The organism is Candidatus Spechtbacterales bacterium, assembly GCA_040879145.1.
Classification (GTDB): Bacteria; Patescibacteriota; Minisyncoccia; order Spechtbacterales; family 2-12-FULL-38-22; genus JAWVZY01.
On record JBBDKX010000006.1, the window covers coordinates 1 to 43,746 of the forward strand.

The window sequence follows — 43,746 nt, forward strand, 5'->3', positions numbered from 1 at the left end:
AATTCATAATATCGTGGATCCTCGACCCAAAGGGTCGGGACAGACCTCTGCGTAATCACTCCGCCAACGCGCCATCAAAAATTCATAATATCGTGGATCCTCGACCCAAAGGGTCGGGACAGACCTCTGCGTAACCACTCCGCCACGACGCCTTTTATTTGTCTTGATTTTTAATAAGCACCTCCTCTACCGCGCTGTATATTTTATTACGGGCATCCTCTAATGAACACTCCAAATTAAACCCCGCGGCATACTTGTGTCCGCCTCCCCCAAGCTTTTGGGCTATACGTGACACATCAACGTCTTTGAATTTATCACTCCTAAGACTTCCTTTAATCTTACCACGCTCATATTCAACAGCCAAAACTGAAAAGCCGGTCTCATGGGCATTGTTCATAATACTTATAAGACCCGTCAAATCATCCAAAACTATACCATATTTTACAAATTCGTCAAAAGATATAAGTGTATAAGAGAAATTATATTTGGAATCCTTTTGCATTTTTTGCAATAAATTCCCCCAAACATTCAACACCTCTGAACTTTTTCCCGCGAATGTCTTAGAATGTACCATATGCAAAGAGGCGCCTCTATCCAGCAATTCACCTGCCGTCTTTAGTGTTCTGGCAGATGTGTTGTGCGCGAAAAAACCTGTATCGGTTAAAATTCCTGTCAAAAGACATAAAGCTGTCTTCTGAGACACGTGCCATCCGGCAGAAAGTAAAAAGGAGTAAACTATTTCTGTTGTTGAAGAAAAATCAGTTTCAATTATCTTTACATCTCCTCTTTGCGCGGATTCAGGATGGTGGTCAAAAGTGATAATCTTTGTACCTTCAACCACATCTTCAGGAATACCCAACCGAGCAAAATCGCCATAATCAAAACCTATTATCAAATCCGGTTGCTGCGATATTGAATCTCTCAAAAGTTCACAGCCAGGTAAAAAATTTAAAGACTCAGGCAAAGGGTCTCCTGCTAAATATGGAGTTGTGCTTTTACCCAAATTCTCTTCTATTGCCTGTCGCAAGCCCAGCACAGAACCGAGAGAATCGCCGTCAGGATTCATGTGTCCCGCCAGCAAAATATGCTCGCTGTCTTCTATTATGCGCTTAGCTTCAACAAATTTATCCTTTAATTGCTGAGACATTTACAATATAGGTTTAGATGTTCTTTTTTCCAATGCTTCTAATATATCCCCTTCCTCAAGTTTTACTCCTCCATCAAATAAAATACCTGCCTCCTCTCCTTTTTCAGCTCTTTCTATTGCCTTATCCACGCTTTTTAATTGATTCAATTTACCTTTTCCTATAACCTTATCCTCGCGAATAACATTTAAAGTTGCACCCCTTTTAAGTTCTCCCTCTATAATTTTACCTCCGACTATCATCCGGGATGTCTCTGTTCTAAATATCTTTACCACCTTAAACTTTCCTATGCTCTCCTCGGTGGTTTCGGGCTCTATATAGTCCAAAATAGCAGAGCGTACTCCCTCTACAAGATCATAAATTGTTTCGTATGTTACCACATTAACTCCTTGTAGCTCCACGAGGTTTTTAGCCGTAGAGTTGGGTTTTATTCTAAAGCCAACCACAAGAGCTTTTCCATTACCGGCAAGCCGAACATCCGAATCTGTTATCTCTCCCACTCCCTCTTGCAATATTCTTAACTTTATATGCTCGTTATCTATAGAACGCAAAACGCTGTGTACCGCCTCAAGAGTGCCCTCAACATCACTTTTTAAAATTATATTTACAACCTTTTGTCCATCTTCAACTTCCAAGAGACTCCCCTCTTCCTCTTTACGCTCCTTTCTTTGCATTCTCTCTTCAGCCTCTTTCTGGTTAGCGACTTCAACAAATTTTTCTCCAACTTGCGGCACAGAGGCAAGGCCGGTTATTACAACCGGAGAAGAGGGGTCCGCTTCCTTAATCTGTTCCCCTGCAAAATCTTCCATGCTTTTTATTTTTGCCCAAGTAGTTGAGCCCGCTATAGTAGCCCCTGTCTTAAGGTGTCCCTTCCTTATAAGCAGTGTTGCCTGCGCGCCTCTCTGAGAATCCATAGAAGCTTCAACAACAACGGCTTCTAGGGATTCGCCATCCTCCGATGTTAACTCTTCCAGCTCGGCGATAAGATTTATGGTATCCAAAAGGTCATCCACACCCTCTCCTGTCTGCGCTGAAAGTTGAACACTGGGAATTTGACCCCCATATCCTTCAAGCAAAACATTACTTTCCAAAAGTTGATTCTTAAGTTTTTGCGGATCTGCTTCAGGTTTATCTATCTTATTTATAGCTACAACATACGGAAGGCCGTTCTTTTGTATTATAGAAATAGCCTCTTTGGTTTGTGGCATAACACCATCATCGGCGGCAACAACCAAAACCGCAATATCGGCAACCTTAACTCCCCGCGACCTCATAGCGCTAAAAGCTTCGTGTCCGGGTGTATCTATAAAGGTAATCTTTTTCTTTTCCTGTCCTGCCTGCCCGCCCTTTGGCGCGGAGTTTGTCGAAGGGTGCTCTATCTGATAAGCGCCCGTATGCTGGGTAATCCCTCCGGTCTCTTTTTCTGCCACCTTGCTTTGTCGTATGTAGTCCAAAATGGAAGTCTTACCATGATCCACGTGCCCCACTATTACAACAACCGGTGGTCTTATTTTATTTTTAGAAGTATTATTTACCATATTGTTTACTATTTATTAGCCTCTTTTAATGCTTTTTTCTCTTCTTCGGAAAGCGCGTACTCACTTTCTCCTTTTTTCATTTTTTTGATATACGATTTTCCCCCATCCTTACTATGCAAATAGGTCAATAAAACACCGTCATCTTCTCCGTCCATAAGAGCAATACAAAAACTCTGCTCTCCACCCATATCGGCAAAAGGATTAAAACGCACTACTCCCACTTTTTGAACCATACTGCGCATTAAATCTTTATTTTTTGCGTCTTCTTCAAATATACGCTTAAAATCTTTTTCAACAACTTCATAACGCTCCATCGCATGCGCCAGCATCTTCATTATGGATTTACTCTTTGCTCCCCCGAGAGCCTTATCTATCTTTTTCGCAATACGTGATATCCGTAAAAAAAGGCCAATTTGTCCGACCAAAAGCAGTCCTATAAAAATCCAAGGTAATATTTCCATAACGTTCTATACAAAAAATTAAGTGCAAAAGTGCCGAAGCCCGCTTTCGCACAACTACTGGCGGACTGTGTCACGCGCGCCGTTGGCAATAGCCTTTGGCGACGTGAAACCGTAGCCGCGCTTCAGCGTGGCGAAGGCGGAGGGGGTGGGTATCCTTCGCTAAAGCTACGGAATACCTAATCACCCCACTATTCCTTACTAAGGCTTCAAAATGGCTCGCCATTCCGAAGCCTTGGCGTAGGATGGCGGAGGGGGTGGGACTTGAACCCACAAGCCCTTGCGGGCGCCGCTTTTCGAGAGCGGTTCCTTATCCAGTTCGGAGCACCCCTCCAGACCATACTCCCAACCCCCACACCAATTAGCAATATTTTGACAGCGTGTAAGGGAGGGGTTACGCATACTTGTATTTTAAGTGCATAGGCGCAACTTAGTTAGTTTACGTAAAAATAGTTAGCACAATTGCTAATTGATGTGGGGGCCAACATAGGGTTCTGCTACACGAACACACCCCTAATTAATACCATAGTAGACCTTAAACGTAAAGAAAAACGGGTCATATTATGACCCGTTTTACAACATTTCCTCTACACCAACCAGTTCATATCCTTCTTCCAGATGAAAACGGATAATATCCTCAAAAGCGAGTAGATCTGATAAGCTCAAATTATGAAAAACCCATATAGCGCCTGACGCGGTACCTCTTTTAACTCTGTTTAAAACTCCCTCGGGCGTGGATGCTGAGTGCCAACCGGCTGTGTCCCCCAAATCAGGGTATCCCTGCACACTTATCTTTGCGTGTTCAGCTGCAAATTTAGTTATTCTTTCTCCTCCGGCATATTGTGGTTTTCTAAAAAGTGCCGGGTGAAATCCCAGAATTTCTTCTAATATTCTGTCTGTTTCTCCAATCTCGCGCTCCACAGCAATATCTGAAGCCCTTGCCAAATTCAAGTGAGTTAGAGAGTGGTTGCCTATGCCATGACCCCTTGTAAATATTTCCTGCAAAAGCTCGGGGTTCTCAAGAGCCCAGCATCCCGTAACAAAAAAAATTAATCCTATGTCGTAATGCTCCGCGATATCCAACAACTGCGCTATGCCCTCGGCACCTCCAACACCTGTGTCTATCGTTAAAGCGACAGATTGAACATGTTCACTCCCGCGAAACACCTCAAGCGGCAGGTTGTTTTTTTTCAATAACTGTTCGTTTTCAACTTTTGCTCTGTTTGTGTGTTCCAAAAATTCTTTTCTTTTCTCTTTTATTTCATCTTCAACATCCAGGCTATAACATGGATTGTACGGATTATCTATTTTATCCGGAAATTCAGGATCTAAACGCGCAGGTAAGTTACCCGGCTCCGCAACATCGCTGTTTTCAGCGACAATCACATCCGACTCATGCGATGCTTTGGGTATACTATCATCCATGACAGGAGTTTTGTTGGTAATAAATAAAAAAAAGAGTGCCCCTGTAACACCGAGAAAAATAACGGTCGTTAAAATTCTTTTTTTAGGCATTAATTTTCCTGAACAAGGCTTACATCTTGTTTTTCTTTTGAAGCGCCTGTATTGCGACTTTTAAATTGCAAATAGATAAGAGCGCTTACTATACCCAGTGTATTGAAAATAATATCCCAAGTAGTATCTACTCTCTGATGCTCTCCACCTAACCCTACAAGAGTTGTGTCGAGCAATCTGTCGGAATAAAATTCTAAAAATTCCCATACAATTCCTCCGGCGAAAACCAAAATAGCACTAAACAAAAGGGCTCTTTTTTTAGTCCACCCTCTCCATGTCATAAATAACTCTGTAAAGCCAACAGTAAGCACCAAGGGCGTAACATAGTGCGTTAATTTATCATACTGAAACCCATACTGATACAACTTATAGAGACCCAGGCCTCCAAGACTGTTAATAAAAAGTCCAAACGCAACAATCCCCTGAAAACGCTTTAGGGCGTCTTCTTCCTTCTTGTTTCTAACTCTTATAAGAAGCACAGGCAGTAGTACCAAAAATGCGGACAGAAAAGATAGTTTACTCATCAAAGGAAGCATATAAATGGCGGGAAACCAGGCTTGAGGGGCAAATGCAAAAACAAGCCCTGCAACAATATAAGCTGCCAAGAGAACTCTGACTAATTTATTTGATTTATATAAAATAAAATTCATTGCTTTAAAAAATAAAATATACAATTATTGTATTAGATCTTTTTATTATACTACAACCAGGAGGTCAAGGCATGAAAATTAAAAACCCCGAATTTATCGGGGTTTTGTTTTTGTTAATCAATAAGGCAGTGGATTGCCGTCTGTGTCGCGCAGACGAGCTCTTGTTTCCTCTACGGAAAGTACCTTATCTTTCGCGAGATCCCGTGGCAAGAGATCCATTGTAACAACAAGGTTTCCCTTTAGGCTAATTTGCCACGCGGGAAGACGTTTATATAAAAAGTACATCGCCTCTTTTGCAACTCCGGCGCTCCATTTGCTGTCTCTAAACGGTAAAAATATTCCGCCGTCACAGGCGGGTAAAACCACATCAACAAAATATAGCATTCCATTGCCTTTTTCTTCTTTAAACCGCATATATCCGTCCTGATGTTTTTGCTGGTTGGGATTTTCTATTTCCCATCCCGCAAAATCCTGCGCTATCGCATTAAGCAATATCTCTTCAAGTTTCGTATCATAAGTATTTACCGGATGAGCAAAGTAAAGCTTCCGTCCCATGGCGCCTCCTTTTTAGAACTAAAAAAAGAATAGCACTAAGCTATTCTTTTTACAAGCAAAAATCAATAACTATAAACATCTCTACTTATATTTTAACTTGAGAAACAAAACAGATACTGCAAAAATAAATGTAATAATATTCGCGACAATTATTGGCAGATCGCCAACCAAAAATCCATAAACCGCCCAAAGGAAAACACCTGTGCAAAAAGCAGTATACATGCCTAAAGATATGTCTCGTGTCTCTTTTAGCCTCCAGCTTTTAATTACCTGCGGGGCAAAAGAGAAGGTTGTAAAACCGGCTGCCACCAACCCCAACAATGTAACTGTATTCATCTAAGTATTTTATTTTTTCTTTTCCTCCAACTCAATATCTATTTCATGTTCTTTACCCTCTCTCATAATCTTCGCTTTAACTTTGTCCCCTATTTTATGCTCTTGTATAACATCCTGAATTGTAAGCTCAGGGGTTATCTTTTTACCGTCCACTTCCAGTATAATATCAAATTCTTGAAGACCGGCTTTTTCTGCAGTTGAGCCGGGTACAACGGCGGTATCTCCCAAGGTTTCCCGCATAATAAGCGCGCCATAATCCACCGGGAGCTTGTTTTCTTTTTGGATACTTGTGTCAAGTATTAAATAGCGCACGCCGAGAAAGGGAAGTCTTACGTGTCCGTACTGTTTTACCTCTTCAAGATCTTTTCTTGCCTGGTCAATTGGTATGCTAAAACCGATATTTTGAGCGCCAAACACAACTGCTGTATTGAGCCCTATAACTTTTCCGTCTAAATTAACCAACGGACCTCCTGAGTTTCCCGGATTTATTGCCGCGTCTGTTTGTATAAGACCCCGCAGACGCTCTGTGTGTTTTTGGTCTCCATGCTGGGCTGTTATAAAACGACTAAGCCCTGAAACTATACCCAAGCTCACCGTATTTGAAAACTCACCAAGAGCATTTCCCACGGCAATAACGTACTCTCCAAGCTCAAGTCCGCGAGAGCTTCCAAGTTCCAGATATGGAAAATTCGCGCCCTCTATCTTGCAAATTGCAACGTCATGTATGGGGTCGCGGGCTATTACCTTAAGTTCTCGTTTTGTTTCTTCATCATGGTCCAAAAATGCTGTATAATCCGCCTTTGGATCCTGTACAACATGACTATTCGTTAAAACTATTCCGTCCGGAGATATAAAAAAACCACTTCCTCCGCCTATCTTTACCGCCTCTTTTTCGCCTTTTTTAAATTTAGGCACCATGTACTGCTTGCCGTTTATAGGCATCTTATAAAAACCTTCTACTTTAGGTAAATCTTTTGTAATTACAATACTGATAACCGCCGGAGTTACTCTTTTTATAACTTCTTTAATGTGTTCATTTTCTTTAAGCATACCTATATTTTATCAATATTATTTTTTTTATACAAACTTGAAATAGTGATCTTTTAGTGGTAGTATATTGGAGAACAAAAGCCCCTGTAGTTCAACGGACAGAACAAGCCCCTCCTAAGGGCTAGATGCAGGTTCGACTCCCGCCGGGGGCACCAAAACAGAACTCGACGGCTTTTTAATTTTAATAGATCCATTTATTATGTTTTATGTTAAGATACAAAAAATAACCACCTAAAAACTATGTTAAATACGTATACAGAGCAGATAACAAGCTGGCTCATAAGTCCGGGGCTTAAAATACTTATCCTGATAACAGGGGTTTATATAGCCCATAAATTTGTAGACAGGTTAATTGAAAAAGCAATACAAAAACTTATCCCTGAAGAAAAATTTGCGGACAAAGAAGAAGAAAAACAAAGGGAAGACACGCTTATACGTGTAACAACGGTAACTCTTCATATTGCCCTTTGGATTATAGGAGGAATGATGATACTTTCGGAGCTTGGAGTAAATATCGGTCCACTTATTGCCGCTGCGGGAATCGGTGGCCTTGCTTTGGGTTTTGGGGGGCAGTATCTTATACGCGATGTCATAAACGGACTATTTGTGCTTATGGAAAACCAATACAACGTCGGGGATGTTGTCTGTTTTGACGCAACATGCGGACTTGTTGAGAGTGTTAACCTGCGCCGTACTGTTTTGCGCGACATGGACGGAACAGTACACACTGTTCCAAATGGAGAAATAAAGATAGCATCAAACATGAGCCATGAGTTTGCGAGAATAAACCTTAATATGGGAGTGGGCTATGGAGACGATCTTGAAAAAGTAATAAGTGTAATAAACCGCGTAGGAGAAGATCTCGCAGAGGACCCTGAGTGGAAAGAACACATAACAGAGAAACCTGAATTCCTAAGAGTTCATGAATTTGCCGATTCTGCCGTAATAGTAAAAATACTTGGAGAAACAAAACCACTGCAGCAGTGGGCGGTTACGGGAGAGTTGAGAAAAAGACTTAAGATAGCCTTTGACAGAGAGGGAATTGAAATACCCTTTAACCAGATAGTGGTTCACAATCCACCCAGCTCTCAATAGTATGTAAATAAAAAGCCCGGCTTTGCCGGGCTTTTTATTTACATGGGCTCAACATCTTCAGCCACATCGTGTATAAATTTTTTGGGCTTATCTATCATAAATAAAAGCCCGAGCGCAAAGAGTGGACCAAGGGCAAACATATAATTAAGAGGTATATTCAAAGTAAAGAGTATAGCCAAAAAGAAGAGGAATACTCCACGGGTAACATTTAAAACAACCTCGCGAAATATAACAAGCTTATCACGCTCCTTTTCGTCTTCTCCCACCCACTCATAGAACAGAGCTCCAAAAGGTATGTAACTGGAGGTGCGCGCAAAACGGTGCAACACATCGGACAAAAACGCGTTAAGCGGCGTAAGAACAAATATCTTAAACGGCCAGATAACAGCATCCAAAAAAGAGCCTACGGCAAGAACCCGCCCGTGTCCCACAGCATCGCTTTTTCTACCTATATAAAAGGTAAATACCATACCAAAGAGCAGTGTGGCAGAGATTATAAGCCCCAGAGTTTCAAAGTTAATTGCCAGGGTAAACAAAAATATAGGCCAAACATACTCTTCCAAGGCCAAGTCTCCGGCTGAAGAGGCAAAAGCGACAGCTTTTCTCCTGTATTTTCGACTGAATATCTGTTTAAAAGGTTGTAAAAAAGAGTGGCGACTTTTCTCGTGCACATCCTTAGATATAAGCAGAGGAACAGATGAAGCAAAAAGTAAAGCGAGCACAACAGCGAACAACAAAGCAAACCCGCCAAAGTGCTGTATCATAAACCCGCCCGCAAAAGGAGCTACCGCAGCAACAGCCGAAAGTATCATTGTACGCAAACTAACCTCTTGTCCACGCCGGCCTTTATCTGTTAAACGTGTAAAAGCTATATGATACGCGGGCCAAAACAGGGCTCTGTCTAAAGCTGAGAGTAAAGGTAAAAAGATAACAAAAAATCCTAAATGCTCAATATTCCAAAGTCCCACATAATAGACAAACAAAAAGGGAATACTTATCAACATTGTGTGTTTGGAGCCGTATCTAACAGTAAGGCGTGCTGTAAAAGGAGAAAGAAGCCCGAACACAAGAGATATAACCCCGAAATATAAAAACGTCTTTGGCAGTGAATAACCCAAATTTATATAAACATATATGGGTTCAAATATAGTAACCAGATATACGGCAAACCCCCTTATAGCAATAGAAGCATAAAACTCTTTAAGCTCTTTGTTTATATGTGGAAAATATCTATTCAAATGTTCGTGTAATGTTGTCATAAACAGTTAATACGATTAGGACCTGGTATCTAAATTATCAAAAACCTCTTTTAATTTTTTAAGCGTTGTCTGGTTCATGCGCAGTATTCTGGGGTGCGCCCCCGTAAGGTCTACAACAGTTGAAGGCTCTTTTTCCTCAAGAACACCCGCGTCAACAACAAAGGCGGGCTCCTCAGAATACTCTTTAAATTGCCTAAGAATCGCGTCGATATCAGAATATGAACTCATCCCCGAAACGTTTGCTGATGATCCGGTAATTGGACCTTCAAATCTCCTGAGAAGTTCTAAACAAAAATTATCAGCAGGCATTCTCAGCCCGACTTTTCCGGTGCCGGCGCTTAATCTATCGCTTATATCTTCCTTTTTGTCTAAAACCACAGTAAACGGTCCCGGCCACAACCTCTCCAGCACAGCCTCTTTCTTTTTATCTATGAATGCAAATTCTTTTGCCATTTCAATATTTTTTACAAAAACAGGTACGGGTTTTGAAGCCGGGCGTTTTTTTAGGGCAAACAATTTTTCAACAGAAGTAGTTTTTAACGCATCTACTCCAAGACCGTAAAGAGTATCTGTGGGAAAAATTACCACCTCTCCCTGTCTGATATGTTCGGCTGCTTTTTTTGCTACCGATTCTAAGTTTTCTTCTGTTAACTTTATTCTAATCATTGTTTATTGTTAATAACTCCCCACACCGCTTTCGCGAGCTTTTTGGAATCATGGCGAATAAATGTTCTTTTTAAAGGGTCGTTTGGATCCTGTTTTGATATTTTTGTATCAACGAGATCCGCTTCAACGTATCGGGCATCCGGAGAATCAACAATTACAGGGTCGTCCTCCACTCCGTATTTGCGCAAAACCCTGTCTCCTATCTCCCGCTTGTTGTGAACGACTTTGTTAAATATGTCCTCTCCAAAAATGCCTTCAAAATGCTCCAGATAGCGGGAAAGCGTGTAGCCGGAATTAAGTTTTTTCTGGTTCATCAGATTTGCTACGTATATTTTTTGAGCAGAGCTTCTCTTTACAGCTTCCACCATGTCATCAACAAGAAGGGGTGGTGTAAGGCTGGCAAAAAGATTTCCCGGACCAATTACTATGTGGTCGGCATTTTCAATAGCTCTTTTTGCTTTAGGGTTTAAAGATGCGTGCGGAACAAGCATCATGTTTTTAAGTTTTTCGTTGAGATTTTCTACCTGTATTATACTGGATTCACCCGCTACTATCTGCCCATCTTTTAAATTTGCTACAAGATTTGTTGCCCCTTTTGTCACAGGTATTACAGAGTGTTTAGAGCCAAATAGTTTTTCGGCTTCCTCTATGGCGTGTTGAAAATCTCCATAGTTTTGCCAAAGGAGAGCCAAAAAAAGATTGCCGAAGGTGTGTCCTTTTAGATTCCCCCCGGAAAAACGAGTATTAAAATGAGAAAGTATGGGATGATTGGCATCATTTAACGCCACAAAACACTGCCTGGCATCTCCTGGAGGCGCCATTCCTGTCTCTTCGCGCAATCTGCCTGAAGAACCTCCCGTGTCAGCTGTTGTAATAATGGCGCTTAAGTGCACAGGGTAATCCTTCAATCCGCGTAAAAGTATTGAGGTTCCTGTCCCCCCTCCAATAACAACAACTCTCTTTTTTTTCAAATCTTCCATCTTATATGTATTATATCAAAAAATATGTCAAAGAGGGGGATTTAAACTTGTAAAATAAAGCAATTATATGATATTACTATTATAGCTCTTAAAATAGTAAGGAGGTTTAAATTGTTAGATATTCAAACCATTATAGGTGTTTTACTTGTTGTAGCTGTCGCATATGCATTCACTAACCGCAAAAAAGCTGTTGTGAGCCTTAGGATACGAAAGTTTTCAAAAGCCGGAGTAAAGTTTGTAGACCCAACAAGAACATACATTGAAAAAGGTGTTCGCATAGGCAGAGGTACTAAAATATACCCGAATGTATATTTGTATTCGGGAACACAGGTGGGTGAAGATTGTGTAATATATCCAGAAGTACATCTGTTTGAATCAGAGATTGGATATGGATGTACAATATGGCCCGGTGTCAGTATTGTTGATACAACGTTACGCGGAGGCAATGAGGTTCACAAGGGTGTCAGAATGGTTCGCTCATTTGTGGGAAAACATACCACAATTGACTCTTTTTCTCTTGTTAAGGATTCTGTTATAGGCGCCAAATCCAAAGTAGGACCGATGGCATACGTGCGCGATAAAAGCATTTTGGGTAAAAAAGTAGAAGTCGCAAATATTGAAATTGTGCGTTCACATATCGGAGAGGGTACAAAAGCAAAGCACGGCAGGTACATAGGAGACGCAACCATAGGTAAAAACTGCAATATAGGCGCGGGGACCGTATTTTGTAATTATGACGGCTCTCAAAAGCACAAAGCAATTCTGGGGGACGATGTGTTTGTCGGGAGCGGAGTAATGCTTATTGCACCCATAACCTTGGGTAAAAAAAGCTTTATTGCTGCGGGGTCTGTCGTAAGTCGTGACGTTTCAGAAGAAACACTTGCTGTGGCGCGCGGACAAAAGCACACACATATGATATTCAATGATGTTTTAAACTCAGAATATCCCGAGTATATAAGAGACGCTGTAGAAAAAGATGAAGAGGGTTGGAAACTTAAAAAAACGCGGAGATAAGAGAGGAGGAAATTTTGGAAGATAAAAAAGAATCGCCGAGATTTAGGGTAGACCCAAAAACACCCAAAAATAAAGAATTAGAGGACGCAAGAAACAAGACAGGACTTTGGACAACACACAATATACAGTTTAAAACCCTGAAAAGTTCAGGAGGGAATTTCAAGGGAGTAAGAAAAAAATATCAAAGCCAAAACAGGTTTGTACGATTTATCAGACGCACAAAACACAAAATAAGCACCAAACTAAAATCCGCTCAGTAAGAGCGGATTTTTTATTCAACTGTAACTGACTTTGCTAAGTTTCTGGGTTTATCCATCCCTCACTTACATATAAGTGAGGGACTTCACTTCGTTTCGCATTCCTACTCTACTGTAACGCTCTTGGCAAGATTCCTGGGTTTATCCACATTAAGCCCTCTCATTACGCCGACATGGTACGCGAAAAGCTGGAGAGGTATAACACTAAGTATTGGGCTTAACATCTCAATTGTTTCGGGTATGTATACCAAGTCTTCGGTAAGAGAGTTAGCTGAATTATTTCCTTTTGTTGTCATTATAATTATAGGACCGCTCCTTGCTTTTATTTCTTCCATATTACTCATCATTTTTTCAAACACACTATCGCGCGGCATTATGGCAAAAGTTGGAAAGTTTTTATCTATCAAAGCTATCGGCCCATGTTTCATCTCCCCTCCCGCGTAGCTTTCAGCGTGCATGTAAGACACCTCTTTTATTTTAAGCGCCCCCTCCATTGCCACAGGGTAGTTATATTTTCTGCCCAAATAGAACATGTTAGGATAACCCTTGTATTTTTGGGCAAGTTTTTTTATTTTATCCGCATCATCCAGTATTTCTTTAACCAGTTTGGGTAATTTTTTAATCTCTTCTGTAATCTCCTTCCCTGCAGTCAAAGACATGTTGCGCTGGCGCCCTAAAAATACGGTCAAAAGAGCCAGAGCTGTAAGCTGTGATGTAAAAGCTTTCGTGGAAGCTACTCCAATTTCGGGTCCCGCATGATTATATATTCCCGCGTCAGTCTCGCGCGCTATTGTGGACCCTACGACATTTACTATACCGAGTGTCAAAACACCTTTCATTTTTGCCTCTTTCAAAGACGCTAAAGTATCCGCTGTCTCACCTGACTGCGAAATACAAAGAAAAGCTGTCTGTTTTTTATTTAAAATGGGTTTTCTGTATCTAAATTCACTTCCCAGATCCACCTCTACTGGAATACCTGCATATTCTTCCAGCATATACTTACCTATCATGCCCGCGTAATATGCCGTACCACAAGCCACTATGTGTATCTTTTTTATGTCTTTTAGTTTATCTGCTACAAGTTCAAGTCCGCCAAGTTTTACGTTGCCCTCGTCAGGAACAAGCCTTCCGCGAAATGTACTCTCTATACTTTCGGGCTGTTCCATTGTTTCCTTTAACATAAAATGCTCATATCCTCCTTTCTGTGCCTCTTCCAGGTCCCACTCTATCTCTTCCACCTTAGGAAGTTTCACGGTGTCTTTGCTTAAAACTTTCATATCACTTGAAGTAAGTTTTACTATTTCATTATCTTCAAGATAGACTACCTGTTTTGTGTGAGCCAAAACTCCGGATGGATCGCTGGATACAAAATATCCATCTTGCCCTACTCCGATTAAAAGAGGGCTACCCAGGCGCGCCGCGACAAGCTCATCAGGCGCCCTACTGGAAATTACAGCTATGCCGTAAGTTCCTCTAACCATGTTTAACGTCTGTTGAACCGCCTCAAGTAAATTTTCTTTATAAAAATACTCTACCAAATGAGCTAAAACCTCCGTATCGGTTTCTGATTTAAACTCATGTGTGCCTGAATCCTGCTCGTTAAGCCACTGCTTAAGTTCCCTGTAATTTTCCACAATGCCATTATGTACAATATAAAAATCTCCGGTGCAATCCACATGTGGATGCGCATTTTTTTTACTGGGAACACCATGAGTAGCCCATCTTGTATGAAAAATAAAAGGAGCTCCAACAAGCTTCCTCGCGCCAAGTTTTTCTTCCAGCAAACTAACTCTGCCTACCGCCTTTTCAGATGATATCTTTTTTGTGCCGGGGTCGTAATAAGCCATCCCAGCAGAATCATACCCTCTATATTCAAGGCGCTTTAAAGCCTCCAAGCCCACCCTCGGATCTGACTGTTTACCTATATAGCCGATTATTCCACACATAAAGTTATCTATATCATAAACCTTTTTAATACTATTTGACAATCAAAAAATAGAGCTAAAACAGGTTGACTGATGTTAACCCCATGCTATTGTGTTTATAGTTGCTTAAAAAGCTCCAACTTAAGAAAGGGGGCAGATGTGCAAGGAACTATTCTTATTTCAAAAGCTGTAGAAATTGCAGCACGCGCCCATGCGGGACAAACCGACAAAGCGGGAAACCCTTACATAGAGCATCCGCTACGCGTAATGTTAAAGGTAAAGGGAGACGTGGCAAAAGCGGTAGCGGCATTACATGATGTTCTTGAAGACACAGACTTAACCGTAGAGGATTTGCGAGCAGAAGATATACCCGAAGAGGTAATAGAGATAGTAGAGCTTCTCACAAAAGTTCCCGGAGAAGAGTATGAAAAACAAGTTAGAAGAACTTTAAAGCACCCCATAGCCAAACAGGTTAAAAAAGCTGACGTAGAGGACAACTCAAGCGCGAAGCGGCTCAAATCACTTGATAAAGAGACGCAAGATCGTCTTAAGAAAAAGTACGCGCTCGCTCTTTCTATTTTGAAAGAATAAAAACAAAAAGCTCCGCAATGCGGAGCTTTTTAATTACCATAAAGCAAACCTGTGGATATTTTACTGTTGACTGGCTTAATTTTAGGTTATGCTTATAGTAAGGGTAACAAACAGGTCTATGCCCGCTTAAGGCGATATTATAATTAAAAAAATAATAAAATATGGCAGAAGAACTAAAAGGTCTTTGCATGCGTTGCAGAGACGAAAATAGTAAGCCGCAAATGCGCGTAATGAAAGATGTTAAGGTTGAAGAAAAAAACAACCGATACTCCGCAAAAGGCACATGCGAAGTATGTGGAGGGAATATGTTTAAATTCCTTTCCAAAGACGACGCAGCAAAACACCAGAACTAATAAAAAAGCTCCGCATTGCGGGGCTTTTTTATTTTCACTAAACATGGTTTTAAAATAATGAAAAAGCCGTCTGTTTCAGGCGACCTTTAATTTTTGTTTTAAAATATTTAAAAAGGGCTGTGTGTACTTATCCCCGTGACTTGAGCGGAGAATGCAAACTTCTTTATAAAAAACATCTTCTTTAAGAGTTTGGGGAATGTCATACTCCTGCATATTGCTTTTAGAGCCGACAATCAAAAAACCGTCCTCAAACACAGCGATAACATTGTACTCAGAAAAAACAGTCTCTTCCACAGTCACACTGGTTATTTTGAATTCTTCGCCTGCCTCAACAACAATATCTACTATCTCTTTTCCTGAAAGCTCGAAATCAAACTCCAAAACCATTTTGAACTCCTTTAGTGAACTGTCTAAAAAATATCATACGAGAAAAATAATTACAAGTCCGCCACACCATCCAGCCGGGGTGTGGGGATAAATAAAAAACCCCGTAACGTGGGGTTAGTCGCCTATTTTTAGCATAGGTGTTTTAAAGTTCAGTTGATGAGTTCCAGTGCCTCCCGCATCCAGACTCGTTGCTCCTTTGCCTTGTTCTGCCTCTTAAGAATGCGCTTGTTGCGCCTTCCTGTACCCTGCCGGTACGGACAGCAGTGATCGCCACAAAAGGGCTTATGCTTCTTGCCCAACATTCTGGTCTCGCTCATTTACCCTCCTTTCTGCTGACGAGATTATAACATATTTATTAAAAAAGTAAAACTCGCATCTGTTTTGAAATGTGGACAATTTATTTGTCTCCCAACAACCTTCTGAACCTAAAAGCCCAGTATCTTCCATTTCTGCGCGCCCTCTTTTCATGAGGGCGTTTTAAATATATTTTTGAATGATCAAAACGGCCTTCATTTTCATACGCCCACAAAAGGTGGTCAAGTTCATGTGCCAATATTCTCAACAAACGCTTTCTGGATCTTTTTCTGCTAAAAAACAGAATTCCTTTTTTGTTGGACATAACTCTGAGAAAAGTGACTCTCTTGTCGTAGTATGTGATGTGGTCACCCATTATAGAAAAGCGAAACGCTTGAATAAAATTTCCGGGGTTTAATTCCCTAAAAGGAGCAAAGGTAACGTTCAGAGTAAATGAATCTATACCATGTCTTAAAAAACGCGAGCTATGTTTTTTAAGATAAAACCCTACAACCTTTTCTATCTCTTCCTTGCTTATGTACCACGCCACTTTCTCCGTTCCAAAAAGAACAAGGCTAATATTCAAGTATTTTTTGCTATTGAAGGCGCACCTCCTTGTCTATGAACTAAAATAAGAATACCAATAAATAATTCATCTTTCAAATAAAAACTCCGGTGCAAGCCGGAGTTTGAAACAAAATAATTTAAATATTTATTTTTTCTGATTTGAATCTTCTTTCTCGGTTTCTATCCAGTGCCGCCAAAATTCTTCATCAGGATATTTTTCCCTTACCATCTGAAGCCACTTTTCCGCTTTTTCACGCGGCATGTATTCGCTATGTCCACTGTTTCCATTAAGCCTGTTTTCCCATGCCACCCTGCACATCTCACCGCTCATCTCTTTTTCTATGTCAGAGTTTGTTGTGGGCGCTTTTTCTTTTAGGGTTTCGGCGTCGGGCATGGGCTCTCCTTCCATATATTTTCCGGCAGGTGTTTCTCTTAAAGACTCTATAAATTCCTGCGGGCTTTCTTCGGAATTAAATTTTTCATGGTTTTTCATACTTATTATTCTAACACAAAAACCCTGCTAAAAAGCAGGGTTAAAAATTAAAGGGTTTTGTTTTTGCGATCATGCAGCCAAATCCTGAAAAAGCTAACTGCTATTATTGGGAAGAACAAAATAAGAAGCAGTAGAAAGCCACATATCCAATGGGGGGGGTTGGGCAACTTCTCCTGGGAAAGAAATACAACGTGCATAAAAATCGAGGCGATAAGCTGAAACATTAAATAACCAAGCAGTATCAATACAACTTCCGGCACTTTCTCCTCCTTTTAAGAGCTAAAAACATAGTATCACAAAGGAAAACCTATGCAACTGGTAACATTCCAACATTCTCAAGAATATTAGAATGTTGTGTGTAAGGTGTGGGGTAAATAAAAAACCCCGCGTAGCGGGGTTGGGAATTTCGTGGGAAACTAAAGTTGCTCAAGAGATTTGACCATATCTTCAAAGCCTACTGAATTCGCATATTCAATTGCATCATTTAAATGGTCGCTGAATGCGGCGTCATTTCCTATTCTTAAATAAATAGCGGTTTCGGCTATAAGCAAAGCTATTTGCGCTCTTATATAATCGGGGCTTGCTTCAACCTGATCTTCTGCAAACTCGCGCCATGCTTCGTATTTTTCTCCCGGAACTTCGGTGATTTCCTGCTCCAATTCCCTCATTTCAGGAGTTTCCTCAAAACCAGCCTGCACAGCCAGGTGTTCAAGGGTCTTTAGGCGTTCCTCTTTTTTCTCTAAAGAAGAATTATCTTGATTGTTGTATCCTTCAAAATTAAACATACATTTATTTTAACATAAAAAAACCGCTGTGTTTCAAGCGGTTTTATCTGACAATGCTTTTTTACCATCAGCAGTAATGCGGATTTTTCTGGAATCACCCGAAACAAGTTCAACCCAGTTCAAGTATTCTATCATCGGCTCAACTATTGATTCGAGTACAGCATGGCGACCCACCACATGGGAGTCCGCGCCCGCTGAAAATAAATCATGCCATCTTACATTAAAGTGATCCAGCACATCATTTTCTATCTGCCGACGAGTTAAACCTTGTTCATCTGCTTCGTTTAAAGATTTCAATATTGCTCTTCTGATTTGAAAAAGATTAATATTCATCTTTCCTCCTTTTAAGAGCTAAAGTAAAAATAGCACCATGGGTGCTATTTTGCAAGAGGATTATGCATGTAAACTTTTATGACACGCTTTTTCGGCTATTATCGGCCAAAATATTTTTCCGCAAGGACACTTTTCAGACCTTGGAACTGAAACTTCAATTTTTTGACTGCGTTCAAATCCATCTTCTGTTTTTTCGTAAACATTTTTAAATATTCTTTGCGGATTACTTATCCGTCCGTGGCGACAACTCTCTTTTTCGTAAAAAGTAGAGTTTATAACAAAATCTACTTGAGCATCCTCATCGGTTTTCACATCCATCTTTTTATGCTCTATCATGTAATAGGTATTGTGCCACTCGGAACCATCATCATAGCAAACGGGAACTAAGACCTCAATTATATACTCAACTTTCTTTTGAGTTTTTTGCTTCATCCTTCCCTCCTTTTAAGAGCTAAAAACATAGTATCACAAAAGAAAATCTGTGCAACCGGTAACATTCCAACATTCTTGAGAATGTTGGAATGTTATGTGTAAGGTGGGGATAAATTAAAACCCCGCTTTTGCGGGGTTTAGGAATTAAACTATGTTAAAAGTTCGTTAATTTTTTTTATTTTTTCACCTTGTGAGATATTAGTGTCCATATCAGAAACAGCTTTCAATTTATCTGCAGATAAAAGATCTTGCCACCGAACAAGAACCACATCATCTAAATTATTTTTTGTCCTATACGTTCCGGCACATTCTATCCACTGTTCTTCAGCCAAAGAATCAATTGCGTTACATATGCCTTTTTCACTAAAGTCGACTATTGTAAGACCGAACCGTGCATCTGCGAGACCGGCTATTTTTTCTTCCTGTTCTTTCAAGCTTAATCTCTCATCCAAAAAAACATGTAACAAGCTGTCATAATCTCTTTCAACTTTAGATGCATCAAGAATACTAACCTCAAACAATGCTGTGCTATGAGAAGTTATCTCAGGATTCAACTCTATAAGAGCTGCCAACGCCAAAAATTCAGCTTGTCTGTAGTGGAACAAATAAATATACTCGGGATCACCTTGAACCCCCAACCAAGTATTCCGCTTTCCTATCTTTGATCCCGGATGCAATCCTTTTTCTAATATTTCTCCAACATTCTCTTTGGGTGTAAAATGATAAAACTTTACCAATCTCAACCTCCTTTAACGAACTATTGCCAAAATATATTAAAAACCAAAAAATTGCAAGCAAAAACCCCGTTTTTATACGGGGTTTAGGAATCACTTGTTTTTGTTATTTAGCGTTATGCCTATGGCCAAAAACGGAGTTATGTGCAAAGAAAAGACTGCTACCTTGTTTCCCTTTTTTGATATAAGAGTTGTTTTTGAAACAAATAAAAACCTGGTGCCGAATACTTTTGTATCAAATCCACCTTTTATTTGCTTCATCCTTCCCTCCTTTTAAGAGCTAAAAACATAGTATCACAAAAGAAAATCTGTGCAACCGGTAACATTCCAACATTCTTGAGAATGTTGGAATGTTATGTGTAAGGTGGGGATAAATTAAAACCCCGCTGTTATACGCGGGGCTTGAGTGTTATTGTTCAAGATTCTTTTTTCTCTCCTCAAGTTCAATTCTTTTTTCTTTATTTTTCAACTCTCTTTCCTCAACTTTATTTTCAAACCAGCCTTTTACGGCTTTATCCAATCTGGAGCCCCCAAAAAACATGCTCCAAAAAATGCTAATAAACAATGCTAATACAGCCAAAACAATAATTAACTCAACAGCACTATCTAAAAAAGCGTCCATACTTCCTCCTTCCTGTTTAATGAACTGGTTATAATATAGCGCAAGATTTAAAAAATTTCAAGCAAAAACCCCGCTAGTGCGGGGTTTGGGAATCACTTATTTGTTTCTTCTATCATATCCCGATATTCAACGTCTCCACCAAGCTCTTTATCAATTAGACACATCAACTCTTCGTAGCGCTTGTTCTGGGGGTGGCGCTTCATCTTAGCTCCCCATCTGGTCCATGCCATGGCCCTGCAGGCCTCACGCAACAAACGCAAATCTTCTTTGCTAAGTTTTGAGATATCCAACACTTATTCCTCCTTTTAAGAGCTAAAGAAAGGATATCATAAAATTTAGGAAAACAAAACCTTCGGGTTTTACTTCTTTTTAAACACAACCACAACATCCTCATCTGTACCTTTTGACTTTCTTGCTTTATCAAAAACCTCTCTTTTAATTGGCATGTTTGCAGAACCATCCAAAAAGCCGGAGTTGTGTATGTAAACGTTATTTTCGTCGTAATCTACAACAGGCACAAAATGCCCCTGATATCCCGCATCTTCGCCTTTTACAATACTCCAGTTCAAAAGAACTATGGGAATACTGTTGTCACCTAAAAAACCGAGCAATTCATCAAGTTCCAAGCTTTGTTCATGCACGCTCACATTATTTTCTTTTGCTCGTTCCAGGCGTTCTTCCGAACTTCCTCTGTCAGAATCGCTGTACTTTTGGTAATAATCAAGTTCCTCATTCTCTGGATTAAAAACAGGGTGAGTTGAATAAAAATCAACCCCATACCCCAAAGAGGCCGCGGCTATTGCTATCTGAATGGTTGAAAGTGATTTGCCTTCCTTTGTTCCTGTCGCCTTTTCAAAAACATCTATGCCCAGATCTTTGTCAAAATATGCAACTGCCATGCGTAAAACAGAGGGACCGCAATTCAAAGGCGTTGTCTGCTTAAAAAACGGCACTTCACGCTCATTGCTTTCCGATTTTTCCGCCTCATTTTTTTCAAAATTTTCCATACCTCCATTATACCAAAAACCCCATAAAGGCGGGGTTTTTGTTTTTCCCGTGTATTAAAACTACTTTCATATTTTTTATGTATATTTATAAGTTCTCACGCAAAAAACTTTCTAAGGCCTTGAGATCTTTTTTCTCCGGATCATAGTAATGTGTTTTAATACCAACCGAGCAGGCGCTCTCTACCGCATCTCTGTTGTGCTCAAAATATACAACATCCGCAGCGCTTAAATTAAAGTGCTCAAGCATTGTTTTGTAATACTGAGGGTCGGGTTTGTCAGGATCGTGCTTAAGCGTAAATACTTCGTAAGGCACTTTATCTAAGCCAAATTTTTGCATTTGCCCGTCATCTGCATTAGTTAAAATTATTTTTCTGTTCTCAAAACCTTCAAGCAGCTCATGCATTTCTTCAAAAATCTCCCCGCCTTTTATTATAAAAGTATTTACCGCGTCCACTAAAATGGTTTTCATAAGTTTATTGTTTATTGTTTATTCTTTAGTAATATATTTATCCACCAATTCCTTAAATGAAAGGTTGATCTTTTGAGCTTCCTCTATACTGCTTTCATATTTATCAACCAGATCTTTATTCCTCTGTGAAATTGACTCTTTGTTCTCAGAGTTGGGAAGGAAATCATCCGCCGAGGCAGCCAAATAAACTTCGCATTCTTTTCCAAAAAACTCACAAACCGCGAGAAGATTGTGTCCGTCAATAGCAATATATGTATCAGGTTTACCAGGTTGTTTTCTTACGATCGGTGCAGGAGGCAGTGCGTCCAGTTTTCCTTCCTTATAACAACTTAAAATAAATTTGATCGTCCCCTCTTTTAAAAAATCTTGTGAGGGTTTTATAAATTCAGGCTTTAATTTAATTAATTTCCCCATATTTTTAAACTTTATTAAATTACTTCTTTTTTAATCTCTTCGACTCTCTCTCTCTAAGTTCTTTGCGATTCTTGCTGGCCTCATCGGAGCTCTTCATGATTTTTGACAAACTTTTCTCCCCATAGCCGCGTTTTTCTCGCATCAAAATAAAAATAATAATATCCTCAATTGTTTGCAAATCTTCGGGAAGTAATTTCTTTGCTATATCAGCAGCATCTTGGTAAGATCGAATTTTGAATTTACTCTTTTGTGTTCTCAATAATCTTGCGACGAATACCTGTTCTCCTAATTCCCTCTCGCTCAAATGAGGAAACTTAGCCTTCAATCTTTTGTATTCTTTAAAAGCATTTTTTATTTTCTTTTTTTCTAGAAATTTCATATTTTTATTTTATTTCTTTGTAATTTTTCTTTATATAGCTAATCATAATAATAGCTGGGATAAGATTGGCAACCAAGGCAAGACCAGAAAAGCCAGCCAGAAGAGCAATGCTTATAAGAGTGGAGGTGATAAAGGCGGCTTTTGTGGATTTAAAAGCAATAACCATAGATGGTAAAAACACAATCAAAAAAGGAAACAGATAATAATATATACTACCAACTATTGCTTCTTGCCTGCTATCTGGCGAAGCGCCCTGACTCGCAACTAAGGCTATTAAGATATACCAAATTATTATACTTACAACCAGCATACCAGTAAATTTAAGCCAATTTTCTTTATATTTTATGCTCATATCCTTAATATCTCCAACTTAACATAGGTTATTTATCTCTAAGTTGTTTTTGTATTCTTTCCTCGCTTTCTTCATATTGACCTTCTTTGCCATAAAATTTCACACTTTTTTGCAAACTTGGTACATATAAACGAAATGGACCAACAAAATCTTTCTTATTAGGGTGACTAGTGCCATCATAAATTACCCATGCATCATCTTTTGATAATTGCTCGTAAACAAAATCCGGATGTTTTGCGGCATCTTTCCAAAAAGATATATTGCCTCTTTTTACAATTACAAAATAGTAATATAGGACAACTAAAATAATTATAGGTATTATTATCTCCATATATTTTCACTTTAACACAAAACCCCGCTTTTACAGGAGTTATTTGTGGTGAATTTTAAGTTAGGAAACAATTCCTTTTTTGTATTTGTTTACTATTTCTTCTACAATCTTAAAGTCTACTTCGAAAAAATCAAATAATCCAAAAAGTGGTCTAGTAAACCTGTCTACCAATTCCGGTAAACTGCTTTCTAATTCTTCAAGTGTTGTTTCAATTTCCTCATAAAATTCATTTTCTTCACTTGTCCTATTTTCAAAAATTAAACGATTACCTGCAGCACCTAGAATTCTACCCTTAAACCCTTTGTAACCAATACCAATCCTAATTTCTTGCTCATCTGCAATCCCTAAATTTCTATAGAGATTTTTTAAATACATTAGTGTTTCCGCTGTTCTAATAATTCGAGTGTCAAAAAAAATACGAGTTTTGCCTTTTTCTCTTTGATCTTCAAACAAGCTCTTCAGCATAAAAAAACTGCCATCCTTTCTAATTGCCCAAAAATCATAAGAATTACTATCTCTATCAGTTATGCTAATTTCAGCTCTAATTCCCCAATTCCTAGCCTTGGGACTAAACTCATCCACATTGTCCATAACCAAAGCGATGGGCCAGCCAAATGTGCGAATGGTTGATTCTCTAGCCGCATCCTTAATATCTTGTCCGCTTTCAATATAAAAATCATGATTTAGAAGTTGAGAACGAACCTCCATAAATAACCCCAGATCTAAAGAATTTAATTTTTCTGTGGATTCTCTTTTTAGCTCTGTAAACCAGTTTTCTATTTGTAATAATTCTCTAGGCATATTTTTTTGAAATTATTTTTTATTATTTTGATCTTGTGATTTTCTTTTAACCATCTCCCACAGATTTTCGCAACCATCTAAAATATCAGCTATTGCTTTTTTTAAGGTTGCAGAGTCTGCATCTCCTAACTTTTTATATGAAAATTTTGTATCTTGGACGGCCCATGCATCGGCCATAACAGTTCTAACTTGTATTTCGCAAAATATTTTCTCCTTTTTCCTGCCCACTTGTACTGTTTTAGCAAGATCTACATGTATTGCTCTATATTCTTCCTCTTTTTCCTCGGCCTTAACATTTAAATATCCTTTTGTCTTCAAATGTCCTTCCAAATAGTAAGCAAGATTATCTCTATCATCTCTACAGTAGCACGCAACTCGCACTCCAGCGATATCTTTTAAATCTGTAAGTTTCTTATGTCCTTTGTATTTATCAGGCTTGTCATCTCTACCTTTGTTATTTTCTAAGATAGATTTAAGTTTTTTGATTGACCCACCATTATGTCTCTGCCTAATATAATGAATACCCCATTTATCTGATTCTTTTTCGATTTGTTTTATAATTGTATAAACTTCTTTTTGAAAATTTTTATACTCATCTTTGTACTTATTGTAGTCTTTTTTCAATTGTTCTTCGTCTAGGTGTGTTTTTTTCATACAAGTTTGTTTGTCGATATTTTCACATCTTGTGGTTTCAAATTTGAAATTCCTTTTTACTAAACATAGCAGAGCCAAACTTTCTTTTAAGTAGCTCTCGGACTGAAGGCAGGCTTGGTTTTAATGCCCAAACGGGTTTGGGCATTAAACTGCCGAAGGAGAGGCAGCGGGCAATTTTCGCTGGAAAAATTGAACCGCGGTACTTAAAAGGAAGGTTTGGCGGAGCGCTAAACCACTATATTCACTATCTTATCTTGAATCGCAATAATTTTTTTGGGTTCCCTCCCCTCCAAAAACGCCGCAACCTTCTCATTCTCCAACGCCATCTTCTCAAGCTTGTCTTTGGATGTTCCTCTCTCCACCTCCAACTCCGCCTTAACCTTCCCGTTAACCTGAACCGGAATTGTTATTGTATCTTCCCTTGCCAACTCCTCATCAAACTCGGGCCATTTTTGGTCGTGAATACTTGAATCAGTAGATAGTTGAGACCATAATTCTTCTGTAATATACGGGGCGAAGGGAGCCAGCAATACCAGTAAAGTCCTAATATCTTCTTCGGAGTGCTCGTTATCGTAAAGCGTGTTTACAAAGGTCATCATGGCGGCGATGGCGGTATTGTAGTGCAATCTCTCAATATCCTCTGTCACTTTTTTTATCATCTGATGCCTTGCCTGCTCCAACTGTTTACTGTTTACTGTTTTCTGTTCACTGTCTTGAACAAGACCAAAGACTCGTCCCAAAAACCTATGCACTCCTCGTATTCCCTCGTCCCGCCAGTCTCCCCCCTGTTCAAGAGGGCTTAAAAACATTAAATAAGTGCGCACTGTATCTGCGCCAAACGCCTCAAAAAGATTATCGGGGTTTATTACATTTCCTTTTGATTTTGATATCTTCGCTCCATCTTTTATTAAAAGTCCATGGGCGCGAAACTTATCAAAGGGCTCTTCAAAATCTATAAGTTTTTGGTCGTGCAAAAACATTGTAATAAAGCGCGCGTACATTAAGTGCAAAACTGCGTGCTCCTGCCCGCCTATGTACATATCAACCGGTAACCAGGTTCTCGTCCTGAGCTTGTCGAAGGGTTTGTCATGCACATCTGTAGAGGGATACCTTAAAAAGTACCATGAAGAATCTAAAAAAGTATCGCTTACATCTGTTTCGCGCCTTGCGGCTCCGCCACACTCAGGACAAGCTACCTCAACAAAAGCACTATCTGCCTCAAGTGGCGCTTTACCCGTGCCTTTAGGGCGGAAGTCTTCAAGATAAGGTAACTCTACAGGCAAGTTTTCCTCGGACACGGGATGAATTGCCACCTCTTCGCCGTTTATTATAGTCCAATCAATTCCCTCTTCACCCTTTTTCTTTGCTTTTTCTAAACATTCGCCCGCGCAGTAGATAATGGGAATGGGTGGTCCCCAGTACCTCTGGCGGGATATCAACCAGTCACGCAAATGATATTGGACACGCATTTCCCCCCCTGCTTCTTCCGCTATTTTCTCTCTTGCTTTTTCGCTTTCGGTGTCGTCAAATTTACCTGAATTTACTAAAACACCCTCGCCTGTGTAGGCGCCTTTTGTTGCTTCGCCTGTTTCTTTATCTGGGGGCAAAATTACGGGGCGTATTGGAAGTCCATATTTTACGGCAAACTCAAAATCACGCTCGTCGTGCGCGGGTACGGCCATAATGGCACCTGTTCCATATTCTGCCAAAACATAATCTGAAATCCAAACAGGTACCTTTTCCCCGCTTGCGGGATTTGTAGCAAAAACACCTGAATCTACCCCATCTTTTTCTGTGTTTTGATTTTCTGCCTGTAAACTGCGTCCCTTAATTGCTTTATCAATATATTTTTTAACTTCGTCCGTTGTTTGCCAGCCCATATCAAGCCATTCATGCGCAAGCTCGGGCGATGCAACTATAAATGTCACGCCATATAGAGTGTCGGGACGGGTGGTGAAGACTTCTACAAAATGTTTGCCATCTTCTTGCCCGTCTCGCCCGAGGCTCGCCGAGGTGGACCCTTCAATATTTGATAGCGGAAATTTAAAAAGCGCGCCTTCACTTTTTCCTATCCAGTTTCTCTGCGCTGCTCGTGTGCGCTCGGACCAGTCAATTTTATCAAGATTTTCTAAAAGGCGCTCCGCGTAATCTGTAATTTTTAAAAACCACTGTCTTAATTTGCGTGTTTCTACAACACTATCACACCTTTCGCACCTGCCCTGTATCACCTGTTCGTTTGCGAGCACCGTCTGACAACCCGGACACCACTGCACAGGCGCTTCTTTGTGGTAGGCAAGCCCCGTCTTATAAAGCTGTAAAAAAAGCCACTGTGTCCACCTGTAGTAAGCGGGGTCTGTTGTGTCTACAAGATTATCCCACGAATACATTTGCCCCGCATTCTCTAATTGACGGCGGAAGTTTGCGGTACTTGTTTGTATAAGGTCGCGGGGATGCACGCCCTTTTTTATAGCAAAATTCTCGGAGTGAATGCCAAAGGCGTCAAAACCTATTGGCTCAAAAACATCGTACCCCCGCATACGCATATAACGGCCGTGGATATCGGAGCCCGTAAAAGCATAGAGGTTGCCTATGTGGAGGCCTTCAGCGGAAGGGTAAGGAAACATCATCAAATTAAAATACGGATTTTTTGCATTTTTAATATCCACTTGCCAGCGATTCTCTGCCAACCAGCGCTTTCTCCATTTTGACTCTATTTTAATCGGGTTATAGCTCTTCATTTTTCTCCTGTCCCTTCACCAAAAAAATATTTTTATTTTCCGCGAAGCGGTATATTTTTTCTGGTGCGGGATCAATTTTTATAGGATTATATTTTTTCATTTATGTTTGTGCTAATTTTTAGCACTTCTTTATTCTAATGAAGTAAAGGCTTAAATTCAAGTTACTGCTGGATTTTTAGCATAAAATATGGTTAAAATAGCTTAGCACATACAAAACAGGAGACTCGCATGAAAAGGTGCGTGGGGGTAAAGCTCACCAATGGCGAAGAGTGCCTTGTCGCATTTTCCCATAGAAAAACGGGTAAGGACGATGAAAAACAAACAGTAATAATGATTCACGGACTGGGTTCTTGTGGAAACGTTCTGGACAGAACCCTTGCAACTTCGCTTATCACAAAAGCGAAAGCGGAAGGAGTCGGTTTAGATGTGTTCACACTGGACCTGCCCGGACACGGAGACTCGGATAAAAATCTTCAAAAATTCTCTACCGATATATCCGCTGACGCACTACTCGGGTTTATGGAAGCAAAAGGCCTAAGCAGCGCCCATGTTTACGGTGTATCCCTTGGAGGGTCCACCGCCATAAAGTTTGCATCCAAACACCCTGATAAGATTCGTAGCCTTTCTGTGCAGGGACCGCCCATAAACGGGCGCGACTGGAAACTACTCAGAGTATTGCACGGACCCGCCCTCTCCCCCAGATATCTGCTCAAACTTTTAAAGCTGAACGGATTTAAGCCATTTACACGGTTACCGGAAGAGAAAGTATTGCGTATACTACGCGGACTGAACCCGGGAACAGACCTGGGCTCCCTGCGAAGAGTCTGCGAACTCAACAAAGATATGGAGGGTATACTAATAGAAGGCATTAAAAAACTTTCTGCCGTAGCGGTAATGGATTACGCGTGCGATATAATGGAGCTTGATTTAAGAAAGGAGCTTGAAAACATTGCCCTATACAAAATACCTCTTATGGTAGTAGACGGGGAAAAACCCGAACACAGAGGCGTAGATACAATGGAAAGAATAGCGAAGATTGTACCTTCAGCAAGAACACTCCAAATTAAAGGCGAGGGACACCTGGCAACAGTTCTCGGACATGAAACAGTTGCCGAAAACTTATTGGACTTTATAAAAAACGGGTCACTACAGTGACCCGTTTTTTTATTTGAAATCTATTCCAAATACTTTTTTAGCGTTTTCGGTTGTCTGCGCTTCTACTTCTTTAAAAGGTATGTCCTTGAGCTCTGCTATTTTTTGGGCGACATATTTTACATTAGCCGGCTCATTTCTTTCTGTTTTGTTTGGCCCGCCTTCGCCAAGGCTACGGCGAGGCAAAGGAGGGCTTAAGTATGGCGCGTCTGTTTCAAGAAGAATTCTGTCCAGCGGCGCTGCTTTAACCGCATCCTGTACTAAGCCAAGCGTGAAGACAAGACCGTTAACACCTATGTAATAACCCAGTGAAAGAAATTTTTTAAGCTGCTTAGGACTACCTGTGTATGAATGTATAACCCCAGGAACATCCCTTGCTTCTGTGTGCGGGTGTTCGCGTAAAATATTTAACATGTCCTTCATGGCAACACGGCAGTGTATTATTAGGGGCAGGTTTAAATCCAGAGCCATGTCCGCCTGGGCACAAAATGTTTTCTGTTGTTTTTGCGCGTAAGCTAAACCCTCCTCTTTTGTTTTTGGCCTCCACCAATAATCCAGACCAACCTCGCCTACGGCTACAACTTTTTTAGAACGAGCGAGTTCTTCATATTTTTTTCTATCAAACTTTTCGGCATGTGTTTCATATTCTACATGTCCGTCTGCCTCAAATTTATCTATCTTTCTCTCTTCCAAGTGTATTGGGTGAAGTCCGACTGCCGCCCACACACGGGGATTATTCAATTTTTCCGCAAACTCAACCGCGCGCTTAGATGTTGAATACTGAGAACCGGGCATTATTAACGAAACATCCGAAGAAAGCGCTCTTTCAAGCGTTTCTTCAAAGTCGTCTTTATAGGCGTTAAAGTTTAAGTGACCGTGAGTATCAATTAACATGGTTTTGTACCGATACCGCCCGAATCTTTGATTCGCTTGCGGTATCGTGGATCCTCGACGCTATAACAAAATCAAAGATTTTGATAGCGTCGGGATTCGCTACGCCTGCCTGCCGGCAGGCAGGCTCACAAAAAAGTATTTAGTATATAGTATTCAGTATTTAGGGGTGTTTGTGAAAAGCTTTGCTCTATACTGTATACTATATACTCTATACCTGAACGAGCGTGAAGCGCGAGTTCCGAGTTTGCGGAGCACTTACTCCAACCTTGGAAACAGTGACTCCCCCTTTTTCATTTCAAAGCGCCACGCGCGTTTGCTTTCGTGTTTAATGCCGAGCTGTTTAAATATCTCTTCGGAGGTTTGCGGTATTACAGGCGCAAGCATTGAAGATATGTTTGCTAAAATGGTTGCCACCTCCGATATTACCTCTTTAAATTTCTTTTCATCTTCTCTGGCTAAGACCCACAGTTTAGTGTCGTTTATGCGTTTGTCTGCGTATCCTATAAGAGCTTGTGCCTCTTTTATTGCTTCTGAAAATTTAAAGTTGTCCATAAACTTTTCGTAAGCCTTCCACCTTCTGTCCAGCTCTTTTTGGGCGGTTGATGGAAGCTCGCTTGCAAGGGGCTTATCAAGATATTTTTCCCCCAAGCTTACTATGCGCGCCAAAAGGTTTCCAAGTCCTAAGGCAAGGTCGGCGTTATAGCGAGCTTCAAATTTGTCTTTAGAATAATCGCCGTCTTTTGCCGGAGGTATCTCGGCTAAAAGATACCAACGAAGAGCGTCAGCGCCAGCTTGTGGTGAGCTTGTCGAACTGTATTCTTTCACAATATCGCGCGGGTCTACCACATTTCCTAAACTTTTAGATATCTTCATTCCGTCAATATTTATAAAGCCGTGCACAAAAAGTTTTTTAGGTAAAGGGAGTCCTAAGCTTAAAAGCATTCCCGGCCATATTGCGGCATGAAAGCGCAAAATATCCTTGCCCACAACATGCACATCTGCCGGCCAGTATTTTTTAAATTTAGCATTTGAACTTGTTCCCCATCCGAGCGCGGAAATATAGTTAGTAAGAGCGTCCGCCCAAACATATATTGTCTGCGAACTGTCGCGAGGAACAGGAATTCCCCACTTCAGAGTCTTGCGCGGGCGTGAGAAACTTACATCTTCAAGCCCCCGCTCTAAGAGTTTTAAAATTTCATTTTCCCGGGTTTTTGGTTCTATCTTAAACTCCCCGCTTTTTATCGCTTTTTCTATCTGTTTTGTATATTTAGAGAGCTTAAAAAAGTAGTTCTCTTCTTTGATAAGTTCGGGGGCAGCGCCATGCATTTCGCAAATACCATCTTTATTTAGATCTTTATTTGTGACAAACGCCTCATGCCCCGCGCAATAGAGACCTTCATACGCCTTTTTGTATATATCGTCATTGGCAACAAGCTGCGCCCAGACCTTACGCACCACCGGCCAGTGCCGGGTTTTGTTTGTTGTGCGTATAAAATAATCATTTGAAATATTAAGACTACCCCAGAGATCCTGAAAAGCCTTCGCGTTTATATCAACAAAATCTCTGACGCTTTTGCCGGCTTTTTCCGCCGAACGCACTATCTTTATCCCGTGTTCATCGGTCCCTGTTAAAAAGAAGACATCGTCCCCTTTGAGGCGATGGTATCTTGCCAGGGCGTCCGCCTGTACTTTTTCCAAAGTGTGCCCGATGTGCGCCTGAGCGTTAACGTAATCAATTGCGGTAGTAATGTAGAATTTCATAGTTTTGTTCACTTCGTTCACAAAATACCGCTGATATATGCTGATTTTGGCAGATTCTATGCTGAAGTTATCCGCATTGATCTGCTTTTAATCCGTACTGATCCGCGGTTTAAACGAGGCGTTTAGCCGAGCTTTCTTATTATTATAACAAACTCCCCTTTTACTTTATCATCTTTTAGCTTATTTATTACCTCGTCTATGTTGCCTCGGTATGTGCTTTCAAACTTTTTTGTAAGTTCTCGCGCAACCATAACCTGAAACATGAAACCTGAAACATGAAACATTTCTTTTAATTCTTCAAGTGTTTTGAGGATGCGGTGCGTACTTTCGTATAGTATAATAGGGGCCTCAGATTTTACAACTTTTTCAAAAAATTTTTTCCTCTTCTTTTTTTTGGGCGGATATCCTAAAAAAAGAAACTCGCTCATGGGCATGCCCGATATGCTGGCAGCTGCCGAAACCGCGCTCGGTCCTGGAACTACCACAATATCTACATCGCTTCCCAGCTCCTTAAAAACCTTCTCTATAAGCTCGTTTCCCGGATCTGATATTCCCGGGGTTCCCGCATCTGTTACCAGCGATAAATTTTTTCCCTCTTTCAAAAGAGCTATCACTTCGCTTATTTTAGCCTCTGAAGAATGCTGGTGATAACTTATGGTTGGAGTTTTTATGTCGTACTTATTAAGTAATTTTTTTGTAACACGCGTATCTTCGCATAAAATAAAATCAACCTCCTTAAGTATGCGGAGGGCTCGTAAAGTAATATCTTCCAGATTACCTATTGGGGTTGCGGTTATGTATAATTTATTCACTTCGTTCATAAATTAGGTATTAGGTATTAGGCATTAGTCTAAAACCTAGAACCTAAAACCTAACCCCTGCGAGGGCAAAGCCCGAGCTTATGCTTTTGCTTTTGCGGCAGTTATGCCGCGTACAAGCTCTGCGATAGCGGCAGCCAAAGGCACTGCTACAAGAATACCCCAAAGACCGGCGAGCTCCGCTCCTATAAGAACAAAAATAATTATAAAGAGGGGGTTAAATCCCACTACACGGCTCATTACGGCGGGGACTACAATTGTATTTTCAACTTGCTGCAGTAATATGTATGCCAAAAGAGCAATAAGTCCGACGGGCATGGATACAGTAGAGCCGGCTGCCAGTATTATACCGCCCGCGATAAACGGCCCGACGTAGGGAATAAGTTCCAACAAGCCCGCGAGTATGCCGACAGTTAGTGCAATTTCAACTTTAAGTAAAGAGAGTATCAAAAATGTTACAACACCAATAAATGTTGCCAAAACAAACATCGCCTGTAGCCACCTTCCCAGCCTTCTTTGGGTGCTCCTTAGAATGAGCTTTGCGGAATCCTTATACTTTTCCGGTGTTACAGCAAGCAGGGATTTTTCCAGATCTTTTCTTCGCAGGGAAAGATAGAAAGAAAAAACGATTATAAGAACAAAGGATAGTATTCCTCCAAAAATAGTTGATATAAAACTAAACACATTGGGTATAATCCCCGCGACACGCTCCTGCATGTTAAGTAACAACTCATCGAGGGCGGGTGCCAAAAAGCCAAGCTCTCCGAAAGTTGCTGTCTGGAAAATACCGCCCAAAAATGTGCCGTAGCGCTCGGGAAGATCCTGTGAAAGAATCCAGAGCTCGTTAAACAGTGTGGGTAAGAATATGTAAAACATCAGGAAAAAGGCACTTAAACCAAGGATATAGAACATGGGAACTATAAAAAGGCGAGACATCTTCTGTTTCTCCAGCCATTCAATAGTCGGCTCTATCGCTGCAGCAAGCACAATGGCAAAGAAAAGACTTGCCATTATCTCCCAAATTCTAAAAAACAACGCTACACCTAAAACAACAGCGCTTATCTTAAAAATCATAGCCATAGATATGTCCAGCATCATTACATTATTATTGTTTTTTGAGGTTTTTGGCATAACAGATTTTATAATTTATTTAAAATTTGCTTAATCTTATCCTTATCTTTATAAGGTCCCACAAGAGCAAAACATGCGGATTCTTTTTTAAAAATATCGTTTGCTATGTTCTTTACATCGCGGGCTTTTATGTTTTTTATATTTCTAAGATACTCTTTGGGGGTTGTAATTTCATTTAGCAATATCTCCTCCTCCCCCGTGTAAAAGGCGACAGAGTTTGATGTTTCAAGGTTTAACATGAAAGACCCTTCAATGTGACTCTTTGCTTTGCGCAGTTCATCCGCGTCAACAGCGGTCTTTTTTATCTTTTTTAGCTCTCTTACTAGTACAGTTGTCGCATCTTCCACCTTAGAATTATTTACACCGGCGCTTGCCGCAAAGTATCCGTAATCGGTTCCGGCACTTGCTCCAGCGCCCACATAATAAGCCAGACCGCGCCTTTCTCTTATTTCAGAAAAAAGACGTGAACTCATTCCTCCCCCCAGTATTACAGACAGTACATCAATAGCATATCTTCTCTCATCACGCATATCTACACCATCAAAACCGAGTACAAGGTGAGTTTGGTCGCTCTTTCTTTGTTTAAGAGTGACTTTTGGTCCGGATATTTGCGGGGGAATAACAGGATATTTTTCAAAAGAATTTCCGCTTGGCAAATCCCGCAAAAATTTTTCAGCAAGCTTTTTACCTTCTGAGTGGGTTATGTTTCCTGAAAATACAGCTACTATATTGTCCCCGCGATACTGCTTTTTAAAATACTCTCTGATGTCTTTGGGTTTAATATTTCCAACGCTTTTTTCGTCTCCCCCGACATCGCGCCCCGCCGGCTGGTTCCCGTATAAAGCCTCTTTAAAAACATCATAAACATGGCGCTGTGGAACATCATAATCCATGTGCAACTCTTCCATTATAACTCCTCTCTCGCGCTCTATTTCAATGTTTTTAAAAAGAGGGTTTTTTAAATAGTCGCTCATTACATCCAGAGCGAGTTCCGCTTTATTCTTTACTGTTTTCACATAAAACCCTGTTATTTCTTCCGCCGTAAAAGCATTATAGCTGGCGCCGATAGAATCTAATATTGTACTTATCTTTTTAGCGTTTGGATATTTTTTAGAACCTTTAAAGAACAGGTGTTCTAAAAAATGTGATACACCGGCAACCTCTTCTTTTTCATAATGAGAGCCTGTACCTACAAGAATAAGACTCGTTACGGCACCTGTGCTTTTTAGCGGAACAGTGAGCACTCTGACACCATTCTTTAATTTAAATGTTTTATAGTCAATATCCATAGCTTTATTCGCTAACGCTCACGAAAAGTATAAGGTATGCAGTATTCAGTATACAGGGGTGCTTTGTAATTAGCCTTGCTGAATACTCTATACTATATACTATATACTTGAACGAGCATGAAATGCGAGTTCTAAGCTCGCTTTGCGAGCTTATTTATAGTATAGCAATAAAACACCGATTTAATAAAGCGGTCAAGTTTTCAACGGCCCAACCGCTTGAGCCGTTGAAAACTTGACCTAAAAAAGTGCCCCCGTTACTGCGTAACAGGGGCAAAACGAACTAAAAAACAACTTCTTCGCGCTCTTTTGGCACAATTACTTCATGTTCAGGCAGAAGATCTGCCATTACACCGCGTCTTTGCATATCGGCATGCACAGGAAGAATCCTTCGCGGACGTGTCGTTTGGACAAAGTCCATAAGGTCATCCTGATAGGCATGACCGGAAACGTGAAAACGTCCAAAGCGGATATTCTCATCACCGGCTGCTTCGCGCACCCACCGGGACTCGTGAGTACCAGGATCATGCGTGCACTCCTTCGTATCGCAGTGCTCTGTTGGAAAATAAATTGTGCAACCCGTCTCACGCAACCCTGAAAGAATCGCGCTAACCGCATCCTCGTTGCCGGGAATGGTCCGGGAAGCAAACAGGACAACATCGTCATGCCCTATATGGATATCTTCCATAATGCCTTCTTCATCTTCCAAAAGGCGGCGAAGCGCGCTTCTTGGCTCCCCCTGGGAACCGGTAAGAAAGATAACGGCGTTATCCGGAACATTGTATTTGCGCCGATACGAGTACTTCTTCCACCCACCAAAGACAAAGCTGTGGTCGTATTTGAGCGGGGGTACTTCAAGAACATGTTCCACGCTGTTTAGCATAGAGCGACCGTGTAGTACAACCGGACGAGGCGCCTTAAAACGCTTCATCTTGTCCATAACGGCGGACCAGCGATCTGTAAGACTGCTGAACATTGTTATAAACACACGCTGGTTTGGATGGCCCTCCAGCACGTTGTAGATTTCCCCGACAGGTATTTCATCAGGCTCGCCTGTTCCGGACCTGTCACAGGAGGTTGAATCAATGAGAAGCAAATCGGCATCGGCGAGAATTGGATTGCTCCAAACTCTCGTATACTCCGCTGTCTGCTGGTCGTTGAGACCATGCAATTTGAAATCTCCTGTATAAACGACCTTCTTGCCGTTTATATGTACAGCGCACCCCAGAGAGCCCGGAATGCTATGCAGAACAGGAAAGAATTCAAAACTGACATCGTCGTTTTGAACCTTGCTCCATGGTTCAACCTCAACTGAATAATCATCAGTTGGATTATCGGGATTATGGACCGCATTCTCCAGCTCAAGCTGTGGCGGGTCATAAATCTTAAGGGAGACAAACTCCTTAGAGCGTATCTGCCGTCCAGTATATGGGCTTACCAAAATAGGGGGGATACCTTTGTTCGCAAAACGAGCAGAGGTTCTGTAGAATCGAATAAACTCATTTATACCGCCAATGTGGTCCAAGTGGCCGTGGCTCAAAAAAACCGCGACAATCTCATCCACCTCTTGGGGTATGGCAGAAAAATCGGGGGCTTCTATCTCATTGAAGCCATCATCTTCTTCTGGTAAATCTCCTACCTTTTGCCCGCAGTCCAGCAAGACTCCCTTTGTAATACCGGACTTATTTGTCCAATACAGCAAATGGCAGTTCAAAGCTCCAATTTCTTCAAGCCCTCCGAGGGACATAAACTTAACATCTGCAGTCACGTGCAATCTCCTTTCCTATATTTTATTTGGTATGCACCTAAAAAGCACCATTAAACACTCTTTAGGTGCATACCAAGCATGAAAAGAACCTGTATTTTGCCTGATAATACCATAAAAATAAAAAATAAGCAAGAGAGACGCTGCGCCATGCAACCCCTCGAAGAACATCCGGTACTTAAAATATGAATTGGCGAAACGATTAACTATTTAAAATTTTGCTCAGCTCATCTTTTAGCTCCTCTATTTTGACCCGCTTTTGTTCCATTGAATCTCTGTCGCGCATAGTTACAGTATCATCTTCAAGAGTATCGTGGTCCACAGTAATGCAAACAGGTGTTCCTATTTCGTCATGGCGGCGATAGCGCTTTCCTATGGCGCCGCCCTCATCGTACTCCGCGGCATAAGTATTTCTAACATTCTCAAATATCTCCCGAGCTTTTTTTGTAAGCTTTTCATCTTTTTTCAAAAGTGGGAATACAGCCACCTTAACGGGAGATAGCCACTTTGGAAATTTCATAACAACTCTTATGTCACCACCTTGTGCTGAGGACGTTCGGCTGAGCTCAGTCGAAGCCCTTGTCGAAGTATTTACCTCTTCCTCGTTATACGCCTCAAGAAGGACGGCCAAAATTGTTCTATCCACGCCAAAGGTCGGCTCTATAACATGTGGTACATATTTTTCTCCTGTCTCGGTATCCGTATAGCGAATATCCTCTCCTGAAGCCTCCATGTGGTTTTTAAGATCAAAATCTGTACGGTAAGCAAGACCATAAAGCTCTTTTTTACCAAAAGGATAATCATACTCAATATCTACTGTTCTTTTGGAATAGTGGGCAAGCTCTTCTTTGGGAACCTCTAAGTCGTGTATCTTGTCTTTACTTATGCCCAAGTGCTCAAGCCATAAGTGCATCTCTTTTAACCAGTATTCAAATTGTTTTTCCCAATCCTGCTCCTTTACAAAATATTCAATTTCCATCTGCTCAAACTCCCGGAGGCGAAAAATAAAATTACCGGTTGTTATCTCGTTGCGAAATGCTTTACCTGTTTGCGCTATGCCAAAAGGAACTCTTTGCCTTGTTGTGTTTATTATATTTTTAAAATTTACAAACATTGCCTGCGCCGTTTCGGGCCGCAAATATACTTTATTTTCTTCATTTTTAACAGGTCCTAAATAAGTCTCAAACATAAGGTTAAACATCTTGGGCTCTGTAAGCTCATTTCCTTTTGGACTTTTTAATTTAAGTTCTTTTATTTTTTCAGACATCTCCTGCAAACTCATCGCCTCCGCGTTTTTTACACCGGCATCCTCCAAAAGATGATCTAGGCGGTAGCGTTCATGTGTTTTTTTGTCTTCCACAAGAGGGTCGTTAAAGCCCTCAACATGGCCGCTTGCCTCCCACACGCGAGGATTCATTATAAGAGCGCCGTCCATACCCACCATATCCTCTCTGTCGCGAACAAAACGCTTCCACCATTCATTGCAGATGTTGCGTTTTATTTCAACACCTAATGGTCCGTAATCCCACGAATTTGCAAGTCCTCCGTAAATATCGGAGCCCGGATATATAAAACCACGCCTTTTGCTCCAGGCGACCACTTTATGCATTAGATTGTCGTTTGGTTTACTCACGAAATAATATTTAAAATTACGAAGCGTTACAAGTTTTAGTTTGGTACCTCTTCCTCTGGTATGTCCTGGTCCAACAGAGAGCTTGTGAATATGTCTATTCCTGTAAGTTTTGTCTGTTCCAAAACATTGAGCTGGTTTTGAATATCTTCGGCATCCGGCACAAGACCTATCTGAAATTCTACTGTCCTTTCGGGATATACAAAACCGACCCCGACACCCACATCTCCCAACTCCCAGACTACAGTATTTGTATCTGAGAGATACCTTACATCCTCCGCTGCGGGAGATGTATTACTCTGCCACACAACATAGTCAGGCAACACCGCCTCAACTTTTCCTAAACGCACAGCATTTGTTGTATTCTCTACAGTCCAGCGTACAGTATATGTTGAAAGCTGGTTCGGTACCGGCGGATGAGGGCCTGTATTATCAAAAGAACCTCCCTGCCTGTAAACAGACTGTTCTAACTCAAATCTAGTGGAAAGCTTGACGGACAAGGTGTTTTCAGCCTGCAGAACCGCTCCGTTAAGGGCCAGGCTTTCTTTTTGAGAGCGTAGTGTTGTAATAATATTTATAGTTTTGTTTGTATCCTGAACATTTGCCGGTTCTATATTGGAACGTACGTTAAAAGAAAAACTTACTGTACCCGTTTCTTCAACATCAGTAAACCGCAATGAAGAAAGCTGGGCCTGGGTCCACTCAATTGTCTTTGCTTCTGAATCTACAATACCTCCCGAAGCTGCTATGGTTGAAAAATCTACAAGACTTTCAGGAAGCGAAACTCTAAGCAGGGCATCTTCAAGTGGGACGTTTGCCTTATTGGTATATGTTATTCTTACAGTTGCACGCTCTCCCGGATCTACAAAGCCGCGTGCGGGATTAACCATGCTCTGATTAAGCACAAGAGGAGATTCCGATATACCTATTGCACGCTCTGCTGTGTGCAGAGGTAAAAATGAAATACCATCGCGTTTGCCAAGAGATACTTTAAAGAGAGGTTCCCCTTCATATGATGAAAGCCTACCTCTAAATTCACGCTTAACGGTTTGACCCTCTTTAAGCTCCCCTATCCTCCACACTGTTTCAAAGGCAAATGCTTCGCTAACCTCCTGCATGCTAAAGCCTTGAGGGGCGTCCAGTCTAAGAAAAAGGGGGGATGTTTCTATGTCAGAATGGGGAACAACTATAATACTTCCGCGAACATCCTGATCCGCGTAAACATTCTGAGGCAAATCAAATACAATAGAAACATCTAATTTTCCTATTATAAGCTCTAAAGATGTTGTTTCTACAAATCGCGCTGAAAGCCCCTCGGGCGAATAATCCAGTCGCGCGTTTAAAGATTCTTTGCCGTTGGTGGAAGAGACAACAATTTTAAAAGATACCTCTCTCTTAGAGCCTGGGGGTAAAATATCTATACCCGAACGTATATCTTCTAATCCTTCCAAAACTTCTACCGTTGATGGCGTTTCAAGAGTTAGATTCAAATCCTGAAGAGCTTTGTCGGAATTATTGCTAATTATAAGCTTGTAGTCCTCTGCTTTTCCGTTCTCAACCTGTCCGGGGCCTTCTATTTCCAGTTCCACATTTCTTGTTGAAAAATCTCCGCGTCCCAGCCATATAAAAACAGCTGCTACAACAAGAGTTAAAAGAGAAAGCGGCATTAGATGCCATACTTTAATTTTAGATTTTTTATTTATTTTTTGCTTCTTAAGTTTTTTAGACATGATTTTTTAAGCCAAAGAATTCTACTGAGTACTCAAGCTTGTTCTGGAGTAATCTGCGGATATAAATATCCAGCTGACGGGCATTTTTTACTCTCTCAAAATTTAAATTTTGCGGAGCAAGTCCTAAAATGCCCAAGAGTGATATCAACCATTCCTTCTCTGCCTTCCAAAGCTCTTCCCTGCTGCTATCTTTTTCCGCGACGGATGAAGCATCGCGTAACACTTTACACAAAAGTTCCCACATCTCTTCATCTTTTTGTCCCTCGTAGGTTATTTTATCGCAAAGCTGTAAAAATGACATTACATACGCTAAAGCTGTTATATTATCCGATATGGCGGGGTGTCCCTTTATACTCTTTATACCAGAAAATATGTATCCTGTGCGAGATATAACAAAATTAAAGCGTATAATTGACGGGTTGTGAAGGAATATGCCCTGTTTTGTAGTTATTTTTTTGGAGCTGCGCGCTTTTATTATCATTTTACCAAAATCGCGCGTATAGCATGAAACTAGTTCATCAGCTTCTCCTGTGGGACGGCTTCCTAAAACAATGGCATCTGTGAAATACATAATTTATTATAACTTCTTAATACCCACCCTGACTTTATGCTTTGGGTCCCAGTTGTATTCAGAAAACATATCGTAGGCGCGATCTTCCACGTTAGATATCTCCGCAACATCAGAGGAGGTCGTTTTTGACATCTCTTCTTCGTACTTTAAAAGCTTGCCTGCAAGCTCCGAGCCAAGAGAGTACTCAACCTGTATTTTATCGGCCGGCTTTAAACCAAGCTTGCGTCTCATGTTTTGTATGTGGCGCATCATCTCTCTTGCCTGTCCCTCTACAGCAAGCGCTTCCGAAAATGTAACCTTTAAAGCAATCTTACCCTCAACAACCCAGTCACTGCTTTCGGTTTGAACATCAGAAAATGAAACGACATCCTTAACATTAATCTCGTCTTTTAAAATATTTTTTAGTTCATCTGAAATATCTTTCGGCACAGCAAGAACCTCAAGAGGTTGGCGTACTTTTAATCCGTTGTCAGAACGAAGCCGAAGAGCAACTTGAGACCATGAACGAATATCCCGCATAACTGCAACAACTTCCTCATCCTTTTTAGAAAATTTTTCGTATTCAGGATAATCCTCCCAGTGTACGCTTTCATTCCCGGTCTTATTTAACCCTTGCCATATATGTTCAGATACAAAGGGGATAAAAGGGGCCGTCATTTTTGAAGTTTCATTCAAAATAAATGCCAGCGTGTCGGAGGCCTCATCTTTTTCATCTTTTGTTTCAGGCCTCTGAAGACGCTCTCTGGACCGGCGTATATACCAATTAGAAACATCTTCAACAACAAACTCTTCCAAAGCGCGTGCCGCGTCAAGAATGTTGTAATCATCTATACACCTTACCACCTTTTCGTTAACTTCCTTAAGTTTAGCAAATATCCACTGATCTAATACATTTTTACTTGTCTTCGCGGAAAAATCATCAGATGGCTTTACGTCAGGAGCATAAGTATTGAGGAATGTGTAGGAATTTGCAAACGTAGAAAGAAATCTCTGCCATCTTTCTTTTACATCCTGCTCACTAAATAACTTCGCGTCTCCGGGCTGGTTAACTGTAAAAAAGTACCAGCGCACAGCATCCATGCCGTATTTTGATGCCAACTCTTTTGGGTCAATGATATTTCCCTTGCTTTTAGACATCTTTTGTCCATTATCGTCCAAAACTATTCCAAGAGTAATAACATTCTTATATGAAGGAGCTTTTCCGAGGATAACCGAAACTGCCAACATCGTGTAAAACCATCCGCGAGTCTGATCCATTGCCTCTGTTATATAATCAGCGGGATATGCTGTATTTTTGTCTATAGTATCTTTATTTTCAAAAGGGTAATGCTGTTGAGCAAAAGGCATGGAGCCGGAATCAAACCAAACATCTACAAGATCTTCTACCCTTCGCATGTTTTTACCGCAGGCTTTACAAAGGAACTCTATATCATCAACAAAGGGTCTATGAAAATCTAATTCACCCTCGTTGTTATAAGGAAACTTGGCGTACTCCACTCTTCTCAACTGCGCGTTCTGAGGATACTCACCCTTTCTCTTCCACTCAACACCCTCATTTATCGTAAGGCCCCCAAGAGATGCCTCAAGAACCCAAAGCGGATGCCCGTGGCTTACCAGCAATATTTTTTTACCGCTGTATTTTTCTTCCAAAGCGCTTATCGCCTCAAGCATTCTCTTTCTTACACCTGCTAATGTTTCTCCTTTGGGAGCGCCTTTTGTAAAGTTATAATTTTTTTCTCCTTTAAAATAGTCCGAATAACCCTGTTCCGATTTGCCTTCATATATGCCCACACCAATTTCTTTTAGTAGGTCTTCCGTTATTACATCCACGCCGAGTGCTTCTCCAACCATTTGAGCAGTCTCGCTTGTTCTTCCTAGTGGTGATGTAACCACAATATCTACACCACCCTCTTTTTTAAGCTGTTCTATTGATTCTTTGACCTGCTCCACGCCTTTTTTACTTAACGTGTCTAGGGGGTGTTTTTTTGTAGTATCGCTTATCAATATTTGGGCCTCATTGTTTTCTGAATGGCCGTGGCGCATAAGCCAGTATTCATTTTTTCCTTTTGTGAGTTTTGCAAGATCATCTCTGGACCCTACAACATCCACATGCTCACACTCTTCGCATTTCCAAACAGGAAGAGGTGTACCCCAGTACCTGGAACGAGAAAACGCCCAGTCTTTTACATTGCGCAACCACTCACCAAACCTTCCCTCTTTAATATGTTCGGGAATCCAATTTATCTTATTATTTGCCTTTATAAGATCGTCTTTTAAGCTACTCATTCCTATAAACCATGAGTCTGTAGCGTAATAAAGGAGTGGTTCGCTACACCTCCAGCAGAAAGGGTATGAGTGCTCGTAGGGCTGAACTTTGTAAAGCAAGTTGCTTTTTTCCAGGTATTTTATAATATCCTTTTCTGCCTCTTTCACATTCCTCCCCTCAAATTCTTTAACAAATTCATTGAAATTTCCAGCCTCATCAACTGTGTGCACTGTGGGCAACCCAAACTCCTTCCCAAGCTGGTAGTCATCCTCTCCGTACATTACAGCAGTATGCACGATACCTGTTCCATCTTCTGTGCTTACAAAATCGGCTACATACACCTTGTGGGAAGTTTCGGACCGGAGTTCTTTAATATCGAACAAGGGTTCATATTCAAGGCCCACAAGGTCCTTGCCTTTTATTTCACTTAACACATCATACTCATCTTCCAATATTTCAAGCAATTCTGTTGCAAGTACGTAATATTCCCCATCCTGCCTTACAACCGAATATTTTATATCTTTACCCACAGCCAAAGCAACGTTTCCCGGAAGAGTCCAGGGTGTTGTTGTCCATGCCAAAAAGTATATTTTGGGTTCCACCTCTTCAAGTTTTAGTTTACTAAACGCCTCGGGATCGCGCAGTTTGAACTTTATATAAACGCTCTGGTCTGTAACATCTTTGTATCCTTGTGCAACCTCGTGGGATGAAAGGGCAGTTCCGCACCTCATACACCTTGGAACAACCTTGTGGCCTTCGTAGAGCAGTTCTTTTTCATATGCCTGTTTCATTATCCACCACAAGCTTTCCATATATAGCGGATCTAATGTTATATACGGATTTTCCATATCAATCCAAAAGCCCATGCGCTCTGTGAGTTCTTCCCACTCTTTCTGATAGCGCCACACACTCTCGCGGCACTTAGCATTAAACTCGGCGATGCCGTATTTTTCAATATCTTTTTTACTGTTTAGTCCCAGTTCTTTTTCCACCTGTATTTCTACCGGCAACCCGTGCGTATCCCAACCGGCGCGGCGCTCTACGTGAAAACCGCGCATTGTTTTATATCTACATACTATATCTTTATAAGAACGAGCCTCTACGTGATGAAAACCCGGCATACCATTTGCAGTTGGCGGACCTTCATAAAACACAAAGCTTCGGTCTTTTGACCGGTTTTCAACACTTTTTTTGAAAGCCTGTATTTCTCTCCAGTTTTTTAATATTTTTTCTTCAAGTTCGGGGAAATTCATAAATTGTCTAAGAAGGCAAATTAATTTATTAATGTAGCTTGATTAGCTACAATTTATAGACCCCGCCCCCTTTATTAATACCATTGGTATTAATAAAGGGGGCGGGGTAAAGCTGCTTCTAAATTCACACTACGCGCAAAACGCTTGTGTTCATTAAGAACCTGCTTTACATTTTTTGCGGAGCATTAATACCTAACAACTCCAAACATTGTTTTATTACCATACCCGTAGCGCTTGTCAAAGCCAAGCGGCCACGGTTTATCTCTTTAACTTGTGCTGAGGCTCCCGAAGCATCTTCATCTATTACCCT

The 43,746-nt window shown here is 40.8% G+C and carries 48 protein-coding genes and 2 tRNA genes; 7 read left to right on the forward strand and 43 right to left on the reverse strand.

All coding sequences use genetic code 11. The annotated features are described in order from the left end of the window. Positions 1–154 precede the first annotated feature (154 nt). The 9 genes from WDZ40_00695 to WDZ40_00735 all read right to left on the reverse strand — a co-directional run bounded on the left by WDZ40_00695 (position 155) and on the right by WDZ40_00735 (position 7,247). Positions 155–1,147: a bifunctional oligoribonuclease/PAP phosphatase NrnA gene (locus tag WDZ40_00695; GenBank protein MEX0877365.1), complete on the reverse strand. Its 993-nt coding sequence runs from the start codon at positions 1,145–1,147 to the stop codon at positions 155–157. Further along, positions 1,148–2,683, reverse strand: coding sequence for a translation initiation factor IF-2 (gene infB, locus WDZ40_00700; protein MEX0877366.1), 1,536 nt, complete (start codon positions 2,681–2,683; stop codon positions 1,148–1,150). Positions 2,684–2,691: 8 nt separating this feature from the next. Continuing rightward, positions 2,692–3,144, reverse strand: coding sequence for a DUF4446 family protein (locus tag WDZ40_00705; protein MEX0877367.1), 453 nt, complete (start codon positions 3,142–3,144; stop codon positions 2,692–2,694). Positions 3,145–3,387: 243 nt separating this feature from the next. After that, a tRNA-Ser gene (locus tag WDZ40_00710) sits at positions 3,388–3,475 on the reverse strand. A gap of 239 nt (positions 3,476–3,714) precedes the next feature. Continuing rightward, a complete protein-coding gene (locus tag WDZ40_00715; GenBank protein MEX0877368.1) occupies positions 3,715–4,656 on the reverse strand; it encodes a polysaccharide deacetylase family protein in 942 nt (313 codons plus the stop codon). Then, positions 4,656–5,306 carry a hypothetical protein gene (locus WDZ40_00720; protein MEX0877369.1) on the reverse strand — a complete coding sequence of 217 codons (651 nt, stop codon included), beginning with the start codon at positions 5,304–5,306 and terminating at the stop codon, positions 4,656–4,658. Before WDZ40_00720 ends, WDZ40_00715 begins: the two co-directional genes overlap by 1 nt. A gap of 117 nt (positions 5,307–5,423) precedes the next feature. Continuing rightward, positions 5,424–5,861 carry a hypothetical protein gene (locus WDZ40_00725; GenBank protein MEX0877370.1) on the reverse strand — a complete coding sequence of 146 codons (438 nt, stop codon included), beginning with the start codon at positions 5,859–5,861 and terminating at the stop codon, positions 5,424–5,426. A gap of 81 nt (positions 5,862–5,942) precedes the next feature. Beyond that, on the reverse strand, positions 5,943–6,197 hold the full coding sequence (locus tag WDZ40_00730; protein MEX0877371.1) for a SemiSWEET transporter: 255 nt from the start codon (positions 6,195–6,197) through the stop codon (positions 5,943–5,945). 9 nt (positions 6,198–6,206) lie between these two features. Then, a complete protein-coding gene (locus WDZ40_00735) occupies positions 6,207–7,247 on the reverse strand; it encodes a trypsin-like peptidase domain-containing protein (GenBank protein MEX0877372.1) in 1,041 nt (346 codons plus the stop codon). An 80-nt stretch (positions 7,248–7,327) separates the two neighbouring features. Here WDZ40_00735 and WDZ40_00740 point away from each other — a divergent pair. Continuing rightward, a tRNA-Arg gene (locus WDZ40_00740) sits at positions 7,328–7,402 on the forward strand. 85 nt (positions 7,403–7,487) lie between these two features. Further along, positions 7,488–8,342, forward strand: coding sequence for a mechanosensitive ion channel family protein (locus WDZ40_00745; GenBank protein MEX0877373.1), 855 nt, complete (start codon positions 7,488–7,490; stop codon positions 8,340–8,342). A gap of 38 nt (positions 8,343–8,380) precedes the next feature. On the opposite strand, the gene WDZ40_00750 is transcribed toward WDZ40_00745, so the two are convergent. Genes WDZ40_00750 through WDZ40_00760 form a run of 3 tightly spaced genes read right to left on the reverse strand, consistent with a single transcriptional unit; the run spans position 8,381 to position 11,247 of the window. After that, on the reverse strand, positions 8,381–9,601 hold the full coding sequence (locus WDZ40_00750; protein ID MEX0877374.1) for an MFS transporter: 1,221 nt from the start codon (positions 9,599–9,601) through the stop codon (positions 8,381–8,383). A gap of 15 nt (positions 9,602–9,616) precedes the next feature. Continuing rightward, positions 9,617–10,267: an L-threonylcarbamoyladenylate synthase gene (locus tag WDZ40_00755; protein ID MEX0877375.1), complete on the reverse strand. Its 651-nt coding sequence runs from the start codon at positions 10,265–10,267 to the stop codon at positions 9,617–9,619. Further along, positions 10,264–11,247, reverse strand: a complete 984-nt coding sequence (locus WDZ40_00760; protein ID MEX0877376.1) for a gluconeogenesis factor YvcK family protein — start codon at positions 11,245–11,247, stop codon at positions 10,264–10,266. The genes WDZ40_00755 and WDZ40_00760 overlap by 4 nt, the downstream gene beginning before the upstream one ends. Before the next feature lie 111 nt (positions 11,248–11,358). Between WDZ40_00760 and WDZ40_00765 the strand changes: the two genes are divergently transcribed. Both WDZ40_00765 and WDZ40_00770 read left to right on the forward strand, forming a co-directional pair. Further along, positions 11,359–12,261: a DapH/DapD/GlmU-related protein gene (locus WDZ40_00765; GenBank protein MEX0877377.1), complete on the forward strand. Its 903-nt coding sequence runs from the start codon at positions 11,359–11,361 to the stop codon at positions 12,259–12,261. A 14-nt stretch (positions 12,262–12,275) separates the two neighbouring features. Then, positions 12,276–12,521 carry a hypothetical protein gene (locus tag WDZ40_00770; protein MEX0877378.1) on the forward strand — a complete coding sequence of 82 codons (246 nt, stop codon included), beginning with the start codon at positions 12,276–12,278 and terminating at the stop codon, positions 12,519–12,521. A gap of 101 nt (positions 12,522–12,622) precedes the next feature. On the opposite strand, the gene glmS is transcribed toward WDZ40_00770, so the two are convergent. Continuing rightward, the gene (gene glmS, locus WDZ40_00775) at positions 12,623–14,464 is read right to left on the reverse strand and encodes a glutamine--fructose-6-phosphate transaminase (isomerizing) (protein MEX0877379.1); all 1,842 of its coding nucleotides are present in this window, start codon (positions 14,462–14,464) and stop codon (positions 12,623–12,625) included. Positions 14,465–14,602: 138 nt separating this feature from the next. Here glmS and WDZ40_00780 point away from each other — a divergent pair, with 138 nt between their 5' ends. Further along, the gene (locus WDZ40_00780) at positions 14,603–15,034 is read left to right on the forward strand and encodes an HD domain-containing protein (protein ID MEX0877380.1); all 432 of its coding nucleotides are present in this window, start codon (positions 14,603–14,605) and stop codon (positions 15,032–15,034) included. A gap of 161 nt (positions 15,035–15,195) precedes the next feature. Further along, complete coding sequence (locus tag WDZ40_00785) at positions 15,196–15,387, forward strand: DUF5679 domain-containing protein (protein MEX0877381.1); 192 nt, start codon at positions 15,196–15,198, stop codon at positions 15,385–15,387. 75 nt (positions 15,388–15,462) lie between these two features. Here the strand turns inward: WDZ40_00785 and WDZ40_00790 are convergent, their stop codons facing one another. The 20 genes from WDZ40_00790 to WDZ40_00885 all read right to left on the reverse strand — a co-directional run bounded on the left by WDZ40_00790 (position 15,463) and on the right by WDZ40_00885 (position 27,179). Then, entirely contained in the window at positions 15,463–15,768 is a 306-nt protein-coding gene (locus WDZ40_00790) for a hypothetical protein (protein ID MEX0877382.1), read from the reverse strand. Between the two features lie 403 nt (positions 15,769–16,171). Next, positions 16,172–16,654, reverse strand: coding sequence for a hypothetical protein (locus tag WDZ40_00795; GenBank protein ID MEX0877383.1), 483 nt, complete (start codon positions 16,652–16,654; stop codon positions 16,172–16,174). Between the two features lie 126 nt (positions 16,655–16,780). Further along, on the reverse strand, positions 16,781–17,128 hold the full coding sequence (locus WDZ40_00800; GenBank protein ID MEX0877384.1) for a hypothetical protein: 348 nt from the start codon (positions 17,126–17,128) through the stop codon (positions 16,781–16,783). A 47-nt stretch (positions 17,129–17,175) separates the two neighbouring features. After that, a complete protein-coding gene (locus tag WDZ40_00805) occupies positions 17,176–17,388 on the reverse strand; it encodes a hypothetical protein (GenBank protein MEX0877385.1) in 213 nt (70 codons plus the stop codon). 156 nt (positions 17,389–17,544) lie between these two features. Then, positions 17,545–17,913, reverse strand: coding sequence for a hypothetical protein (locus WDZ40_00810; protein ID MEX0877386.1), 369 nt, complete (start codon positions 17,911–17,913; stop codon positions 17,545–17,547). Between the two features lie 33 nt (positions 17,914–17,946). Further along, a complete protein-coding gene (locus tag WDZ40_00815; GenBank protein MEX0877387.1) occupies positions 17,947–18,246 on the reverse strand; it encodes a hypothetical protein in 300 nt (99 codons plus the stop codon). Between the two features lie 60 nt (positions 18,247–18,306). Next, positions 18,307–18,678, reverse strand: a complete 372-nt coding sequence (locus WDZ40_00820) for a hypothetical protein (protein MEX0877388.1) — start codon at positions 18,676–18,678, stop codon at positions 18,307–18,309. Between the two features lie 149 nt (positions 18,679–18,827). Continuing rightward, positions 18,828–19,415 carry a hypothetical protein gene (locus WDZ40_00825; protein MEX0877389.1) on the reverse strand — a complete coding sequence of 196 codons (588 nt, stop codon included), beginning with the start codon at positions 19,413–19,415 and terminating at the stop codon, positions 18,828–18,830. A gap of 90 nt (positions 19,416–19,505) precedes the next feature. Then, positions 19,506–19,673, reverse strand: coding sequence for a hypothetical protein (locus WDZ40_00830; GenBank protein ID MEX0877390.1), 168 nt, complete (start codon positions 19,671–19,673; stop codon positions 19,506–19,508). Positions 19,674–19,821: 148 nt separating this feature from the next. Next, the gene (locus tag WDZ40_00835; GenBank protein MEX0877391.1) at positions 19,822–20,034 is read right to left on the reverse strand and encodes a hypothetical protein; all 213 of its coding nucleotides are present in this window, start codon (positions 20,032–20,034) and stop codon (positions 19,822–19,824) included. Positions 20,035–20,126: 92 nt separating this feature from the next. Beyond that, the gene (locus WDZ40_00840) at positions 20,127–20,327 is read right to left on the reverse strand and encodes a hypothetical protein (GenBank protein MEX0877392.1); all 201 of its coding nucleotides are present in this window, start codon (positions 20,325–20,327) and stop codon (positions 20,127–20,129) included. A 66-nt stretch (positions 20,328–20,393) separates the two neighbouring features. Beyond that, positions 20,394–21,041, reverse strand: coding sequence for a peptidase C39 family protein (locus tag WDZ40_00845; protein MEX0877393.1), 648 nt, complete (start codon positions 21,039–21,041; stop codon positions 20,394–20,396). An 85-nt stretch (positions 21,042–21,126) separates the two neighbouring features. After that, the gene (locus WDZ40_00850; GenBank protein ID MEX0877394.1) at positions 21,127–21,510 is read right to left on the reverse strand and encodes a hypothetical protein; all 384 of its coding nucleotides are present in this window, start codon (positions 21,508–21,510) and stop codon (positions 21,127–21,129) included. A gap of 18 nt (positions 21,511–21,528) precedes the next feature. After that, positions 21,529–21,924 (reverse strand): hypothetical protein, encoded by a 396-nt coding sequence (locus WDZ40_00855; protein MEX0877395.1) that lies wholly within the window; start codon positions 21,922–21,924, stop codon positions 21,529–21,531. Between the two features lie 19 nt (positions 21,925–21,943). Further along, positions 21,944–22,303 carry a hypothetical protein gene (locus WDZ40_00860; GenBank protein MEX0877396.1) on the reverse strand — a complete coding sequence of 120 codons (360 nt, stop codon included), beginning with the start codon at positions 22,301–22,303 and terminating at the stop codon, positions 21,944–21,946. A gap of 4 nt (positions 22,304–22,307) precedes the next feature. Continuing rightward, positions 22,308–22,655, reverse strand: a complete 348-nt coding sequence (locus WDZ40_00865; GenBank protein ID MEX0877397.1) for a hypothetical protein — start codon at positions 22,653–22,655, stop codon at positions 22,308–22,310. Between the two features lie 28 nt (positions 22,656–22,683). After that, entirely contained in the window at positions 22,684–22,986 is a 303-nt protein-coding gene (locus WDZ40_00870; GenBank protein MEX0877398.1) for a hypothetical protein, read from the reverse strand. Positions 22,987–23,046: 60 nt separating this feature from the next. Next, entirely contained in the window at positions 23,047–23,787 is a 741-nt protein-coding gene (locus WDZ40_00875) for a hypothetical protein (protein MEX0877399.1), read from the reverse strand. A 12-nt stretch (positions 23,788–23,799) separates the two neighbouring features. Next, entirely contained in the window at positions 23,800–24,441 is a 642-nt protein-coding gene (locus tag WDZ40_00880) for a RelA/SpoT domain-containing protein (protein ID MEX0877400.1), read from the reverse strand. A 227-nt stretch (positions 24,442–24,668) separates the two neighbouring features. Then, positions 24,669–27,179 carry a class I tRNA ligase family protein gene (locus WDZ40_00885; protein ID MEX0877401.1) on the reverse strand — a complete coding sequence of 837 codons (2,511 nt, stop codon included), beginning with the start codon at positions 27,177–27,179 and terminating at the stop codon, positions 24,669–24,671. Positions 27,180–27,407: 228 nt separating this feature from the next. Here WDZ40_00885 and WDZ40_00890 point away from each other — a divergent pair, with 228 nt between their 5' ends. After that, positions 27,408–28,334 (forward strand): alpha/beta hydrolase, encoded by a 927-nt coding sequence (locus WDZ40_00890; protein MEX0877402.1) that lies wholly within the window; start codon positions 27,408–27,410, stop codon positions 28,332–28,334. 9 nt (positions 28,335–28,343) lie between these two features. Here the strand turns inward: WDZ40_00890 and WDZ40_00895 are convergent, their stop codons facing one another. The 10 genes from WDZ40_00895 to WDZ40_00940 all read right to left on the reverse strand — a co-directional run bounded on the left by WDZ40_00895 (position 28,344) and on the right by WDZ40_00940 (position 43,436). Continuing rightward, positions 28,344–29,225 (reverse strand): TatD family hydrolase, encoded by an 882-nt coding sequence (locus WDZ40_00895; GenBank protein MEX0877403.1) that lies wholly within the window; start codon positions 29,223–29,225, stop codon positions 28,344–28,346. Positions 29,226–29,480: 255 nt separating this feature from the next. Beyond that, positions 29,481–31,067 (reverse strand): methionine--tRNA ligase, encoded by a 1,587-nt coding sequence (gene metG / locus WDZ40_00900; protein MEX0877404.1) that lies wholly within the window; start codon positions 31,065–31,067, stop codon positions 29,481–29,483. A 41-nt stretch (positions 31,068–31,108) separates the two neighbouring features. Continuing rightward, a complete protein-coding gene (gene rsmI / locus WDZ40_00905) occupies positions 31,109–31,807 on the reverse strand; it encodes a 16S rRNA (cytidine(1402)-2'-O)-methyltransferase (GenBank protein ID MEX0877405.1) in 699 nt (232 codons plus the stop codon). A gap of 78 nt (positions 31,808–31,885) precedes the next feature. Next, complete coding sequence (locus WDZ40_00910; protein ID MEX0877406.1) at positions 31,886–32,935, reverse strand: AI-2E family transporter; 1,050 nt, start codon at positions 32,933–32,935, stop codon at positions 31,886–31,888. Positions 32,936–32,943: 8 nt separating this feature from the next. Beyond that, the gene (locus tag WDZ40_00915) at positions 32,944–34,224 is read right to left on the reverse strand and encodes a pitrilysin family protein (GenBank protein MEX0877407.1); all 1,281 of its coding nucleotides are present in this window, start codon (positions 34,222–34,224) and stop codon (positions 32,944–32,946) included. A 280-nt stretch (positions 34,225–34,504) separates the two neighbouring features. Continuing rightward, on the reverse strand, positions 34,505–35,968 hold the full coding sequence (locus WDZ40_00920) for a ribonuclease J (GenBank protein ID MEX0877408.1): 1,464 nt from the start codon (positions 35,966–35,968) through the stop codon (positions 34,505–34,507). A gap of 220 nt (positions 35,969–36,188) precedes the next feature. Further along, a complete protein-coding gene (locus WDZ40_00925) occupies positions 36,189–37,619 on the reverse strand; it encodes a glycine--tRNA ligase (protein MEX0877409.1) in 1,431 nt (476 codons plus the stop codon). A 35-nt stretch (positions 37,620–37,654) separates the two neighbouring features. Then, entirely contained in the window at positions 37,655–39,346 is a 1,692-nt protein-coding gene (locus WDZ40_00930) for a hypothetical protein (protein ID MEX0877410.1), read from the reverse strand. Next, the gene (gene recO, locus WDZ40_00935; protein MEX0877411.1) at positions 39,339–39,917 is read right to left on the reverse strand and encodes a DNA repair protein RecO; all 579 of its coding nucleotides are present in this window, start codon (positions 39,915–39,917) and stop codon (positions 39,339–39,341) included. Before recO ends, WDZ40_00930 begins: the two co-directional genes overlap by 8 nt. A gap of 6 nt (positions 39,918–39,923) precedes the next feature. Further along, complete coding sequence (locus WDZ40_00940) at positions 39,924–43,436, reverse strand: class I tRNA ligase family protein (protein MEX0877412.1); 3,513 nt, start codon at positions 43,434–43,436, stop codon at positions 39,924–39,926. Positions 43,437–43,746: the final 310 nt, after the last annotated feature.

Coding starts and splice junctions, on each gene's coding strand:
- WDZ40_00695 (MEX0877365.1), bottom strand. CDS start 1,147: ATGTCTCAGCAATTAAAGGATAAATTTGTTGAAGCTAAGCGCATAATA.
- infB (MEX0877366.1), bottom strand. CDS start 2,683: ATGGTAAATAATACTTCTAAAAATAAAATAAGACCACCGGTTGTTGTA.
- WDZ40_00705 (MEX0877367.1), bottom strand. CDS start 3,144: ATGGAAATATTACCTTGGATTTTTATAGGACTGCTTTTGGTCGGACAA.
- WDZ40_00715 (MEX0877368.1), bottom strand. CDS start 4,656: ATGCCTAAAAAAAGAATTTTAACGACCGTTATTTTTCTCGGTGTTACA.
- WDZ40_00720 (MEX0877369.1), bottom strand. CDS start 5,306: ATGAATTTTATTTTATATAAATCAAATAAATTAGTCAGAGTTCTCTTG.
- WDZ40_00725 (MEX0877370.1), bottom strand. CDS start 5,861: ATGGGACGGAAGCTTTACTTTGCTCATCCGGTAAATACTTATGATACG.
- WDZ40_00730 (MEX0877371.1), bottom strand. CDS start 6,197: ATGAATACAGTTACATTGTTGGGGTTGGTGGCAGCCGGTTTTACAACC.
- WDZ40_00735 (MEX0877372.1), bottom strand. CDS start 7,247: ATGCTTAAAGAAAATGAACACATTAAAGAAGTTATAAAAAGAGTAACT.
- WDZ40_00745 (MEX0877373.1), top strand. CDS start 7,488: ATGTTAAATACGTATACAGAGCAGATAACAAGCTGGCTCATAAGTCCG.
- WDZ40_00750 (MEX0877374.1), bottom strand. CDS start 9,601: ATGACAACATTACACGAACATTTGAATAGATATTTTCCACATATAAAC.
- WDZ40_00755 (MEX0877375.1), bottom strand. CDS start 10,267: ATGATTAGAATAAAGTTAACAGAAGAAAACTTAGAATCGGTAGCAAAA.
- WDZ40_00760 (MEX0877376.1), bottom strand. CDS start 11,247: ATGGAAGATTTGAAAAAAAAGAGAGTTGTTGTTATTGGAGGGGGGACA.
- glmS (MEX0877379.1), bottom strand. CDS start 14,464: ATGTGTGGAATAATCGGCTATATAGGTAAACAGTCAGATCCGAGGGTG.
- WDZ40_00785 (MEX0877381.1), top strand. CDS start 15,196: ATGGCAGAAGAACTAAAAGGTCTTTGCATGCGTTGCAGAGACGAAAAT.
- WDZ40_00800 (MEX0877384.1), bottom strand. CDS start 17,128: ATGAAAAACCATGAAAAATTTAATTCCGAAGAAAGCCCGCAGGAATTT.
- WDZ40_00810 (MEX0877386.1), bottom strand. CDS start 17,913: ATGTTTAATTTTGAAGGATACAACAATCAAGATAATTCTTCTTTAGAG.
- WDZ40_00815 (MEX0877387.1), bottom strand. CDS start 18,246: ATGAATATTAATCTTTTTCAAATCAGAAGAGCAATATTGAAATCTTTA.
- WDZ40_00820 (MEX0877388.1), bottom strand. CDS start 18,678: ATGAAGCAAAAAACTCAAAAGAAAGTTGAGTATATAATTGAGGTCTTA.
- WDZ40_00830 (MEX0877390.1), bottom strand. CDS start 19,673: ATGAAGCAAATAAAAGGTGGATTTGATACAAAAGTATTCGGCACCAGG.
- WDZ40_00835 (MEX0877391.1), bottom strand. CDS start 20,034: ATGGACGCTTTTTTAGATAGTGCTGTTGAGTTAATTATTGTTTTGGCT.
- WDZ40_00845 (MEX0877393.1), bottom strand. CDS start 21,041: ATGGAAAATTTTGAAAAAAATGAGGCGGAAAAATCGGAAAGCAATGAG.
- WDZ40_00850 (MEX0877394.1), bottom strand. CDS start 21,510: ATGAAAACCATTTTAGTGGACGCGGTAAATACTTTTATAATAAAAGGC.
- WDZ40_00855 (MEX0877395.1), bottom strand. CDS start 21,924: ATGGGGAAATTAATTAAATTAAAGCCTGAATTTATAAAACCCTCACAA.
- WDZ40_00860 (MEX0877396.1), bottom strand. CDS start 22,303: ATGAAATTTCTAGAAAAAAAGAAAATAAAAAATGCTTTTAAAGAATAC.
- WDZ40_00865 (MEX0877397.1), bottom strand. CDS start 22,655: ATGAGCATAAAATATAAAGAAAATTGGCTTAAATTTACTGGTATGCTG.
- WDZ40_00870 (MEX0877398.1), bottom strand. CDS start 22,986: ATGGAGATAATAATACCTATAATTATTTTAGTTGTCCTATATTACTAT.
- WDZ40_00875 (MEX0877399.1), bottom strand. CDS start 23,787: ATGCCTAGAGAATTATTACAAATAGAAAACTGGTTTACAGAGCTAAAA.
- WDZ40_00880 (MEX0877400.1), bottom strand. CDS start 24,441: ATGAAAAAAACACACCTAGACGAAGAACAATTGAAAAAAGACTACAAT.
- WDZ40_00885 (MEX0877401.1), bottom strand. CDS start 27,179: ATGAAGAGCTATAACCCGATTAAAATAGAGTCAAAATGGAGAAAGCGC.
- WDZ40_00890 (MEX0877402.1), top strand. CDS start 27,408: ATGAAAAGGTGCGTGGGGGTAAAGCTCACCAATGGCGAAGAGTGCCTT.
- WDZ40_00895 (MEX0877403.1), bottom strand. CDS start 29,225: ATGTTAATTGATACTCACGGTCACTTAAACTTTAACGCCTATAAAGAC.
- rsmI (MEX0877405.1), bottom strand. CDS start 31,807: ATGAACGAAGTGAATAAATTATACATAACCGCAACCCCAATAGGTAAT.
- WDZ40_00910 (MEX0877406.1), bottom strand. CDS start 32,935: ATGCCAAAAACCTCAAAAAACAATAATAATGTAATGATGCTGGACATA.
- WDZ40_00915 (MEX0877407.1), bottom strand. CDS start 34,224: ATGGATATTGACTATAAAACATTTAAATTAAAGAATGGTGTCAGAGTG.
- WDZ40_00920 (MEX0877408.1), bottom strand. CDS start 35,968: ATGTCCCTCGGAGGGCTTGAAGAAATTGGAGCTTTGAACTGCCATTTG.
- WDZ40_00930 (MEX0877410.1), bottom strand. CDS start 39,346: ATGTCTAAAAAACTTAAGAAGCAAAAAATAAATAAAAAATCTAAAATT.
- recO (MEX0877411.1), bottom strand. CDS start 39,917: ATGTATTTCACAGATGCCATTGTTTTAGGAAGCCGTCCCACAGGAGAA.
- WDZ40_00940 (MEX0877412.1), bottom strand. CDS start 43,436: ATGAATTTCCCCGAACTTGAAGAAAAAATATTAAAAAACTGGAGAGAA.